At 62.2% G+C, this 56,534-nt stretch carries 53 protein-coding genes and 1 pseudogene (2 of these 54 cut by a window edge); 35 read left to right on the top strand and 19 right to left on the bottom strand.

From position 1 onward, the window contains the following. From P3T42_RS27200 to P3T42_RS27190, 3 genes are all read right to left on the bottom strand, one after another. Positions 1-1,979: the 5' portion of a TonB-dependent receptor gene (locus P3T42_RS27200; protein ID WP_429307763.1), read on the bottom strand. 769 nt of this gene lie to the left of the window's left edge; the window shows 1,979 of its 2,748 coding nt (coding positions 1-1,979); the start codon lies at positions 1,977-1,979; its stop codon lies beyond the left edge, outside the window. A gap of 370 nt (positions 1,980-2,349) precedes the next feature. Next, positions 2,350-3,393 carry a purine-nucleoside phosphorylase gene (locus P3T42_RS27195; RefSeq protein ID WP_429307762.1) on the bottom strand — a complete coding sequence of 348 codons (1,044 nt, stop codon included), beginning with the start codon at positions 3,391-3,393 and terminating at the stop codon, positions 2,350-2,352. 254 nt (positions 3,394-3,647) lie between these two features. Beyond that, positions 3,648-4,604 carry a LysR family transcriptional regulator gene (locus P3T42_RS27190; RefSeq protein ID WP_429307761.1) on the bottom strand — a complete coding sequence of 319 codons (957 nt, stop codon included), beginning with the start codon at positions 4,602-4,604 and terminating at the stop codon, positions 3,648-3,650. A gap of 144 nt (positions 4,605-4,748) precedes the next feature. On the opposite strand from P3T42_RS27190, the gene P3T42_RS27185 reads away from it, so the two are divergent. The 4 genes from P3T42_RS27185 to ilvD all read left to right on the top strand — a co-directional run bounded on the left by P3T42_RS27185 (position 4,749) and on the right by ilvD (position 10,612). After that, positions 4,749-5,915, top strand: a complete 1,167-nt coding sequence (locus P3T42_RS27185) for a mandelate racemase/muconate lactonizing enzyme family protein (RefSeq protein ID WP_074293795.1) — start codon at positions 4,749-4,751, stop codon at positions 5,913-5,915. A 163-nt stretch (positions 5,916-6,078) separates the two neighbouring features. Then, positions 6,079-7,434: a C4-dicarboxylate transporter DctA gene (dctA, locus tag P3T42_RS27180; RefSeq protein WP_074293794.1), complete on the top strand. Its 1,356-nt coding sequence runs from the start codon at positions 6,079-6,081 to the stop codon at positions 7,432-7,434. A gap of 379 nt (positions 7,435-7,813) precedes the next feature. Further along, positions 7,814-8,428, top strand: coding sequence for a hypothetical protein (locus tag P3T42_RS27175; RefSeq protein ID WP_429307760.1), 615 nt, complete (start codon positions 7,814-7,816; stop codon positions 8,426-8,428). A 321-nt stretch (positions 8,429-8,749) separates the two neighbouring features. Further along, positions 8,750-10,612, top strand: coding sequence for a dihydroxy-acid dehydratase (gene ilvD / locus P3T42_RS27170; RefSeq protein ID WP_429307759.1), 1,863 nt, complete (start codon positions 8,750-8,752; stop codon positions 10,610-10,612). Positions 10,613-10,654: 42 nt separating this feature from the next. On the opposite strand, the gene P3T42_RS27165 is transcribed toward ilvD, so the two are convergent. Next, on the bottom strand, positions 10,655-11,314 hold the full coding sequence (locus P3T42_RS27165) for a TetR/AcrR family transcriptional regulator (protein ID WP_429307758.1): 660 nt from the start codon (positions 11,312-11,314) through the stop codon (positions 10,655-10,657). Positions 11,315-11,387: 73 nt separating this feature from the next. Here P3T42_RS27165 and P3T42_RS27160 point away from each other — a divergent pair, with 73 nt between their 5' ends. After that, positions 11,388-12,521, top strand: a complete 1,134-nt coding sequence (locus P3T42_RS27160) for an FAD-dependent oxidoreductase (RefSeq protein WP_429307757.1) — start codon at positions 11,388-11,390, stop codon at positions 12,519-12,521. 44 nt (positions 12,522-12,565) lie between these two features. Here the strand turns inward: P3T42_RS27160 and P3T42_RS27155 are convergent, their stop codons facing one another. Beyond that, positions 12,566-12,979 (bottom strand): hypothetical protein, encoded by a 414-nt coding sequence (locus P3T42_RS27155; protein WP_429307756.1) that lies wholly within the window; start codon positions 12,977-12,979, stop codon positions 12,566-12,568. A gap of 31 nt (positions 12,980-13,010) precedes the next feature. Here P3T42_RS27155 and P3T42_RS27150 point away from each other — a divergent pair, with 31 nt between their 5' ends. Both P3T42_RS27150 and P3T42_RS27145 read left to right on the top strand, forming a co-directional pair. Beyond that, positions 13,011-13,316: a hypothetical protein gene (locus P3T42_RS27150; RefSeq protein WP_429307755.1), complete on the top strand. Its 306-nt coding sequence runs from the start codon at positions 13,011-13,013 to the stop codon at positions 13,314-13,316. Between the two features lie 186 nt (positions 13,317-13,502). Further along, positions 13,503-14,311, top strand: a pseudogene (locus P3T42_RS27145) (MHYT domain-containing protein); the annotation flags it as partial. Between the two features lie 20 nt (positions 14,312-14,331). Here P3T42_RS27145 and P3T42_RS27140 read toward each other — a convergent pair. From P3T42_RS27140 to P3T42_RS27125, 4 genes are all read right to left on the bottom strand, one after another. Continuing rightward, positions 14,332-15,882 (bottom strand): methyl-accepting chemotaxis protein, encoded by a 1,551-nt coding sequence (locus tag P3T42_RS27140; protein WP_429307754.1) that lies wholly within the window; start codon positions 15,880-15,882, stop codon positions 14,332-14,334. Between the two features lie 251 nt (positions 15,883-16,133). Further along, complete coding sequence (locus P3T42_RS27135) at positions 16,134-17,189, bottom strand: alpha/beta fold hydrolase (RefSeq protein WP_429307826.1); 1,056 nt, start codon at positions 17,187-17,189, stop codon at positions 16,134-16,136. 128 nt (positions 17,190-17,317) lie between these two features. Next, complete coding sequence (locus P3T42_RS27130) at positions 17,318-19,216, bottom strand: amidohydrolase (protein ID WP_429307753.1); 1,899 nt, start codon at positions 19,214-19,216, stop codon at positions 17,318-17,320. Beyond that, on the bottom strand, positions 19,213-19,503 hold the full coding sequence (locus tag P3T42_RS27125) for a XapX domain-containing protein (RefSeq protein WP_429307752.1): 291 nt from the start codon (positions 19,501-19,503) through the stop codon (positions 19,213-19,215). Before P3T42_RS27125 ends, P3T42_RS27130 begins: the two co-directional genes overlap by 4 nt. Before the next feature lie 317 nt (positions 19,504-19,820). Here P3T42_RS27125 and P3T42_RS27120 point away from each other — a divergent pair, with 317 nt between their 5' ends. Beyond that, positions 19,821-20,510, top strand: a complete 690-nt coding sequence (locus tag P3T42_RS27120; RefSeq protein ID WP_429307751.1) for a hydrolase — start codon at positions 19,821-19,823, stop codon at positions 20,508-20,510. Between the two features lie 103 nt (positions 20,511-20,613). On the opposite strand, the gene P3T42_RS27115 is transcribed toward P3T42_RS27120, so the two are convergent. Continuing rightward, positions 20,614-21,552, bottom strand: coding sequence for a LysR family transcriptional regulator (locus P3T42_RS27115; RefSeq protein ID WP_074293781.1), 939 nt, complete (start codon positions 21,550-21,552; stop codon positions 20,614-20,616). 143 nt (positions 21,553-21,695) lie between these two features. Between P3T42_RS27115 and P3T42_RS27110 the strand changes: the two genes are divergently transcribed. From P3T42_RS27110 to P3T42_RS27100, 3 genes are all read left to right on the top strand, one after another. Then, positions 21,696-22,127 (top strand): DoxX family protein, encoded by a 432-nt coding sequence (locus P3T42_RS27110; RefSeq protein ID WP_429307750.1) that lies wholly within the window; start codon positions 21,696-21,698, stop codon positions 22,125-22,127. Between the two features lie 27 nt (positions 22,128-22,154). Continuing rightward, positions 22,155-23,054 carry a glyoxalase gene (locus P3T42_RS27105; protein ID WP_429307749.1) on the top strand — a complete coding sequence of 300 codons (900 nt, stop codon included), beginning with the start codon at positions 22,155-22,157 and terminating at the stop codon, positions 23,052-23,054. Positions 23,055-23,154: 100 nt separating this feature from the next. Continuing rightward, a complete protein-coding gene (locus P3T42_RS27100) occupies positions 23,155-24,702 on the top strand; it encodes an alginate export family protein (protein ID WP_429307748.1) in 1,548 nt (515 codons plus the stop codon). A 9-nt stretch (positions 24,703-24,711) separates the two neighbouring features. On the opposite strand, the gene P3T42_RS27095 is transcribed toward P3T42_RS27100, so the two are convergent. Next, positions 24,712-26,373, bottom strand: coding sequence for an ankyrin repeat domain-containing protein (locus P3T42_RS27095; protein WP_429307747.1), 1,662 nt, complete (start codon positions 26,371-26,373; stop codon positions 24,712-24,714). A gap of 249 nt (positions 26,374-26,622) precedes the next feature. Here P3T42_RS27095 and P3T42_RS27090 point away from each other — a divergent pair, with 249 nt between their 5' ends. The 3 genes from P3T42_RS27090 to P3T42_RS27080 are packed head-to-tail and all read left to right on the top strand — an operon-like array spanning position 26,623 to position 28,176. Next, the gene (locus tag P3T42_RS27090) at positions 26,623-27,057 is read left to right on the top strand and encodes a GNAT family N-acetyltransferase (RefSeq protein WP_429307746.1); all 435 of its coding nucleotides are present in this window, start codon (positions 26,623-26,625) and stop codon (positions 27,055-27,057) included. A gap of 49 nt (positions 27,058-27,106) precedes the next feature. Next, entirely contained in the window at positions 27,107-27,532 is a 426-nt protein-coding gene (locus P3T42_RS27085; RefSeq protein ID WP_429307745.1) for a phosphotransferase, read from the top strand. 17 nt (positions 27,533-27,549) lie between these two features. After that, a complete protein-coding gene (locus tag P3T42_RS27080; RefSeq protein ID WP_429307744.1) occupies positions 27,550-28,176 on the top strand; it encodes a hypothetical protein in 627 nt (208 codons plus the stop codon). A gap of 44 nt (positions 28,177-28,220) precedes the next feature. On the opposite strand, the gene P3T42_RS27075 is transcribed toward P3T42_RS27080, so the two are convergent. After that, positions 28,221-29,135, bottom strand: a complete 915-nt coding sequence (locus P3T42_RS27075) for a LysR family transcriptional regulator (RefSeq protein WP_429307743.1) — start codon at positions 29,133-29,135, stop codon at positions 28,221-28,223. Positions 29,136-29,242: 107 nt separating this feature from the next. Between P3T42_RS27075 and P3T42_RS27070 the strand changes: the two genes are divergently transcribed. From P3T42_RS27070 to P3T42_RS27050, 5 genes are all read left to right on the top strand, one after another. Then, a complete protein-coding gene (locus tag P3T42_RS27070) occupies positions 29,243-30,010 on the top strand; it encodes a sulfite exporter TauE/SafE family protein (protein ID WP_429307742.1) in 768 nt (255 codons plus the stop codon). 39 nt (positions 30,011-30,049) lie between these two features. Continuing rightward, a complete protein-coding gene (locus P3T42_RS27065) occupies positions 30,050-30,196 on the top strand; it encodes a hypothetical protein (protein ID WP_429307741.1) in 147 nt (48 codons plus the stop codon). Positions 30,197-30,408: 212 nt separating this feature from the next. Continuing rightward, the gene (locus P3T42_RS27060; protein ID WP_429307740.1) at positions 30,409-31,350 is read left to right on the top strand and encodes an aldo/keto reductase; all 942 of its coding nucleotides are present in this window, start codon (positions 30,409-30,411) and stop codon (positions 31,348-31,350) included. Positions 31,351-31,380: 30 nt separating this feature from the next. Then, complete coding sequence (locus P3T42_RS27055) at positions 31,381-31,764, top strand: nuclear transport factor 2 family protein (protein WP_074293772.1); 384 nt, start codon at positions 31,381-31,383, stop codon at positions 31,762-31,764. A gap of 87 nt (positions 31,765-31,851) precedes the next feature. Then, entirely contained in the window at positions 31,852-33,846 is a 1,995-nt protein-coding gene (locus tag P3T42_RS27050; protein ID WP_429307739.1) for a S9 family peptidase, read from the top strand. A gap of 35 nt (positions 33,847-33,881) precedes the next feature. On the opposite strand, the gene ampC is transcribed toward P3T42_RS27050, so the two are convergent. After that, positions 33,882-35,051, bottom strand: coding sequence for a class C beta-lactamase (gene ampC, locus P3T42_RS27045; protein ID WP_429307738.1), 1,170 nt, complete (start codon positions 35,049-35,051; stop codon positions 33,882-33,884). A gap of 233 nt (positions 35,052-35,284) precedes the next feature. Between ampC and P3T42_RS27040 the strand changes: the two genes are divergently transcribed. Next, on the top strand, positions 35,285-35,683 hold the full coding sequence (locus tag P3T42_RS27040; protein WP_429307737.1) for a hypothetical protein: 399 nt from the start codon (positions 35,285-35,287) through the stop codon (positions 35,681-35,683). A gap of 63 nt (positions 35,684-35,746) precedes the next feature. On the opposite strand, the gene P3T42_RS27035 is transcribed toward P3T42_RS27040, so the two are convergent. Then, positions 35,747-36,616, bottom strand: a complete 870-nt coding sequence (locus tag P3T42_RS27035) for a LysR family transcriptional regulator (protein WP_429307736.1) — start codon at positions 36,614-36,616, stop codon at positions 35,747-35,749. A gap of 205 nt (positions 36,617-36,821) precedes the next feature. Between P3T42_RS27035 and P3T42_RS27030 the strand changes: the two genes are divergently transcribed. The 6 genes from P3T42_RS27030 to P3T42_RS27005 all read left to right on the top strand — a co-directional run bounded on the left by P3T42_RS27030 (position 36,822) and on the right by P3T42_RS27005 (position 43,855). Beyond that, positions 36,822-37,787, top strand: a complete 966-nt coding sequence (locus P3T42_RS27030; RefSeq protein WP_074293767.1) for a sugar ABC transporter substrate-binding protein — start codon at positions 36,822-36,824, stop codon at positions 37,785-37,787. A gap of 72 nt (positions 37,788-37,859) precedes the next feature. Beyond that, positions 37,860-39,494 carry a sugar ABC transporter ATP-binding protein gene (locus tag P3T42_RS27025; protein WP_429307735.1) on the top strand — a complete coding sequence of 545 codons (1,635 nt, stop codon included), beginning with the start codon at positions 37,860-37,862 and terminating at the stop codon, positions 39,492-39,494. A gap of 3 nt (positions 39,495-39,497) precedes the next feature. After that, on the top strand, positions 39,498-40,499 hold the full coding sequence (locus P3T42_RS27020) for an ABC transporter permease (RefSeq protein ID WP_429307734.1): 1,002 nt from the start codon (positions 39,498-39,500) through the stop codon (positions 40,497-40,499). A gap of 37 nt (positions 40,500-40,536) precedes the next feature. Further along, positions 40,537-41,469, top strand: a complete 933-nt coding sequence (gene rbsK / locus P3T42_RS27015; protein ID WP_074293764.1) for a ribokinase — start codon at positions 40,537-40,539, stop codon at positions 41,467-41,469. A gap of 156 nt (positions 41,470-41,625) precedes the next feature. Further along, positions 41,626-42,699, top strand: a complete 1,074-nt coding sequence (locus tag P3T42_RS27010) for a nucleoside hydrolase (protein ID WP_429307733.1) — start codon at positions 41,626-41,628, stop codon at positions 42,697-42,699. Positions 42,700-42,784: 85 nt separating this feature from the next. Further along, entirely contained in the window at positions 42,785-43,855 is a 1,071-nt protein-coding gene (locus P3T42_RS27005) for a rhodanese-like domain-containing protein (RefSeq protein WP_429307825.1), read from the top strand. 57 nt (positions 43,856-43,912) lie between these two features. Here P3T42_RS27005 and P3T42_RS27000 read toward each other — a convergent pair whose 3' ends face one another. Then, positions 43,913-44,737 carry an isocitrate lyase/PEP mutase family protein gene (locus tag P3T42_RS27000; protein WP_429307732.1) on the bottom strand — a complete coding sequence of 275 codons (825 nt, stop codon included), beginning with the start codon at positions 44,735-44,737 and terminating at the stop codon, positions 43,913-43,915. 339 nt (positions 44,738-45,076) lie between these two features. On the opposite strand from P3T42_RS27000, the gene P3T42_RS26995 reads away from it, so the two are divergent. The 3 genes from P3T42_RS26995 to P3T42_RS26985 all read left to right on the top strand — a co-directional run bounded on the left by P3T42_RS26995 (position 45,077) and on the right by P3T42_RS26985 (position 47,983). After that, a complete protein-coding gene (locus tag P3T42_RS26995) occupies positions 45,077-46,021 on the top strand; it encodes a SphA family protein (RefSeq protein WP_429307731.1) in 945 nt (314 codons plus the stop codon). A 63-nt stretch (positions 46,022-46,084) separates the two neighbouring features. Then, positions 46,085-47,464, top strand: coding sequence for an MFS transporter (locus tag P3T42_RS26990; RefSeq protein WP_429307730.1), 1,380 nt, complete (start codon positions 46,085-46,087; stop codon positions 47,462-47,464). A gap of 87 nt (positions 47,465-47,551) precedes the next feature. Continuing rightward, on the top strand, positions 47,552-47,983 hold the full coding sequence (locus P3T42_RS26985; protein ID WP_429307729.1) for a GlcG/HbpS family heme-binding protein: 432 nt from the start codon (positions 47,552-47,554) through the stop codon (positions 47,981-47,983). A 78-nt stretch (positions 47,984-48,061) separates the two neighbouring features. Here P3T42_RS26985 and P3T42_RS26980 read toward each other — a convergent pair whose 3' ends face one another. From P3T42_RS26980 to P3T42_RS26970, 3 genes are read right to left on the bottom strand one after another with little or no spacing between them, the layout of a single operon-like run. Continuing rightward, positions 48,062-48,853 (bottom strand): transporter substrate-binding domain-containing protein, encoded by a 792-nt coding sequence (locus P3T42_RS26980; RefSeq protein ID WP_429307728.1) that lies wholly within the window; start codon positions 48,851-48,853, stop codon positions 48,062-48,064. 32 nt (positions 48,854-48,885) lie between these two features. Next, the gene (locus P3T42_RS26975) at positions 48,886-49,293 is read right to left on the bottom strand and encodes a nuclear transport factor 2 family protein (RefSeq protein WP_074293757.1); all 408 of its coding nucleotides are present in this window, start codon (positions 49,291-49,293) and stop codon (positions 48,886-48,888) included. Then, positions 49,280-50,182, bottom strand: a complete 903-nt coding sequence (locus P3T42_RS26970) for a hypothetical protein (RefSeq protein WP_074293756.1) — start codon at positions 50,180-50,182, stop codon at positions 49,280-49,282. The genes P3T42_RS26975 and P3T42_RS26970 overlap by 14 nt, the downstream gene beginning before the upstream one ends. A 156-nt stretch (positions 50,183-50,338) precedes the next feature. On the opposite strand from P3T42_RS26970, the gene P3T42_RS26965 reads away from it, so the two are divergent. Then, positions 50,339-51,142, top strand: coding sequence for a FadR/GntR family transcriptional regulator (locus P3T42_RS26965; protein WP_429307727.1), 804 nt, complete (start codon positions 50,339-50,341; stop codon positions 51,140-51,142). A gap of 76 nt (positions 51,143-51,218) precedes the next feature. Here P3T42_RS26965 and P3T42_RS26960 read toward each other — a convergent pair whose 3' ends face one another. After that, positions 51,219-52,151 carry a LysR family transcriptional regulator gene (locus tag P3T42_RS26960; RefSeq protein ID WP_429307726.1) on the bottom strand — a complete coding sequence of 311 codons (933 nt, stop codon included), beginning with the start codon at positions 52,149-52,151 and terminating at the stop codon, positions 51,219-51,221. Between the two features lie 209 nt (positions 52,152-52,360). Here P3T42_RS26960 and hpaH point away from each other — a divergent pair, with 209 nt between their 5' ends. The 5 genes in view from hpaH to P3T42_RS26935 are tightly spaced (at most 20 nt apart) and all read left to right on the top strand, a layout consistent with a single transcriptional unit that may run on beyond the window. Further along, positions 52,361-53,164 carry a 2-oxo-hept-4-ene-1,7-dioate hydratase gene (gene hpaH, locus P3T42_RS26955; RefSeq protein ID WP_429307725.1) on the top strand — a complete coding sequence of 268 codons (804 nt, stop codon included), beginning with the start codon at positions 52,361-52,363 and terminating at the stop codon, positions 53,162-53,164. Positions 53,165-53,172: 8 nt separating this feature from the next. Continuing rightward, positions 53,173-53,943 (top strand): 4-hydroxy-2-oxoheptanedioate aldolase, encoded by a 771-nt coding sequence (gene hpaI / locus P3T42_RS26950; RefSeq protein ID WP_429307724.1) that lies wholly within the window; start codon positions 53,173-53,175, stop codon positions 53,941-53,943. Between the two features lie 20 nt (positions 53,944-53,963). Further along, a complete protein-coding gene (locus P3T42_RS26945; protein ID WP_429307723.1) occupies positions 53,964-55,439 on the top strand; it encodes an aldehyde dehydrogenase family protein in 1,476 nt (491 codons plus the stop codon). Positions 55,440-55,451: 12 nt separating this feature from the next. Then, on the top strand, positions 55,452-56,330 hold the full coding sequence (locus tag P3T42_RS26940; protein WP_074293750.1) for an extradiol ring-cleavage dioxygenase: 879 nt from the start codon (positions 55,452-55,454) through the stop codon (positions 56,328-56,330). Further along, positions 56,327-56,534, top strand: the 5' end (the start) of a protein-coding gene (locus P3T42_RS26935; RefSeq protein WP_429307722.1) for a fumarylacetoacetate hydrolase family protein. It continues 746 nt past the right edge of the window; the window shows 208 of its 954 coding nt (coding positions 1-208); the start codon lies at positions 56,327-56,329; its stop codon lies beyond the right edge, outside the window. The genes P3T42_RS26940 and P3T42_RS26935 overlap by 4 nt, the downstream gene beginning before the upstream one ends.

Genomic DNA, 56,534 nt, shown 5'->3' with positions numbered 1-56,534 from the left:
GCCATATTCTGTGAGGTGCTGTCCTCGACAAACGTGGGCGCACGGAAACCGCGATCGTAAGACGCATAGGCAGTCAACGCCTTGACCGGCTGCCAGCGCAAGGCGAAACGCGGCGAGAACGCGCCGCCGACATCGCTGTAGTGGTCGTAGCGGCCCGACTGGCTAAACGTCAGTGTCTTCACGATCGGAATGTCGAACTGGTAGTACACCGCTGCGACGTTGCGCTGGCCTTGCACCTCTTCCTCGTCCGGCGTGAGGACCAGACCTTCCGCATACGCTGCACCTTGACTCAGGGATTCGCTCTGGTGGAAGAACTCGGCGCCGAGACCCAGGCCCACGTCGCCGGTCGGCAAGTGAAACAGCGTCGGGGTGGAAATCGTCGCATCGAGCGTATCGAGCTTCGAGACGGCGATATTGTTTGCGTCCATGTACAGGCCGTTCAGCGCGTTCGGTGTCGCAGACGGATTCGCGAAGTCGTAGGTGCCGTTCTGGTAGATGTTGTTCAGAACGCTGACGTTCAACTGGTTCGAGTATGTATTGGACACGTCGCTTTGCGAGTGCGTGTACGTGGTCGCCCAGTCCCAGTCACCGTTCGGCAGCGTGAGCGTACCCTTGACGCCCGTGGCCGCGCGCCAGTAATTAGCGTCTGTCGTTTCCGCTACGGCGTCAGGGAACGAGTAGACGAGCGGCGTCGCCACCCCGAACGGGTTATATGGGTTGCTCGCCGGCACGGTGTTGTTGAACAGCGAGAACTGCTTCGTCGTAGGGTTGTACACCAGCGACGAATTGGTCCCGCCGACAGTGTTGTTCCACACCCCGCCGCCCTGGACGCTCGTGTTGTTGCTCTCCCACAGATCCACAAATGCCGTGGTCGTGTCGTTGATCTTGAACTGCGCATCCACCTTCGCGCTCAGACGCTGGCTCCACGGCTCGATGGAGAAGCCGTTGCCGGTGTTGAGTCCGCAAACCGTACCGGTGGTCTGGCCGTAGAAGACGGACGTGAAGTTCGTGCTAGCCGGTTTAACCGAACTGCCGTACGGGCACGAGCTCAGCGCCTGCGCATTGCCCGTCGTTGGATTGGTCCAGTATGAAGGCGCGAGCATCGACATGCCGCCAGGCTGGTTCGTGAAGTCCATAGCCGAGGTCGAATCGCGATCGGCCAGCGTGGAGCCGTTGTCCCTGAAGAAGCTCGCAGATGCCGTGACGTTGTAGCCGTCGGAAGTGAGATTGCCGAACCCACCGAGCGCGCTGAACTTCGCCGTACCGTTGCCGCCGCGGCCATCGGTGGAACCGCCATAGCTGCTGTCCAACTGCAGGCCCTGGAAATTGTGCTTGGTGATGATGTTGACCACGCCTGCGATCGCATCCGAACCATACTGCGAGACGGCGCCGGTCTTGACGATTTCGATGCGATCGATCGCACTGAGCGGCAGCGTGTTCAGGTCGAAGAACGTATCCACGCCGTTCGAAAAGAACGCGAACGGCGCGACCCGCTGTCCGTCGATCAACACAAGCGTGTATTTTTCGCTCAGGCCGCGCAACGCCATACCCGATGCGCCTGCCGCAAAGTTGTTGGATTCGGCTTCGCTCCAGCTATCGGCCGAGTTAGCGGTGGTGCTGCGCAGAAAGTCGGAGACGCTGTTGGCGCCGCTGTCCTGGATATCCTTTGCTGTGACGGTCTGGACCTGGTTGAAGCCAACCTTGTCGGCACTGCGAATCAGCGAACCCGTCACCTCGAAGCGCTTCAGCTGGGTGGTTTTTCCGGTTGTCGCGGACGTGGCGCCGTTCTGCGTCGTTGCGGCGGCAGCCGGTGCCGCGGCCGTTGCCGAGCTTGCTGCGGCGGCGGGCGCCGCCGGCGTCGAAGTATCTGCCGTCGCCGCCTGGCTCTGGGCGAATGCGGATGGGCCGAATGCGGCTGACAACGCTATCTCAGCCCAAAGTATCTTTCTGATGGCCGATGCCAAAGTCCTTTGTTTCATGATTTCCCTTCACTCTTGTCAGTAAGCCAAACCCGTTGCGCGACTAACGTGTTGCGCCCGGGCATTTTTTTTTCGACATTAGGCGGTGCGGAATTTTTCAATTCGCCCGCCCTGGTACTTCGGCACAGCAGAAACCCCCACCACTTGCATGCAGATCGATTACATTTAAATTAAGTAGGATTACTAAAATACGGATTGATGCCTGAACCTGAAAGAAACGAATGCCTACCTATTGCCCGTCGGTGGGTTGGGCTGCAAATAGGCAATCGGGAACGCGCCGCCATGGCGTACATGGCTGCAGACCATACGGATGAAGCACTTCGAGACGGGTGATACGCGAAACACTTGCAGCGTGTCGGCGGCGCCAGACCTAATTAGTGGGGACGCCGTTTTTCCACTGCGCCCAGTTCCTGACGATGGCGTTGACCAGCGGCGAACCCGCCAGGTAGAGGTTGTCTACCGCAGGCACGAAGCCGCCTTGCTGCTGGTAGTCCAGCAGGTTGTCCGCGTTCGATACGCCCGGTGGCGGGCGATCGAAGTCCGACCCCGCGCGCAGGGCCGCCACGCGGTTCGTGTCGGCCAGACCTGCGGCTGCGGCGCGTTTGATGACCTCGAACGTGGCGTTGTCTTCCTGTTGGGTGGTGCAGTAGGTGCCCTTGCCGTCGGTCAGCAGTTTGGTCCAGTCGCGCGCGCGTTGTCCCAGGGCCTCGCCAGAGAACCATGTGTCGCTTGCGAGCGTGTCGCACTGGATAACCGCGGGCGGTTGATTGGCCGGTGCGCTTGCGTATTTCGCGCGGTAGGTCTGAGCGGCCGGACTATCGGTGAGCGTGACGTTGCGTGACAGCGCGTAGGCTTTTTGTAGCAGTGCTTCATTCAACTGAAAGACTTCTGTGTGGTAATCCAGCGGCGGCTTTTCGGTTTCGCTGTGGGTGTTGATCCCGAGATAGCCGGACTTCCAGTTGCCGGGAATCTCGCGCGCATCGAGTTCCCACTGAATGCCGAAGTCCACGAGATAGCGAGCCCATGCTGCCGAACCGAGCGTGCCTTGCGCCGGATCGATGCCCGCAATGCCCGAGATCAGGAAATAGGTCTTGCGCAGATCGAACTTGCGCGAATACACCAGCGCAGCCATTGAGGCGGCGGCATTCGCATGGCCCATGCCGGTCGTGATGACGCACACGTCATCGCGGTTGCAATGAACAGCCGGATAATCCGGCGATAAACCCGCTACGGTAATGGTCTGGGTTTGCCCGAGATGATCGAGCCATGTTTTGCCTTCTGGTCCGAACATCGAAATGATGAGTACCTTGACGGGCCGCGGCGTAGAAGGAGAGGGCGTTGCATAGGCGCCCGTTTGAATGAGGCATGCAAGACCGGCGCAAACAAGAATCCGCAGCAGTTTGTTTTTATACATAAGGTGCTTTTATTGAAGGTGGCTTGGCTCGATAGCCCAGCTTTGTGCTTGAGTGCCCAACAATCGTGCGCGTATGCAGCAGGCCTTGGCAGCCTATGCGCGGACGGTCAGGCAAACGGTTCCCTTTTGAGGCGCGAGAGAGCTATAAGCACAGCACATGCCAAGTCGCGGTGGGCGCAGATGCGCCCACCGCGTGTGCGGCCTGGATCACACCGGCGAGGGTGTCTTTACAGTGCAGTGGCCGGCAAAGAGGATCAGCCGCCGGCCCCTGTTTTGCCCCGAGATGCCTTGACGACGCCGGTATCGACCGGCGTGAACGGCGCCTGGAAATGGGCGATCAGAAAGTCGATGAAGGCCCGGGCGCGCGCGGTCTGGTTTCGCTGGCTGGGGTAGTAGACAAACAGATCGGCTGACGGCAGGACGATATTCGGCAAGACCAGCTTGAGTCGCCCGCTTTGCACGTACTTGGCCAGATCCCATTCGGAGCGAATCAGTATCCCGTGTCCATCGAGCGCCCACCGCAGCACGATATCGCCATCGTTGCTTGAAAGCGCGCCTTTGACCTTCAGCGCCTCGGTGTGATCTCCCTGCATATAACGCCATACGCCATAGGCGTCGTCGTTCTGGCGATGAATGATGCAACGGTGCCGGACAAGGTCCTCCACGCGCTCGGGTGTCCCGAAGCGCTCGAGGTATTTCGGCGAGGCGCAAAGAAAACGACGATTGCTCATGATGCGCCGGGCGCTGAGCCGGCTGTCGGGAAGTGTGCCAAAACGGATCGCCATATCGAACGCTTCCTCCACCAGATCGATGGGCCGGTCGGTTACTTCAAACTGGATCTCCACATGGGGGAAACGCTTGGCGAATTCGGATACCAGCGGTGCGATGGTGGTACGCCCAAAACCGAGCGTCGCATTCACGCGTAGCAGACCTTGCGGATCGGTGCGGGCGCCGGAGATCTCGTCTTCCATCTGGCGGACTTGCCCCACGATCTGCGTGGCATAGCGCAGGTAGGTCTCGCCTTCCGGTGTCAGGCTGACACTTCGGGTTGTCCGGTTGACGAGCCGCGCCCCGAGTCGTTGCTCCATCAGCCCGAGGCGCTTGGTGGCGGCCGGCGGGGTGAGATCGAGCGCCCGCGCGGCTCCCGACAGGCTTTTCAGCTTGGCGAGGAGGATGAAGAATTCGAAGTCGGACGCCGGATCAGTGCTCACTTCCGTTATTCACCCAAAGTAAAAAATGAAATGAATCTGAGCGAATTCTAACGCCACCGTTCGCGGATAAGCTAGGTTCCGTTGCAGCCGGATGCGTGCCAGCAGATGCACGCAATCCTTGCCCAAAGTCCAGGAGACACCGCCATGCGAATCGTTGAAATCCGCGAAAAGACTGTTCCGATCAGTTCCCCCATCCGCAATGCCTACATCGACTTCAGCAAGATGACGCTGAGTCTCGTCGCCGTGGTGACGGATGTCATCCGGGATGGCAAGCCGGTGATCGGCTATGGATTCAACTCGAACGGCCGCTACGGCCAGGGCAAGCTGATGCGGGAGCGCTTCATTCCGCGCATCCTCGAAGCGGATCCGGCGACGCTCGTCAACGAGGCCGGCGATAACCTCGATCCGCACAAGATCTGGGCCACCATGTTCACGAACGAAAAGCCGGGCGGCCATGGCGAGCGTTCGGTCGCGATCGGCACGATCGATATGGCGATCTGGGATGCGGTTGCGAAGATCGAAGGCAAGCCGCTGTTTCAGCTACTGGCCGACCGCTACGGCAATGGTCAGCCCGACCGCAAGATTTTCGTCTACGCGGCCGGCGGTTACTACTACCCGGGCCAGGATCACGGGAAGCTGAAGGACGAGATGCGCAGCTACATCGACCGCGGCTACACGGTTGTGAAGAAGAAGATCGGTGGCGCTTCGCTCGATGAAGACTTGCGCCGCATCGATTCGATTCTGAGCGTGCTCGGCGATGGACAGAAACTCGCCGTCGACGCTAACGGTCGCTTCGATCTCGACACAGCCATCCAGTACGCGAAGGCGTTGTCGCAGTACGACCTGTTCTGGTACGAAGAGCCGGGCGACCCGCTCGACTTCGAATTGCAGGCGACCCTGCGCAATTACTACGACAAGCCGATGGCGACCGGCGAGGACCTGTTCTCGATGCAGGACGCCCGCAACCTGATCCGCTACGGCGGCATGCGTGCGGACCGCGACTGGCTGCAGTTCGATTGCGCGCTGAGTTATGGCCTCGTCGAGTATCTGCGCACGCTCGACATGCTGCATCAGCACGGCTGGTCGCCGAGCCGCTGCATTCCGCACGGCGGACACCAGATGTCGTTGAACATCGCGGCCGGCCTTGGCCTGGGCGGCAACGAATCCTATCCGGACCTGTTCCAGCCGTATGGTGGCTTCCCCGATGGCGTGAAGGTGGAGAACGGCTTCATCACGATGCCTGACCTGCCTGGTATCGGCTTTGAAGGGAAGGCCGATCTGTTCGCCGAGATGCAAAAGCTGTCTGCATAAGCGCTCAAGCGGCGAAACGCGCTGGCAAAAGCGCCGGCGCAGCGTTCATAAAAATAGACCAAAGAAACGTGAGCGAAATCGGTCCGCGCTCACCGTAACGGTAGATCCCGCTGCGGTAGCGCGTTCTGACTTTCACTAAAGATGCCACGCATAGGAGACAGTCATGCGGGTTTCAAAGATCAGAAAATCGCTTTCCAGGCTCTACGTCCAGGTGCTGATCGGCATTGTGGCGGGTGTCCTCGTCGGCCACTTCTATCCTGACGTCGGCTCGCAACTCAAGCCGCTCGGCGATCTGTTCATCAAGCTGATCCGGATGCTGCTGGCGCCGATCATTTTCGCCTCTGTCGTGGTGGGCATTGCGCGTATGAGCGACCTTCATGAGGCCGGTCGCGTCGGCGTCAAGGCGGTCGTGTACTTTGAGGTGGCGTCGACGATTGCGCTCGCGGTTGGCCTCGTCATCGTGAACGTCATCAAGCCGGGCAGCGGGATGAACATCGATCCCGCGCATATCGACGGCTCGGCGATCTCCACCTACACGCATGCGGCACAACAGCACGGGATACTCGACTTCCTCATGAGCATCGTGCCGAACAGCATTGTCGGCGCATTCGCGAATGGGGACATGCTGCCCATCATCTTCTTTTCGCTGCTGCTCGCGATCGCGCTTGCCAAGCTGGGCCCGCGCACTGCACCGTTCGTCGACATGCTCGATATGTTGCTGCAGGGTATGTTCGGCATTGTGCGAATCGTCATGTACGTTGCACCCATCGGCGCTTTTGGCGGCATGGCCTTTACCATCGCCAAGTATGGAATCGGCACGCTGGCATCTTTCGGGCAACTGATGTTGTGCCTTTACCTGACCTCGGTATTCTTCGTGGTCGTCGTCCTGGGCCTCGTGATGCGAGTCAGCGGGCTGTCGCTGTGGAAGTATCTCCGCTACATCAAGGACGAAATTTTCATCACCCTCGGGACAGCGTCCACTGAAGCGGTGCTGCCGCAGATGCTGATCAAGATGGAGAAGCTGGGGTGTTCGCGGCCCGTAGTCGGGATGGTGCTGCCTACCGGCTATACCTTCAACGCCGATGGGACGGCGATCTACCTGACCATGGCCTCGATGTTCGTCGCGCAGGCCATGAACATCCACCTGACGCTGTGGGATCAACTGTTGCTGCTCGGCGTGATGCTGCTGACTTCAAAGGGGTCTGCGGGCGTTGCCGGTGCTGGATTCGTTGCGCTGGCTGCCACGCTGGCCTCGATGCACACCATCCCCGTGGCCGGCCTGGTGCTGCTGCTCGGCGTGGATCGCTTCCTCAACGAGGCGCGTGCCGTCACGAACCTGATCGGCAATGGCGTGGCGACCATTGTGGTTGCCCGCTGGGAAGGAGCGCTTGATATGAACAAGGCTCGCGCGATGCTCGATCGCGACGACACGAGCCTTAATGCGTTGGAGTCCACCGAGGCATTGCCGGCCGGGCGGATGCCGGCGGAGGATGCGGGGATGCGGTCGCAATCGCATTGAGCTTTCCTCGCGTTTCGCCATCAAGCATCGGACCGGATTGGTCAGGCCAACCCGCATCTCGTTGCGGCGCTCTTGCGGATGCTGTGTGATTCGTCAGCCATTGTCGCCATTGACTCTCAGGGCGTAGCTCGTCTATAAATCCGCCTCGTTGTGCACGCCGATCAACGCGGCGGTCTTGCCGGGGGCGTTTTCGCCGACGTACAATCTGCGACATAAATACGATAATTAACGACCACACATTTCCGAATCAATGAATAGAATAATCAATCCCCAACCTGCTCAAAGAAATAATCGTTGCTGCGGCCGTACCGCCAACCTGCGTCGATGTGCCCGGCGAGGGAATTGGCGATTTTTTTGTGCAGATCATGACCGCCAATGGATGGGCTGGGTCTTTACCGCGATTTTTACCGTGGGTGCGGGTGCTGCATCGATCTGGAGCGTACTACCGACTCATCAGGAGCCCTCTGAGCTTTCTGTTCCCGTGAGCGAGAAGGATAATTTACGGCGCGCCATCACGATGGCAAAGATGGAGGGGGCCAAGTTCACTGTGCCAAGTGCCACGGAAGTGGTGGCCAAGTTTTATGTTCGGCCAACCGTGAGTTCCCCTTTGGACAAGAAAAACTCTTTCTTTGCGCTCGTTTCCGTCAGTCCGTTTAAGCCGGCCAGCTCTGACTTCACCTTCGACGGCGGCGAATGTCGTTTTCTAGGGTATGCAACAGATTTTGATCCGTCGTCGAATAAAGCCGTTTTGTCGATAAAGACCATTTCTTGTGTGGATAATTCGAATCAAGGCTATTCACTTGTATATAGCGACTATGATCAGAAACCGAGTGGCGTGCTCACCGATTTGAAAGCTCCGACCGAAGGGGCGGTGGTGATGTCCAAAGAAAGCGACGGAACCTATTCCGTTCCGCTGTTGCAGAACGTGCTGCTAAAATTCTCGCAGCCTGTCGATAAACTCGAGAAAACAGGAAAGTCGGCGAACCGGTTTTGATTCAGTAATCCGAGCGTTCCGTCGACATCCACAGCGTCGCGCTCGCTCCAAAAGCCGAAGGGCGGCCGTCACCCCCTTCGGCGCTAGCCCATCATCGATAGCGCTGCCTCGCCGCCAACTAATATCTTTTCCGACCTAATTCAGTCAGAAAAATATATTGGACGTCTTACCGGCCCTCTCGCACACTTCGTACATTCCCAGTACACCGCGCGTCATGCGCACCTTCGCCTGCGGGCGACCGGTATGCCGTCGCCGTCCCCAACGGTGCATGGCGGGCCTGGGCACCATTCCAATTCGACGACCCCAATACAGAGGACACAGATGCCTGACTATCGATCGCGAACTTCGACGCACGGCCGCAACATGGCCGGCGCCCGCGCCTTGTGGCGCGCCACCGGCATGAAGGACGGCGATTTCGGCAAGCCCATCATTGCGGTGGTGAACTCGTTCACCCAGTTCGTGCCGGGCCATGTGCATCTGCGCGATCTGGGCGCGCTGGTCGCGAAGGAAATCGAAGCAGCCGGCGGCGTCGCCAAGGAATTCAACACCATCGCGGTCGACGACGGCATCGCCATGGGCCACGGCGGCATGCTGTATTCGCTGCCGTCGCGCGAACTGATTGCCGACTCGGTGGAATACATGGTCAACGCGCACTGCGCCGACGCCATGGTCTGCATCTCCAATTGCGACAAGATCACCCCGGGCATGCTGATGGCCGCGATGCGCCTGAACATCCCCGTGGTCTTCGTGTCCGGCGGTCCGATGGAAGCGGGTAAGGTCAAGTCGCCAACCGACGGCCAGGTGATCGCCAAGATCGACCTGATCGACGCCATGATCAAGGCGGGCGACTCCAGAGTCAGCGACGCCGAAGTCGCGGAAATCGAGCGCAGCGCCTGCCCGACGTGCGGTTCCTGCTCGGGCATGTTCACCGCGAATTCGATGAATTGCCTGACCGAGGCAATCGGCCTGGCGTTGCCGGGCAACGGCACGATCGTCGCTACGCATGCATGGCGCAAGGGGCTGTTCGAACAGGCTGGCCGTCTGGTGGTGGATCTGTGCCGCCGTTACTATCAGGAAGACGACGCGTCGGTCCTGCCGCGCAACATCGCCAGCAAGCAGGCCTTCGAGAACGCCATGGCGCTCGACGTGGCCATGGGCGGTTCGACCAACACCGTGCTGCACTTGCTGGCCGCTGCGCAGGAAGGTGGCGTCGATTTCACGATGTCCGACATCGATCGCATCTCGCGCAAAGTGCCGTGCCTGTGCAAGGTTGCGCCCGCAACCGATAAATTCCATATCGAAGACGTGCATCGCGCCGGCGGCATCCCCGGCATTCTCGGCGAGCTGGCCCGTGCGGAACTGCTCGACCTGTCGTGCGGCAACGTGCATAGCGGCACGCTGGGTGAGGCGATTGCCAAATGGGACGTCGCCGGTGATGCGGGCGAAGAAGCGCAGAAGCTCTTCCGTGCGGCGCCGGGCGGGATTCCGACCACCGTCGCATTCAGCCAGGAAGCCACCTTCGCGTCGCTCGATACCGACCGCAAGTCCGGTTGTATCCGCAGCAAGCAGAACGCGTATTCGAAAGACGGTGGCCTTGCTGTGCTGTACGGCAACCTTGCGGAGAAGGGCTGCATCGTCAAGACCGCGGGTGTCGACGAATCGCAGTGGGTCTTCTCGGGCCGCGCACGCGTCTTCGAGAGCCAGGACGACGCCGTCGAAGCCATTCTGGGCGACAAGGTCGTGGCGGGCGACGTGGTGGTGATCCGTTACGAAGGCCCGAAGGGCGGCCCCGGCATGCAGGAAATGCTGTATCCCACGTCGTATCTGAAGTCCAAGGGACTCGGCAAGTCTTGCGCGCTGTTTACCGATGGCCGCTTCTCCGGCGGTTCGTCGGGCCTGGTGATCGGGCATGCGTCGCCGGAAGCGGCGGAAGGCGGCACGATCGGCCTGGTGGAAGAGGGTGACGTGATCGAGATCGACATTCCTAACCGCAAGATGCACCTGGTGGTGTCGGACGAGGCCCTGGCACGCCGTCGCGAAGCCATGGAGGCACGCGGAGCCGACGCGTGGATGCCGGTGAATCGTGAACGCGTGGTGTCGCAAGCGTTGCAGGCCTACGCGGCGCTGGCGACCTCGGCCGACCGTGGCGCGGTGCGCGATCTCTCGCAACTGAAGCGCAAGTAAGACCGAACGGCCCTGCCGCAGTCATGCGCAGGGCCGCAGCGATCAATATGCCGGGTTCTCTGGTGTCGAGCGCTGCGCAGTAAAGCCTGTCACCAGCCGCACAAGCGCATCTTCCACCTCTTGCAACGGCGGTGGATCGGCGCTCGCCGCCAGCATACGCAGCACGCCCGTCACAGCAAAGGTCAGCACAAACGCCTCGGCTTCGGTGGGTTTGCGAGTGTGCCCATCAGGCATCGCAACTTCATCTGCAGTTGAAATTTCAAGTAGCCGCGCGTAGAACGGTGCGAGGCGTCCCCCTTGCGCGTTGCTCGTCGACGAATGCTCCATCAACAGGCGATGAACGCGGTTTCGCCCGCCATACGAGGCCGTCACGGCACGGACGATTTCACGAATCGGGTCGCCAGGCGCCGTGGGCGTTGCGCGCTGCATCGAATCGACGATCTTGTCTGTCATGGCGCCGAGCTCGCGCGTCACCAGGGCGTCGAGCAATGCGTGCTTGCTGCCGAAGTACTGGTAAAGCGTGCCGATACTCACACCGGCTTTCGCCGCCACGGCATTGGTCGTCAGCGAGGCGATGTCACCGGTCTCGAGCAACTGCATGGCCGCCTCCAACATGAGTTCGACCTTGTGTTGAGATCGGGCTTGCCGCGGGTTGCGTCGGTTAAGTGTTTGATTATTCATAGACTTTGTCGCCGATTCCAAGGCCGCGGAACGCGAGTTTCAAAACATGAGCGTGGCTCATATTATTCCTGTTTCGACGATAGAGACGAGGCTCATGATGAATGGCAAGGTACTGATCTCCGGCGCAGGGGTTGCGGGTCTGGCCGTGGCTTACTGGCTGGATCGCGCGGGCGTGGCTACGACGCTGGTCGAGCGCGCTCCGGCGTTTCGTCGCGGCGGGCAAGCCGTGGATATCCGCGGCGTCGCGCTCGATGTCGTCAACGTAATGGGCTTGCTGGACGATGCCCGCGCGTTGCGCACGCGGCTTAAGGGCATGTCGATGCTCGATGCCGACGGCAACGAGCTGGAACGTACCGAAGAGCGCACCTTCAGCGCCGGCCGCCTGGACAGCGAAGACATCGAAATCTTTCGCGACGATCTGTGCGAGCTTCTGATGGGTGCGATAAGCGACCGCGTTGAATTCATCTACGACGACAGCGTCGCCGCCATCGATGATCAAGGCGATGGTGTGGCGGTCACTTTCGCCACGGGCGTGAAGAGAGCATTCGATCTGGTGATCGGCGCTGACGGCATCTACTCCAATGTCCGCAAGCAGTGGTTCGCGGATGAAGCCTCGGTTGTCTTTCCGTTGGGCGTGGTGCTTGCTCTTTTTTCGACGCCTAACCTGATCGATCTGACCGATTGGCAACTCGGCCATCGCCAGGACGGCGTGGGCTACGTGATCTACCCCAGCTACGACAAGCGCGAATTGCGGATTGGGGTGGGTTTCGCGGCGCCTGAATCCGCAGTGTCCCGAGGCGATGTCGAAACACAAAAGCGCATGGTGGCCGAGCAATGCGCGCATCTGAAGGGCACGTTTCCTCAATTCGTCGATGCGATGAGTACAACCGATCAGTTTTACTTCAACGAGCTCGCACAGATCCGCATGCCGTCGTGGTCGAACGGCCGGGTCGTGCTTGCCGGCGACGCTGCGCACTGCGCATCGCCTTTCTCGGGTCAAGGTACGAGCCTCGCGCTAGTCGGTGCCTGTGTGCTCGTTTATGAACTGTTGCGAAACTGGGATCGTCCTGCGCAGGCTTTTGCCGCCTATGAACACCGTATGCGGCCCTATGTGAATCTCAATCAGGCACTCGTCGACCTCACGCGCGAGGGCCCGACGCCGGACGATCAGATGACCGCGGCCAAGAACGGTATCGACCTGAGCGACGTGCTGAAAGCGGTGGCATAGCGCCGGAAGGACGCGTGACGCGTGAAAGAATCACTAAAAAACCGCTAAAGAATCACAGGAAGTCTGCCGTTATCCAAGATGAGGCGCCATGCGAGGATGGCGCGTTTTCGTCGAATCAATCTATAAAAAGGATGTGCGCTGATGCAGATCACAAGCACCACCAGCGTAACCGCATGGCAGACCACCGGCAGCGGAACCGCTTCAGGCACGACTGACGCCGCGTCGAACGGCACGGCGGCGTCCGGCTCGAAGTCCGCGTCATCGGCGTCCGGTTCCACGTCTACCGCCTCCGATTCGCAGTCGGGCACGACCAGCGCCGGGTCGACGTCTTCGTCTTCTTCGAGCACGTCAGGCAGCGGTTCGTCCACGACGAGTGCGACACCCAGCGGCGGCGGCGGCGGCGGCGGCGGCGGGGGAGGTGGCGGTGGTGGCGGAGGCGGCAGCAGCAGTTCGAGCACCAGCAGCGTTCAGGAGCAGCAGCTCGAACAATTGATCAAGTCGCTGAAGGCTCAGCTCGCGTCGGTGCAAGCGCAGTTGGCGCAGTCTGGGGGCGCATCGTCCGCGGGTTCAGCTCCGGCAAGCGGCGCGGGACAGCACGGCACTGCCGCGACAGCCGGCGATTCGACCCAATCGACGGCGGATCAGTCGCGAGCCAGCCAGCAGGCCGCTAGAACGACGTCCCTGCAAAACGAAGCCACGACCATCAGCTCCGCTATCGACGTCGCGACCGGCGAGCTCGCACAACTGATGCTCGCATCCGGCACGACGACCGGCATGATCAGCACGCAGGCCTGAAGCGGGCACGACATCGTCAAAGATTGATGCATTCGGCATCAACCTGCCCGACCTCCTCCTTACCAGGCGTCGATTCGCGAGAGCGCGGCTCAATCGCCTTGCTCGGAAACCAACTCTGCTTTACCTTCATCTCTACGAGGCTGTTACCCACCACTAATCGAGCTTTTGTAAAAAAGCCGCCGAGAGATGCCAAGCACCTACAACCCCGGGTTGGTCGCCATTTCCCTTATTGTCGCGACGCTTGCCTCTTTCACGGCAATTGATCTCGCGGACCGGCTTTCCATACTGGCTTACGCTCGCGCCCGCCACATATGGCTGGCGGCCGGCGCGTTGGCCATGGGCATCGGTATCTGGTCGATGCACTTCATCGGCATGCTCTCGTTCTCGCTAAGCATTCCGCTTGGCTACGATCCCGCCATCACCTGTTATTCGCTCGTGATCGCCGTACTCGTGTCCTGGTTTGCGTTGCATGTCGTCACGCGTGAACGTTTGAAGCTGCCCTGGTTGCTCGCGGGTGGCGTTCTGATGGGTTTGGGCATCGCCGGCATGCATTACATGGGAATGGCCGCGATGCTGATGCAGCCCGCGATTCGCTACGAACCACGCATCTTTGCTGCGTCCATTCTCATTGCTATCGCAGCCTCCACGGCGGCACTGTGGGTCGCGCATACCCTGCGCGGCGCGCATCAGGACCATGTGATGCGCAAGCGCATTGGCGCGGCCTGTGTCATGGGCATTGCCATCGCCGGCATGCATTACACCGGCATGGCCGCGGCGAATTTCCCCATTGGATCGGTTTGTGGCGCAGCGCACGGCGTGAAGCCTCAGTGGCTCGCTGACGCCGTGACTCTGTTCGCGCTGGTGATTCTGATTGGGACGCTGCTTCTTTCACGCCTCGATGCCCGAGTCGCGTTTCTCGACAATTCGGTCGCGAGGCTCAACGATCAGATCGAGCGCATGCGAGGCCCGACACGCTAGGCGGTCTGCCTAATCGGAGTCGCGGCAAACGCAGGCCTTAATTCGCGGGCAACTGGAACACGCCGACCACTTCGCTCATGCGCGCGGCCTGTTCTTCCAACGAGACCGCTGCGGCCGCGGCCTGCTCGACAAGCGCGGCATTGCGCTGCGTGACTTCATCCATCTGCGAGACGGCCTTGTTGACCTGCTCGATGCCGTCGCTCTGTTCTTCGGACGCCGCCGCAATCTCAGCCATGATGTCGGTCACGCGATGCACCGCGTCGTTGATCTCCGTCATCGTCTTTCCCGCTCGACCCACCAGCTCGGTGCCATTGCCCACGCGGTCGACCGATTCGCTGATCAGCGTTTTGATTTCCTTGGCCGCCGAGGCGCTGCGTTGCGCCAGCGTACGCACTTCGCCCGCCACCACCGCAAAGCCGCGGCCTTGTTCGCCCGCTCGCGCCGCTTCGACGGCGGCGTTCAACGCGAGGATATTGGTCTGGAAGGCGATACCCTCGATCACGCCAATGATGTCGGAAATCTGCTTCGAGCTCGCGTTGATTTCGTCCATCGTCGTCACGACCTTTGCGACGACTTCGCTGCCGTCGTGCGCCACGCCCACGGCGACGCGCGCGAGATCGCTCGCCTGACGCGCGTTGTCGGCGTTCTGGCGGACGGTCGAAGTCAGCTCCGCCATGCTCGAGGCGGTTTCTTCCAGCGACGCGGCCTGTTCTTCGGTGCGCTGCGACAAATCGGTGTTGCCTGCCGAGATCTGCGCGGTCGCCGTGGAAATAGATTGCGCGCCGTCGCGTACCGAGACCATGGCGTCCCTTAAGCGTGACTGCATCAGACGCAGGTCTTCCATCATCTGGCCCATTTCGTCGCGCGAGCGTATCTCGACAGGCCGGCTAAGGTCGCCGTCGGCAATGGCGCGGAAGTGATGCATGGCTTCATCGAGCGGGCCGGCAATCGATTTACGCAGGGCGTGCCATGCGAAAGCGGCCATCGCGAGCCCGATCAGAAGACCGACGGCGGCGATGGCGAGAATCGCGTGAAAGCGGTCCTGCGCCGCTTCGTACAGGCTGCGCGCCTGCTCCGCCTGCATCTTGTCGAGCTCCTCGGAACGGTCCGTGATCTCGTTGAATGGCGCCGTCATCTTGTTCGAGATCAGATCGGCGAGTTGCGCGGTGTCGCGCCGGTCGATCGCCGCAAACACCTGGGCGACGGGTCCATCCATCGCAAGCGTCCGCTTGGCTTCGACCGCTTCGGCCAGTTGTTGCTCTTGCGGTTCGGCAGGCAACGCGCGATAGGTCTGCCAGGCTTTATCGCCGATCGCGAATTGCTCGCGGGCACGCGCTTCGAGGTTCGCGATATCCGGGCGATCAGGTTGCGCTGCGATCCGGTCGAGTACCAGTCGGCCGCGAGCATAGAAAAAATCGAACTTGCCGATGGCAATGGCCGACGCGAGTTGGTTGGAGTACAGCTTCTTCTGATCGGCGTTACTCAGGGCGATGCCGGCCACGCCAAGCGCGGCGCCAATCGCCATGAGCAAGCCGAGAAAACCCATCGCAAGGGCGAGACGGGCGCGGATCGTGATGTTCGAAAACATGGATGCCTCAAGGCGCAGCAAGCGGAACAGGAAAGCGACGCGCCTGGAAAGCACGCGGGTTTATTGGGGTTTACGGCAATGGAGCGGGAATATGAAGGGGAAGAGGGGGACTTGAGCCGCCCGAGGCACTGGAAACAGCGCGGTAGTCGTCTTACGGGCCGTTACTTGCAGGACCGGCGATGGGTCCCGCAACGTGCCGCCCGATCGCTTGCGCCGGCACGCCACAGGATGGCGATGCCGGCGCTGTCGGGTCAGCGTGCCTTCGCCGTATCGCTCAGCAACTGCACCAGGTAGGGCTTCCACACTTCAGGGTGAGCGAGGGTTTGATGGCCGTACGATTGCACAGTCTCCGGAATTTCCACGAACGCGCCGTTCGGCACAGTCTTCATTGCCTGCTGCATGACACCGAGGTCGGCGGCGTTGATCAGGTCGTCGGCAAAATTGACGGCAAAGAGCCGCGCGCGAATCTTCGACAACTCCGGCGCGGGGTTGTAGTCCCACGACGATTCGAACCAGTACAGGACGTCGTTGGCGTCGTTCTTCCCGGCGTCGTCGACGAGCGTGTCGTACAGGTGCGTGGCCGCGTCGCGATTGGGCGCATCGCTTTGCATGCGGGCCGGGTTGTTGGTGATGATCGTGAAAATGGGCATCACGCGGGTCCATTGGGTGGGCGGCACGGCATAGTCGCCGCCCTGCCAGCCCGGGTCGTTGCGAATCGCGCCGACGATCATCTGCCGCCAGAGCCAGTTGCGCCCAGCCATCGCGATCGGTTGGCTGGCGATGGGCATCAACGCATCTGCCATCTCCGGATAGCGCTCACCCCACATCCAGGTCTGCATGCCGCCCATCGACGTGCCGAGCACGAGGCGCAGATGATGAATGTGCAGCCCTTCGACGAGCAGGCGATGGTTCGCTTCGACGACGTCGCCATAGCCGTAATGCGGGAATCGCGCATGCAGGCCGTCGCTCGGCTTGCTCGAACCGCCCCGGCCCAGGCCATCGGGGATGACGACAAAGTACCGGCTCGTGTCGAGCGGCTGGCCCGGGGCGAACAGTTCGCGCTGCATCGCCGGTGCGAGGAAAGCTTTGCCGGTGCCGGTGGTGCCGTGCATCAGCAACACGGCGTTGTCGATCTCGCCGTGCGCATCGCGCCGCGGCGTGCCCAAGGTGACGTAGTGGATGCGAATGTCCGGCAGCGTGGCGCCGTCGGAAAAGTGAAAGTCGTGCTCAGTGAAATCGGCTGCCTGCGCGGAAGCCGGTTCCATTGTCGCGGCGCCGGCCGGCGCGAGGCCGGTCAGCACGTACATTCCTGCGGTGGCCAGCAGGGATGCGAGTCGGGTCATTGCAGAGTCCTGTCGAGGGTAGGGAAGGGAAGACTATCGTAACCCTACCCGGCACGCACGACGAAGATACGACAACAACGACGGCACGCGGTTTATATCGCCCAGCAGGCGCAGCCGAGCGCGCCCCAGAAGCCCTTGAGGTCCGACGTCGGCGCATTGCCGGACCACGCTCGCGCATGCGCGTGACCGTGGACGCCGCACGCGCTCGCGCAGCCGCATTGCGCGGCCATCTGCAGGGGCACGCCCTCGGGATGGTCGCCGCTGCGTTGTGTCATGCCCCAGCCGGCGTAGCCGCCATAGCGGCGCGTCGGCGACCAGTCCGGCATGGCCGGCGGGATGGGCGCATCGTAGTGCGAGAACGGGCCGGCGCCGTAGACGATCTTGCCGCCCACCATGGTGAGAAGCGAGGTCGTGTCGGCAATGTCGGCTTCGGGGCAAGTCAGATAGTCGCGATCCGGCACGATCAGATCGGCAAGCTGCCCGACGGCAATCCGGCCTTTCTTGCCTTCCTCGTTAGAAAACCAGGTGACGTACTCCGTCCACATGCGCAGCGCGGTTTCGCGATCAAGGCAATTGCGTTGCGGATAGAGGCGCAGACCGGCAAGCGTTTTGCCCGTGACGAGCCAGGCCAGTGCGATCCACGGGTTGTACGAGGCCACACGGGTGGCATCCGTACCGGCCGATACCTTCACGCCTTTTTCGAGCATGCGCGCAACAGGTGGCGTTGCCTCGGCCGCCTCGGCACCGTATTGCTCGACGAAGTACTCGCCTTGATAGGCCATGCGATGTTGTACCGCAATACCTCCGCCCAACGCCGCAATGCGATCAATCGATCGATCGCTGATGGTCTCCGCATGGTCGAAGAACCAGTTCAGGCCCGCTAACGGCACATCGCGATTCACCTTCTCGAACACGTCGAGCGAGCGCGCGATGGTTTCGTCGTAGGTGGCGTGCATGCGCCACGGCCAGCGGTTCTGGGCGAGCACGCGAACCACGTCTTCCAGTTCGCCTTCCATATCGGGACTCAACTCGGGCCGTGGCACGCGGAAGTCTTCGAAGTCCGCCGCCGAGAACACCAGCATCTCGCCCGCGCCGTTGTGCCGGAAATAATCGGTGCCATCGGCGTACTGCGTCGACTGGGTCCAATTCACGAAGTCTTGCTTCTCGCCCTTTGGCTTTTGCGTGAACAGGTTGTACGCAATGCGGACCGTCAGTTGGTTCTCCGCGGCAAGTTTTTCGACGACAGCGTAGTCCTCGGGAAAATTCTGGGAGCCGCCTCCGGCATCGATGACGCCGGTCACGCCCAGGCGATTCAGCTCGCGCATGAAATGACGCGTCGAATTCTCCTGGTACTCGACAGGCAGTTTCGGCCCCTTCGCCAGCGTGGCGTACAGGATGCTGGCGTTGGGTTTGGCGAGCAGCAAACCCGTCGGATTACCCGCGGAGTCCCGAACGATCTCGCCGCCGGGCGGGGGCGGCGTGTCCTTCGTATAGCCGACCACCCGCAAGGCCGCCGCATTGAGCAGCGCGCGATCGTACAGGTGCAGGATGAAGACCGGCGTGTCCGGCGCGGCTGCATTCAGCTCCTCGATGGTCGGCAGTCTCTTTTCGGCGAACTGATGCTCGGTGAAACCGCCGACCACGCGAACCCATTGCGGCGCCGGTGTGATGGCAACCTGCTCGCGCAGCATCTGCATGGCGGTGGCCAGCGAGGGCACGCCGTCCCAGCGCAACTCCATGTTGTAGTTCAGGCCGCCGCGAATGAGGTGCAAATGATTGTCGATCAAGCCGGGTAGCGCACGTTGGCCCTGCAAGTCGATCAACTGGGTCGTGGAGCCCGCAAGCGGGAGGATCTCGGCATCGCTGCCCACGGCGATGAACACGCCTGCGCGGATGGCGACGGCGCTGGCTTCGGGTTGGCTACGGTCCAGCGTCGTAAAGCGGCCATGATGGAGGATCACATCGGGTGTCTTGCCGGCAGATTGGTTCATGAGCGTTTATCCGGTGAGTGAGTGGCAGCGACGTCCGATGGGGCGCCGCTATTGCGTCCAGGCAGCGAGCCGAACATGTGTTGGCTGCATTTCGACTCGTTCCACGCGGTATGAAATGCGCTGCCGGAGAGAACCTGTTTGGCGACCGGCAAGAGCTGTTCGCCCGCGAGGATGCCCAACAGCCCGACTAGTGCGATCAACGGCGGCGCGGGCGAACGGACATTCATCAGGCTGTAGATCACGCCGACGAGCAGGCCTGCGAGCAGGGAGAAAAGGTAGGGTTTCATCGACTCACCATGGTGGAGGGCAGCTAGGTGCAGCTAGACGATGCTTACGCCGCAAGGCAGCGCGAACCTGCGCGCAGCCTGGACGTGACGACACGCAAGGCAGCCATCGGGATCGATCGGATTGCGAAGCGAGTCCGGAGCATTCTGCGATGAAGAGAAAAAGATATCGACGGCAATTCCGGAAAGTCATCCATTCCATTTCTTCTATGTCAATCGACGGGTTTTCCGTGTCAAATGAACGCCTCAGTGCTTGCCTGACCGGTGCCGCACGAAGGCGGTGCGGCCTTTACTTTCTCGATTCATGGACGAAATGACTCATGAGCAATCCTAAGCTTGAAGTACTGACACCGCAGAATTCGCAGTTGATCTTTATCGATCAACAACCGCAGATGGCATTCGGCGTGCAGTCGATCGATCGTCAGGCGCTGAAGAACAACGTCGTGGGGCTCGCGAAGGCGGCGAAGGTGTTCAACATCCCGACGACCATCACGACGGTCGAGAGCGAGAGCTTCTCGGGCTACACATACCCCGAACTACTCGACGTGTTTCCCGGCGAAAAGGTGCTCGAACGGACCTCGATGAACTCCTGGGACGACCAGAAGGTCAGGGACGCGCTGGCTGGGCACGGTCGCAAGAAGGTGATTGTGGCGGGGCTGTGGACGGAGGTGTGCAACACCACGTTCGCTTTGTCGGCGATGCTCGAGGGCGGCTACGAGATCTACATGGTGGGCGATGCTTCGGGCGGTACTTCGAAGGACGCGCATGACTACGCGATGCAGCGCATGGTGCAGGCGGGCGCCGTGCCGATGAGCTGGCAACAGGTCGTGCTCGAATGGCAGCGCGACTGGGCCCGCCACGAGACGTACGACGCGGTGATGCAACTCGTCAAGGAGCATTCGGGTGCGTATGGCATGGGTGTCGATTACGCTTACACCATGGTCCACAAGGCGCCGCAACGCACGGCGACGCCGTCCGTTGTGCTCGCGCCGGTTCCCGCCGCGAAGTAAGCCCGCTTAGCCTGAAATACGAAACGCTATTCCGGGTGCGTGACGAGAGCGAAGGTGAAGGCCGCAAGCTTTCGCTTTCGCTGAAATCGTCTGAAGTTCAGGTCTAGATCGCATCGGCGGAGGCGGGAACGCCGGTGGCCCACGGGGTGCTCGAGAGTTGCTCGGTCAGGTAATCGAGCAGCACGGTTACCCTTGCCGGTCTCAGAACTCCGGGCGGCGTAAGAAGATTCACGTTGATGCTGGCAATCTGCCACTCGGGCAATACCTCTTCCAGCTCGCCGCGTTCGATCGCGTCCCATACGATGAAGTCCGGTTGCAGTGCAAGGCCCTGTCCGTTGAGCAACGCCGGGACGATCAATTCCGCGTTGTTGCTCCGCATGCGGCCTCGTACCGATGCGGCGTATTCCTCGCCCGACTTGTGACGGAATTTCCATGTCTCCGGCGTGGGCAGATTGGTGTAAAGCAGACAGGTGTGCTGGTTCAGATCGCGGGGATGACTGGGGCGTCCGTGCCGCTCGAGATAGCCCGGGGTGGCGACCAAAGGACGTCGTACGGCGCATAGTCTGCGATAGCGCAGCGATGAGTCTTCAAGCTCGGCGATGCGTATCGCCATGTCGAATCCGCCGGCCACCACGTCGATCATGTGATCGCCGAGGGAAATGTCGACGTCGATTTGCGGATAGCGGTCGAGAAATCCGGGCAGCAAAGGGGCGAGGTACTTCAGGCCGAACGACATGGGTGCGGCAATCCTGACCAACCCTTGTGGCGATAGGGCTTGTGCGGATGCTTCGGCCTCCATGGCTTCAGCTTCGTTCAAGAGCCTTCGAGCGCGGTCGTGGGCGATCTCGCCGAGAGGCGCCAACGAAAGCCTGCGCGATGTGCGATACAGGAGGGGTGTGCCTAAGCGTTGTTCAAGCCGGGCGATGGCCTTCGAGACGGTGGGCTGCGACATACCCAACGACTCCGCCGCTTTGGCGAATGAACCTGTTTCTACAACGCGGGCAAAAATGGCCCAGGCTTCAAAGTCGGGAAGTGTCTGCATGAAGATTCTGGAATGGATGAAATTCCATTCCTTCTATTTGTCGGTTCTGGAAGCTCCCATACTATCGCTGCACTAAACAGAATGCACGTAGTCGAGACAAAGGATGGCGTATGCAACGCTCTGCGGTGCGGCAGCATAGAGGCATGAGTGACAATCCGCCATGGGTGGCGGCGCTTCTCGACCAGCCATGGATGCTGCCGCTGCTGCGCCTTGCGCTGGTATCGGCCTACTTGATCGGTGGCGTGACAAAGCTCGTGAATTTTCATGGAGCGGTCATGGAGCAGGAACATTTTGGACTGCATCCGGGTGCGCTATGGGCCGTGCTGGCGATCCTCGTCGAATTGTTCGGATCGGCCTGTGTGATCGCGAATCGTTGGGTCTGGTTCGGTGCAGGCGGGCTTGGATGCCTGACCGCTGTCGCGATGTATGTCGCAAATGACTTCTGGAATCTCGCGGGACAAGCACGCTTCATTGCCTTGAACAATTTTTTTGAGCATCTTGGGCTGATCGCTGCATTCGCCATGGCAACGTGGACGGTAAGCAGTAAGCAACGCTCCGGAAGCGACCGTTTGTAGAATCCACTTCGAAAGGACTTCATCACTATGCGCAAGCTTTGTTCCGTCGTTCTGACCATGCTGGCCGCCGGTCTGTTTGCGGGAGCGTTGCCGGCTTCAGCTGGACAGCCGGCCAGTCCGGATCTCTCGGTCGGTCCTCAATACGACACCACGCACGTCTACGTGGCGCCGGAGGATTTCGACAAATTCACCGACAGCCTTGTGGCGACATTCGGCGGCCACAAATCGCCGCAGGGCGTGTTCCAGGTGACGCCTACGCCGAGCCAGACCATGTCGCAGCTCGTCTTTACGCCCGCCGGCACGCTGTCGGTGTTCGGCTTCAAGACGCCGATTCCTTATCCGTTCGGTGACGAGCGTACGGGCTACCTGGTGACCGACATGGACGCCGCGGTCAAGTCCGCCAAGGCGCATGGCGCGGACGTGACGGTCGCAACCTTTCCCGATCCGATCGGCCGCGACGTGATTGTCGAGTGGCCCGGCGGCGTGCACATGCAGTTGTACTGGCATACCAAACCGCCCAAATATGACGCGCTGGAGACGGTTCCGGAGAACCGCGTCTATGTGTCGCCCGAGCGAGCCGATGCGTTGGTGCGCAACTTCCTGGCGTTTTCGCATGGCAAGGTGGTCTCGGACGATCGCAAGGCTCCGGGTGTCGAAATCGGCCGGCCGGACGATACCTATCGCCGCATTCGTCTCACGTCGGGTTTCGGAAACATGACCGTGCTGGTAACAGATGGGCATTTGCCCTATCCGTTCGGCCGCGAAATGACGGGCTACGAGGTTAGCGACCTGGCCGGTACGCTGCAAAAGGCGCAGGCCGCAGGGGTAACGGTATTGGTGCCGGCATTCTCGTCCGACAAGCGCGAAGCGGCCCTGGTGCAGTTCCCCGGCGGTTACATCGCTGAGATCCACGCGTTGACGCAATAGGCAGAACCGGAGCCTGAACGCACGCTACTGCCGCTCATGGCACGGTCGGCGAGTGTGTTCAGGCCGGAATTAAAGCGTGCTGTCTCGTCTCAGGAAAATTATGCAGTCCGAAGGTAATGTGCCGGCGGAGAATACCGGCTACGTGGACACGTTTGGCTCTGTGGCGGTCCTGGGAGGGCGATCCGTGGCGTTGCGGCTGAAACGACGTCTCCGGCGTACTGACGCTATTGAACCCATCGTTCGGCTCATTCTGACGGTAGGCTTTGCGCTCGGATTGAGCGATAGTGCGATCGCCGATTCGGCCGGCCCCGCTGCGTCGGATGTCGTACCCGCATGTACGGTCAAAAGGCCGGCGGTCAACTTCAATCGATGGCAGGAAGATTGGTCGGTTCTGGCGAACCCATGCGTGCCGGCCGAACCGCTGGATGGCCTCAAGTACATCCCGCTCGGGAGCCCCGGCTCATGGTTGTCGCTGGGCGCCAATCTGCGGGAACGTGTCGAAGTCAACGATGCGCCGCTCTTTGGTATTGGAGCGGGGCATTCGAATACCTATCTGATCCAGCGTGCGGAGGTGAATGCCGATGCGCATATCGATCAGCATTGGCAGTTCTTCGTTCAATTGGAAGACGCACGAGCCTATGGCAAGGACAACGTTTCACCCGTCGATAAGAATCCGCTCGATCTCGAGCAGGCGTTTGCCGCATGGGTGAGTCCGCTTGGAGGCGGCACCGTGAAGGTCAGAGTGGGGCGTCAGGAGATGGCGTTTGACTTGCAGCGCTTTATCGCGGTGCGCGATGGTCCGAACGTACGCCAGGCGTTCGACGGAATCTGGGCAGACTACGAGTTCCGGAAGTGGCGTTTCATAGGTTACGCAACCCAGCCGGTGCAAAACCGCGACGTGTCGACGTTCGACGACGTCTCGAACCGCCGCCTCACGTTTAGCGGCGTGCGCTTCGAGCATCAGGAGACAGGGCCCGGCGATCTCTCCGGCTACTATTCGCGCTACAACCGGACTCACGCCAGTTTCCTTGATGCTTCCGGCACCGAGCACCGCGATATCTACGACCTCCGGTACACCGGCAAGACCGGCCGTGCCGACTGGGATGTCGAGTCGATGTATCAGTCAGGGCATGTCGGTGTGGATACGATTGGCGCCTGGGCCGTGGGTTCGCTGGCCGGCTACACGTTTGACACGGCGTGGTCACCACGGCTCGGCCTTCAGATCGACGCCGCGTCCGGCGACCGGCATCCGGGCGACGGCCGTGTCGAGACCTTCAATCCGTTGTTCCCGAACGGCTATTACTTCACCCTGGCGGGGTACACCGGATACTCGAATCTCGTGCATATCAAGCCGTCGATTACGCTCAAACCATCCAGCCGCCTGACCTTGCTCGGCGCGCTGGGATTCCAGTGGCGCGAGACGACAGGGGATGCCGTTTATCAGCAAGGCAATGCGGTGGTGCCGGGCACGGCGGGCCATGGAAGCTTATGGACCGGCATGTATGTACAGCTTCGAGCCGATTGGACCATTGCCTCCAACCTGGTCGGTTCGGTCGAAGCTGTGCATTTCCAGGTGGGCGATTCCATCCGTAACCTTGGTGGCCGGAACGCCGATTACGTTGGAACCGAACTCAAATATGGATGGTAGTTCTACGAACTATTTAGCGGTTACGCCGCCGCCGGCCAGTAAGACTTCCGTCACTTCCTCGGAAAACCGCGTGGGCCGGCCTTCGATGAGCAACCGTTGCGGGTTTGACGGATCCTGTTCCACCTTGGGCAGTCCGTGAGCCATGAGCGCGCGAGCGCAACCGGTCCAGTCGGGATTCTCCGGCCCGGTTGGCTCGTTGACGGAGGCCCAGGACAGCGTACCGAGGACGTTGTCTCCGAAGCCTTGCGTCTCACGCCAGCTCGCGCCATGAGCGAGCAGAAACGCCGCTAGTTCCGCGTCGCCACTGAAGACGGCGTGGTTGAGCGCTGAGGCGTCCCAGTCGCCTCCACGCGCATCGATGGGCCAGCCGAGTTCGACCATGACCTTGACCGCAGCACGGGATCCCCAAGCTGCGGTGTCGGGCAGTAGCCGAAGCCGGTCCTCCGGCAGTGAGCCTGGCAGGTCGGGATGTCGTGCCTGAATGCGTCGCGCCTCGCTCGCGTCGGCGCGGGCGCAAGCCGCCACGAACTCATCGTCCGCGGTGAGCTTCTCCTCCGCTCCGTAGGTGCGAAGGAGCGCTACGACCTCCGGTAGGCCGACCTGCGTCGCTAGCCGCCAGGCACTGACGCCGTCCGCTGTCTGTGCTTTGGGATCGGCACCGGCCGCCAGCAGTGCGGCAATATGGCGAGGCGATCTGCGCACAGCGATCGCACGCAGCAACGGCGCTCCCCAGGTTTTCGTGGGTCCTTCTCCGGCCGGCTCGTTAGCGTCGCCGCCATGAGCCAGCAGCAGTTCGAGGGCGGTGGGGTCCGGCATATCGAGCGCTCGCCGTAATGCATTCGTACCGGCAACGCGCGCGCCGTGGCGGAGCAGCAAGCGCGTGCAGTCCGGGTTTTCCAGCGAGTGATAGAGCGATTCACCGTCGTTGGGGTCGGCGCCGGCCTTCAGAAGCAGCTCGGTGAGCGCCGGATCGCGGATCACGCCAGCGGCGCCGTAGAGGGCGGATAGCGGCTCCATCTCGTCGGGGGTTGCGAGCGAAGTCGGCGGTAACCGGTTGCCGATATGCTGGTTGGGATTGGCTCCGGCTTGCAGGAGATGTTGCGCGCATTCGCGTAGCTGAGTGGTGAACTCCGGCAGTTGTCCCAGGCACGAGTGGGTTACGGCGACAAGCGGCGGCAGGTTCAGCGGTCCGCCTGCGCGGTGGAGCCAATCGGGATCGGCTGTCATGGTCCGGGACACTGTCTCGAGATGGCCCGCTGCGCAGGCGACGTAGGCGTCGGTTGCGATAAGGTCGGGGTGGTTGTGCAGCAGTTGAACGGCGACGCGTGGGCGTGCTGCGAGATAGGTACCGGTGACGTCGCCGCCGTAGGCGAGGCCAAGCCAGCGGCGTATCAGCACAGCCTGTTCGTGATGCGCGAGGCCGCTTGCCTCGACATGCACGCTGAGTTCTGCCCAGGAAGGAAAGCCATACTCGCGGGCGATGCAGGATTGCGCATCGTGCAGGCGAAGTTGAAGCGCTACTACTTCACTCTCGGTACGGTGCGCAGCAGCGGGAAGATGATGGATGAAGCGCGCGATGGCTGCTGCGTCGCCGTTGCGGTAAAGGCGCAACAACTCCTTCGCTTGCTTCTTCAGATGGTCAAGATTGGCCTTGGGAGGCAGCTTGTTCATGACGGATCCTCGTGCATTGGATGGCTGAAGGTCCGCAATACCGCCAGCACAAAGGATGGGGAAAGATCTGACGCACTGCAACAGGTGGGTTCAACCCTTTCCGCGGACCCGGAAGCGGCCTGCACCGCTAGCTTCGATGCTATGCGATGGTGGGTGAGGGCGTCAACCTGGCCGATTTCGGCCTGTCGACCTTGTGCCCTGATTCATTGACAATGGCTGTTCAAGACAAACCACCGAACAGCTATGCCCATGCTAAATGTCACGCTGCGCCCGGCCAACGAGTCCGACTGGGACTTCTTATGCGTCGTTCAGGAAACGTGCATGAGGGAATACGCCGAACGCACCTGGGGTAATTGGATACCCGAACCACGGGGCAATTTTCGACCGGAAATCCATCAGATCATTGAATGCGATGGAGTCGAGATGGGTTGCATCGCATTGATCGATGAGGCGGACGCTTTGATGCTGGAAAAGCTCTATATACTTCCGAGTCATCAAAGGCGCGGCATTGGTACGTTGTTGCTAGGCCGTGTTATCGAGCGTGCTCACGCTAGTGGGAAACCGATCCGCTTGCGTGTTCTTCGTGTCAACCCCGCCCGGCAACTCTATGAGAGAAACGGATTCAAAGTAGATCGCTCAACCGACGAAAGGTATTTCATGTCCTACGCGGCGCCGAGGCTGTAGCGACGGGATCGCATCGAACGAGCGCGTCGCGCAAACTCGGAGCAAGTGCTTGTCTTCTGATCACGGTCACCATGATCCCGGGCCGAACAACACCGTCTTTCGGAACGGCCTGCCGGTGGCCTTCATCGATTTCGATTTCGCCGCGCCTGGAGGGATTCTCGAGGACGTGGGCTATATGGCCTGGACCTGGTGTGTCTCCTCGAAACCCGAACGGGGTTCTGTCGAGCTGCAGGCTGCCCAGTTGCGGGTACTTGCGGATGCGTATGGTTTGGCTCGTCAGGATCGCCAGGGGCTCGTGGCTGCGATGATCCAGCGTCAGTCGCAAAACATCGCATTCTGGAGTGAGCGAATTGATGCCTTCGAGGGTCCCCCGACAAACGCCGCGGAAATTCAGGAGCGTGTCGATTGGTCCCGGCGTGAAATGGACTTCACCAAGGCGCATAGCGAGCTGTTCCTGGAAGCGATTGGAGTTTAATCGTTTGGGAGTCAACTGTGACCAAGCCGCAACCCGCTATCTATCATCTCACCTATCTCGTCGGCGAATTGCTCATGGTCGCATGGGCCGCGTCCGTACAGCGAGCCAACGCATTCAATTCTGAAACCAAAGCGAAGGATCGCCCTTCGACAAGCCAGTTCCGTCAGGATCTTTTGGCCTTCGCGGAACAGAACCTGCTGCCGCATTACGTCAACGGATGCACAGAGGAACAACATCTGCAGAACCTGCTCCGGCTATGCGAGCATGGCACGCGAATCGGCGGCACGCTGTTCGACAAGCACGGATACCGGCTGGGTATCGCCCAGAAGTTCTTCAATCTGTCTCTCAAGTCGTTGTGGTCCGTGGGTCTGATTGCCGAGCCGCCCCATTGCCCGGTGGACCGCCTGATCATCGAGCGGACGTCCGGTCAGGTCGAAATCAACTGGACCGAAATCACCTCGGTCGACGAGTACCTGCTTGCAATACGCGCTCTGAAGAAGGAGGCGGCGTCGCAACAACTCTCGCTCGCAGAGTGGGAGCTACGCTATTACGCCCGCCGGAACCCGCTCAAACTTGATCTCGTCCGCCTCATTGATGCCCGGCGCGAGGATGAACCGGAGAGCGTCGTCGCGTCGGCGTCGTAGAGGACGGCAGGACGGGGGCGTTGCGAACATCCATTCGCCGGCATTCAGGGTGAAGGTGCCGTTGACCGCAGCGGCTGCGCGGCGCTTTCCATCAACTGCTGCGCGAGCAGACTGGCATGCGGTGTCAGCGCAGCAAAATTGCGCGCGCAAAGATGAAGCCGCCTCGCCGTCCACGATTCCGAAAGCGGCGAGATCACGAGTCCCGGCCGACGCAACATGTCGATCGATGCCTCGGACAGAATCGCGATGCCGTTGCCCGCTTCGACCAGCATCGCCACATTCTCGATACTGCGCATCTGGATACGATAGTTGAGCTGACGACCGAGACGCGAGGCGCGATCCGCCAGATGCGTCTCCAATGCCGCGTCCGAAAGTCCGATAAAAGCCTCGTCCAGAATCTCCGCGAACGATACGGGCATCCCGGTGACCACGGGATGCGAACGGTTAGCCACGACCACGAGCTGATCCTGTGCAATCAAATGCGTCTGCAGGGCCGCGAGGTCTGCGATGTCGGCGACGATGCCGAGATCCGCTCGCCCCTCCGCCAACGCCTTGACGATCTCCGGGCTAGGCCGTTCTTCGAGGTCAATCGACAGATCAGGGTAGCTCGCGAGGAAACGGTTGAGCTGCTGCGGCAGAAAAGCGGCCAATGCGGCGGTGTTGGATAGCAGCCTGATGCGCCCCTTCAGACCCGTCGCGTACGTTCGCAATTCGCCGCGCATCTGTTCGACCTGGCCGAGGATCAGGCGGGCATGCCGGACCAGCGCCACGCCTGCCGCCGTCGCACGCACGCCGCGGCGGTTGCGCTCCAGCAGCGGCGCACCCAATGCCGTCTCCATGCCTGCGATACGCTCGCTGACCGAGGCCAGCGCCAGGTGCATGACCCGCGCGCCCCGTGTGAGGCTGCCGTGCTCAACCACCGCCAGGAAAAGCCGCAGGTCGGTCAGATCGAAACGCATGCGTTACCGCTCCTCGATGCCGTCATCGCTATCCTTCGGTTTCGCCGAAGTCCAGCATGGGGAATGCCAGATTGTAGGCATACAGCGGGGCCGCTAGGATGACTCCCATGCATCCTCATTTTCTCATCTTTGGCGCGGGAATACTGGCTGGCGCGATGAATGCGCTGGCAGGCGGCGGTTCGTTCGTCAGCCTGCCGGCGCTCATCGCCGCAGGTGTGCCACCGGTTCAGGCGAATGCTTCGAGCACGGTGGCGCTGTTTCCGGGCGGCGTGGCCAGTGCATGGGCGTATCGCGATGGGATCGGACCGGTGGGTTCCGTGACGATGCGCGCGTTGCTGGTTGCGACGTTGTGCGGCGGATTTCTCGGTGGGATCCTGTTGCTGTGGACTTCGTCGGCGGCCTTCTCTTTCGCACTCCCCTGGCTGCTCCTGTTCGCGAGTGTTGCGCTGGCTTTCGGCCGCCGACTCGGCGAAGCGCTGCGCAGTCGCCGGCACTTGCCAGGGTCTGCGGTGCTGGCGATTCAGTTTGCCCTCGGTTTGTATGGCGGTTATTTCGGCGGGGCGGTCGGCATCATGATGATCGCGATGTGGGGGCTGATTGACGGGCGCGATCTCAAGCGTTTGAACGCGCCCCGAACGCTGCTCGTCAGTGTGGCGAATGCCAGTGCGGTTCTCACCTTCATCGTGGCTCGCGCGGTGCATTGGCCCGAAACGCTGGTGATGCTGATTGCGGCGATCATCGGCGGTTATGGCGGCGCGCAAATCGGCCGACGCGCGCCGCCCCAAATGATCCGGGTGGGTACGTTGACGTTGACCTTCTGCGTCACGCTGGTGTTCTTCGCGCGAACTTACGCTCCGGCGATATTGCACCGATGACCGAGGCGCTATGCGCGCGCGTCAGCCTGTGAGGAAGCCATGATGTCAGCCCTGCTCGAGACGATCGGCGCGCTTGCACTGCTCGGCAGCTTCGCCGCGCACCTTTCTCCGTATCGGACAGCACGGGGCAAGCGTATCGCGCTGCGCCTCAAACTGCTGCTTGCGAAGTTTTACCGCCGCTTGTAAGCCGTTCATTTGCTACACTGGGTCGAGAAGCAGACCTGTTTGGTGCTCGGTTTGACCCTGATGGCGACGGCTGAGCAGCAAATCAGCGCGACTCGCTTTGACGGCTTCACTTTCCGCACATTCAACACCAACCCGGCCTGAGAGAAGGAATTCTTGCAGGCCCCGGCGCCGATCCTTCGTCGCCGGGCATGAACGATTGCGGAGGTGTCGCCATGATTGAGTCTTCCGATTTCCGGAGTAAAAAGATCATGCTGAATCACGGAGGCGGCCGTATGCCCGCGCTCGGATTCGGCACGCTGATTCCCGATGCAGCTACGACCCTCCGCGCTACCCGAGAAGCGCTGGAAGCTGGCTATCGACACTTCGATTGCGCCGAGCGATACCGGAACGAGCGCGAGGTCGGCGAAGCGCTGCAGACAGGGCTTCCTGCCGCAGGGGTCGCACGCGAAGACATTTTCATGACCACCAAGTTGTGGAACTCCAATCATCGGCCCGAGCGTGTCCAACCGGCTTTCGAGGCAAGTCTTGAAAGGCTCGGACTCGACTATCTCGATCTCTATCTGATACACACGCCGTTTGCATTTCAACCGGGCGATGAGCAGGACCCACGCGATGACAACGGTCAGGTCATTTACGACCAAGGTGTGACGCTGCTGGACACGTGGCGAGCGATGGAAGCGCTCGTCGACCAGGGAAGATGCCGGGCTATCGGACTGTCCGACATCGGCCTGGACGATTTGCAGCCTCTCTATGAGTCGGCCCGAATCAAGCCGGCGGCGGTGCAGGTCGAGGCCCATCCGTATCTTCCGGAAACCGAACTGCTGGAATTCTGCAAAGAGAAAGACATCGTGTTTTTGGCCTTTGCGCCATTGGGTCACGGAATCAGGCCGGGGCCGCTTGAGGATCCCGTTATCGCGCAGATTGCCGCGCGAACCGGCAAGACAACAGCACAGGTATTGCTGGCCTGGGCGATCCAGCGGGGTGGGGCTTTACTCACCACGCCGAAGACTGCGGATCGCGCGCGCGAGAATTTCGACATCGCCGCGCTGCCGGCTGACGCATTCGACGAGATCAACCGGATTGAGACGAGGCAGCGGTTCAACGAAGTGGTCAAGACGGGCAGCCCCGGGTTTATTCCGCGACGTGCGCAATAGACAGATGTCAACGCTATCCGGAGGCACTCCATGCAGGACGAAACAATCCGTGAGGCGCTGAATGCGCACTGGCAGGCATCGGCGGCCGGCGATCTCGACGCAGAACACGATATCTACGATGACGATGCTATCTGCGACTATCCCCAATCAGGCGAACGAATCCTCGGGCGGAAGAATTTGCAGGCACTGCGAGGTCATCATCCAGATAAGCCATCGGGTTTCGATGTCAGGCGCATTCAAGGTGACGGTAATCTCTGGGTCACGGAATACACCATCGCTTATAAGGGACAAGCGGCTTACACCGTCAGCGTGATGGAGTTTCGCAACGGCAAGGTCGTGCACGAGACGCAGTATTTTTCGGAGCCCTTTGAAGCACCGGCCTGGCGGAGTCAATGGGTTCGGAAGATCGCGTGATGGGGCGAAATTTGGCCATCTGGACGGGTTGAATGCGAGAGGGCGATAGGTCATGATTCATTCCCTACCCCTCATCTCCCGCTCCCCATGAATTCCACCCCTTCCATTTCCCCGTCGCAAGCAGGCTCGCCCACTTACGCTGCATTCGGTAGCTGGAAATCGCCGGTGACCGCCCAACTGGTCGTCGGCGAATCGCTGCGGCTCGGACAACCTCGCATCGGCAGCGCGGGGATCGTCTGGACCGAGGGACGTCCGCAGGAAAAGGGCCGGCATGCAATCGTCCGGTTTCGCGCCGACGGCGAAATCGAAGAACTGACCGCCGCACCGTTCGACGCGGCCTCGCGCGTGCACGAGTACGGCGGGGGCGCCCTGGCGGTGACGGCACTGGGCGTGTTCTTCGTCAACTTCAAGGACCAACAGGTCTATGCGGTCGACCCATCCGGCCAGCCGAAAGCGGTGACACAGACCGAGGGCCTTCGCTATGCGGATCTGATCGCCGATCCGGTCCGTGGGCGGTTGATCGGCGTGTGCGAGGACCACCGCGCAGGCAGTCATGAGCCGGTGAATACACTCGTGAGCATCGATCTGGCAAGCGGAGCGACCGAAACGATCGCAGAGGGTCACGACTTCTTTGCCTCGCCCTGCCTGAGTCCCGATGGAACGCATCTCGCATGGTTGACCTGGGACCATCCGAACATGCCATGGGACGGCACGGAACTGTGGGTGGCGGAGATTGCGGCCAACGGTGCGATCGGGACGCCGCGCCGGATTGCCGGCGGCCATACCGAGTCGCTGTTTCAACCCGTTTGGTCGCCGGCTGGCGATCTGTATGTCGTCTCAGACCGTAGCGGCTGGTGGAATCTGTATCGGGTGCGCGTCGGCGCATCCACGGCTGCGAGCACCAACAGCGACACCGCGCTCGAAGCCCTTCATCCGATGGACGCCGAATTCGGCAAGCCCCAGTGGGTCTTCGGGATGACAACCTATGGCTTCGCGGCAGACGGCCGCATCGTATGTCTTTACGAGCAGGATGGCGTCGCGCACCTGGCGGCATGCGATCCGTCGAGCGGTGCGTTCGCCGACATTCCGACGCCATACAGCACGATGCGCGACCTGCAGGTCGAGGGCGAACGGGCGGTGTTCGTCGGCAGTTCGCCGACCTCAGGCGAAGCGATCGTCGAACTCGATCTGCGCACGCACACCTGCCGCGTACTGCGCCAATCGGGCGGCGCCGCGGTGGATGCGCGCTACGTATCGATTGCCGAGCCGATCCGCTTCCCGACGGAAGGCGGTCTGCATGCGCATGCATTCTTCTATCCGCCGGCCAATCCCGACTTCAAGGGCCCCGAGGGCACATTGCCGCCGCTGATCGTGATTGCCCACGGCGGTCCGACCTCGTCGACGCATTCCGGATTCCGCTTACCGATCCAGTACTGGACCAGTCGCGGCTTTGCCGTTGTCGACGTGGACTACGGCGGCAGCAGCGGACACGGCCGGGCGTACCGTCAACGTCTGGATGGCCAATGGGGCGTCACCGACGTCAACGACGCGATCAATGCAGCGCGGTACCTGATCGAGCAAGGGCGCGTGAATCAGGACGCGCTCGCAGTGCGCGGCGGCAGTGCCGGCGGTTATCTGGTGCTGTGCGCGTTGGCGTTCCACGATTTCTTCAAGGCGGGCGCGAGCTACTACGGCGTGGGCGACCTCGAAGCGCTGATGAAGGACACGCACAAGTTCGAGTCGCGTTACATGATTCGGCTGGTGGGCCCGTATCCGGAAGAGCAAGCCCTTTATCAGGCGCGCTCGCCCATTCATTTCGTGGAGCAGATGTCGAGCGCCATGATCCTGTTCCAGGGCGCAGAGGACAAGGTCGTGCCGCCGAACCAGGCCGAATCGATCTATCAGGTGGTCCGCACGAAAGGCCTGCCGGTGGCCCACGTGCTGTATGAGGGGGAAGGGCACGGCTTCAGGCGAGCCGAAACCATCACCCATTCGCTGGAAGCCGAGTTGTACTTCTACGGCAAGATTTTCGGTTTCGAACCGGCGGACACGATCGAACCGGTGGTGATCGAAAACATCTGAGGTTCAGGATGGTTCAATAAATCGTCCCTCATCGATCAATGCTCGCTGTCGGCCAGCGACGTGAGAATCCTGTACGCAGCGGTGACCCGTTGATCGATGGGGAAGTTTTTGTTGGCGAGGATGACGATCCCTATCCGCTTCTGCGGAACGAAGGCGATGTAAGCGCCGAAGCCGTTGGTCGAGCCGGTCTTGTTGATCCAGACGTCTTCTCGCGGAGCCTGCGGTGGCGTGATTGGCGTGACCGGTGTTGCGTCGAAAATCATCGCCGGCGAGTTGCCGTCCTGCAGCGTCTTCAAGGTGACCGGATACGGGTATTGTTCCCATATCAGGTCCTGCGTCATGGGCCCTGCCTTGAAGTAGCCGGTGTGGGTCTCCGTAACCGCGCGCTGAAGCTTTGGGGTCAACGGGAGCAGATTCATGTTGGCTTCGAGGAAGCGGGTCATGTCGGCAGCGGTCGTCCGGACGCCATAGGCTTCGGACCACAGCACGCCTGGCGCCATCCTGATCGGCGCGCCGTCTTTCGTGTAGCCCTCGGCGTAGTCAGGCAATTTTGCGGCGGGAATGTCGATGTAGCTGCTCTTCATGCCGAGCGCGGGAAACAGTTGATGCTGCATCAGCGCGCTGAAGTCCTGCCCCATGCTCTTTGCCGTGATCAGCCCGAGTGCGCCGATGCCCGGATTGGCGTAAGTCCGATACGTGCCCGGCGCATAGGTGGGCCGCCATGCCCGGAAATACTGCAGCAACTGATCGTCGTTATGGATATTGTCCGGCACCTGCAACGGCAGTCCTCCGGGCGTGTGCGTGCCCAGAGTGAGCAGGCTCACATTGCCGAACGGACTGTGCTGCAGAGACGGGAGGAACTTGCCCGTCGGGTCGGACAAGGACAGATAGCCGCTTACCTGCGCATAGGACGCCAGCGTCGCCGTCAACGTTTTGCTGACGGAGCCGAGTTCAAACAAGGTATCGTCCGTGACGGGCTTTCTGGTCTCCTTCGACGCCACACCATAGTTGAACACGTAGTGCCGGTCGCCGATGACGACGCCAACCGCCATGCCCGGCACATTGTTCCCGGCCATCACCGGCTGGATGATGCGGGTCACTGCGGTTCTGATCGCGTCTTGCTGATCGTCCGCCGCGTGGCTGACCGGCGTGATCGCGCATGCAAAGGCAGTCGCCGCCATGAGGCTTAGGGTTTTTCGAGTCATCTGCCGGAGTCCTTCAAAGCACGAGTTCGCAGGCCGATACGGCTGCAAACGAGGTAAGGACGGAGTATCTCCGCTCTCCGGCTAGTCGACTATCGAGGATATCTAGGCTCGGGCAAAAGAAATTCTTTCGGATAGGCCTAACTGGGGACAGTTGGCGCCGAAGAGCCGGTCATTGACACGTCCAGGCGTGGCTGGCAAATTGAGTCAGTGATACCAAGGAAGTGTGAAACGCGATGGAAAATAACGGACTGCCCGATACGAAGCGCTGGCTGGAGGGACTGGTTCTGGCAGGCGAGGCCGCTCTCGCGGCGGCTGAAAATTGCCCTGGCGTGAGCGACCCGGAAAGCGAGGTCGCAATGCTGGTGACGTCGCAGAGCGAGGTGGTTCGCGGTGAAGTCGTCAGGTTTCGCGCGAAGCTGGAATCGCTTAGCCCAGTCAAGCCGGTCGAGAAGAAGTTCGCTGTGACCTTCGACAAGCGGTACTGGAAGCAGGGCACCTTCGTGTATCCCTTGCACGTGTTTCTCGACCCCGAACACAAGTTCTCGGCACAGCAGGTCCAGCAGATTCAGGCGCTCAAGATCGGCGAGACGATCGATCTTGCCGACGGCCGGACGGTTCAGCGCCAGGTATAGCAGGCGCGTCGGGAGTCGCATCGCGGTTGCGCATGCCGTCGCGTGACTGGGGCACTAAAAACCCTACCGGAAAATCTCGGCAATCAGATTCGCCACGGTCCGTATCCGCTCGCTATCGCGCAGGGCGGGATGCAGCACCATCCACACGTCCTGATCGAGCGCCTTGATGTGCCGCTCGACACAAACCAGATCGCTCGTCGTGTCGCCCGCGAGCTGGGCGAGCACGCCGAGGCCGGAACCGCCCAGCACCCCATCGAATACGCCCATGCCGTAGCTGCTGCGCAGCGAGGGCGCCGGCGCACCCGGCAGCGTCTTCAGCCATTGCGTAGCCGGGTGATCCGGCTGCCGGTCGTCATAGCCGACAAACGACAGCTTGTCCCATTCCTTGCGCGTGATCGCCGCCTTGTGGCGCAGATAGTAGTCGCGCGAGCCGAACAGCCCGAAGCGGATCCGGCCTATGCGCCGGACATACAGGTCGCCCGCGTCGGGACATTCCGACCACAGCGCGATGTCCGCTTCGCGTCTTGCGAGGCTATAAGGCCGTCGCGACGTCAGCACTTCGATGGCGAGTCCGGGCAGCCGCTCCTGGAACGAGCCGAGCAGTTTCAGCAGAATGTAGGACGGCCATTCGACGGCGTTGATCCGCACCGTGCCGTGCGGGCCGCCGCCGGTTACGTCCGCGGCGCGTTCGATCCGGTGGGCGAGGTCTTCCATCTGCTCGGCCCAGGCCAGCACCCGGGCGCCGAAAGCCGTCACGGTACAGCCCGACGGCACCCGGTCGATGAGCGGCTCGCCCAGCCGCCGCTCGAGCTCGGTCAGGCGGCGCGACAGGGTCGGCGCGCTCAAGTCGCAAGCCGCGGCGGCGGCGCGCATGGTGCCGCCACGCGTGATCGCCACCAGAATCCTCAGGTCGTCCCAGTCCACATGTTCCATTTTTGAAACGCTCGATTTTGAAATTTGGCATAGCATAACCGGGATCGCGAGGATAGGATTGAAGCCAGTCATACTTGTCCCAGCATCTGGCGAAGCCGCTTGACGGTTTCATCAAGGCAGCCGGAGGCAAGCGTGGCATCCCGACCCATCACACGACTCACCGGCTATCAGTACGTAGACCGAAAGAGCGATACGGAGACATCTAATGAACCGCCATTTCCAACCGGCGCGGCGTCGCGCTATCGTCGTCGGCGCTGCCCTCTTCGCAGCGTCGCTTCTGCCCATGCCCGCCGCATTCGCCCAGACTGCCCACAAGCCGAAGGTCGCGCTCGTGATGAAGTCGTTGGCGAACGAGTTTTTCCTCACCATGGAAACCGGCGCAAAGGACTATCAGAAGCAGAACCCCGACAAGTTCGACCTGATCACGAACGGTATCAAGGACGAAACGGACACGGCTAACCAGATTCGTATCGTCGAGCAGATGATCGTGTCGAAGGTCGACGCCCTGGTGATCGCACCGGCCGATTCCAAGGCACTGGTGCCGGTGCTCAAGAAGGCGGTGGATGCGGGCATTATCGTGGTCAACATCGACAACCAGCTGGACCGGGACGTGCTCAAGTCGAAGGACCTGAACATTCCGTTCGTCGGCCCGGATAACGCCAAGGGCGCGCAAAAGGTGGGTGACTACCTGGCCAAGCACCTGAAGGCGGGCGATAACGTCGCCATTATCGAAGGCGTCTCGACCACCACCAACGCGCAGCAACGCACGGCCGGCTTCAAGCAGTCCATGGCGGCCGGCGGCATGAAGGTTGTCTCGCTGCAATCGGGCGAGTGGGAAATCGACAAGGGCAACGCGGTCGCGGGCCAGATCCTCAATGCCAACCCGGACGTCAAGGCGCTGCTGTGCGGCAACGACAACATGGCGATCGGCGCGGTCTCGGCGGTACGTGCGGCGGGCAAGGCCGGCAAGATCCAGGTGGTGGGCTATGACGACATCAGCGCGATCAAGCCGATGCTCGCCGACGGCCGCGTCCTCGCCACAGCGGATCAGTACGCCGCGAAACAGGCGGTGTTCGGTATCGACACGGCGCTGAAGGCCATCGCCGAACACAAGAAGCAGTCGGAATTGTCGGGCGTCGTCGAAACGCCTGTCGATCTGGTCACCAAGTAAGACCGGCACCACGCGTGGCTCGCTCCTGCAGGGAGCCACGCTTCCTGATCTCCGTCCGGCTTTGTCAATGTGATGTCCACCCCCATCCTATCCCTTGTTGATGCCCCACCCGTGTTGTGGGTGGAGGGCATCGGCAAGACCTACGCCGAACCCGTGCTCGCCGATATCTCGCTGGACCTGCGCGCCGGCGAAGTGCTGGCGCTGACCGGCGAGAACGGCGCGGGCAAGAGCACGTTGTCGAAGATCGTCGGCGGTCTGGTCACGCCGACCACCGGCTCGATGACGCTGGCCGGCGCAGCTTACGCGCCCGCCAGCCGCAAGGACGCCGAAGCGCTCGGCGTACGCATGGTCATGCAGGAGCTCAACCTGCTGCCGACCCTCTCGGTGGCCGAGAACCTGTTTCTAAACCGTTTGCCGCAGCGCGGCGTGTTCGGCTGGATCGACCGCGCCAAACTCCGCGAGGACGCGCGGCATGCCATGGCGCAAGTCGGGCTCGACGCGATCCATCCCGACACGCTGGTGGGCACCCTCGGCATCGGCCATCAGCAGATGGTGGAGATCGCGCGCAATCTGATCGGCGATTGCCGCGTGCTGATCCTCGACGAGCCCACCGCGATGCTCACCGCCCGCGAGGTGGATCTGCTGTTCGAGCAGGTCGAGCGGCTGCAGGCGCGCGGCGTCGCGCTGGTGTACATCTCGCATCGCCTCGAAGAACTGAAGCGGATCGCGAAGCGCGCTGCCGTGCTGCGCGACGGCCGTCTCGTGCATGTCGACGAAATGGCGAACCTCTCGGCCGACCGTCTCGTAACGTTGATGGTGGGCCGCGATATCGGCGAGCGAATCGATCTCGGCGAGCGCCGTATTGGCAGCGTGGCGCTGAAGGTCGCGGGGATGACCCGCGCGCCGGCCGTGCGCGATGTCTCCTTCGAGGTCAAGGCCGGCGAGATCTTCGGCATCAGCGGCCTGATCGGAGCAGGTCGTACGGAGCTGATGCGGCTTATCTACGGCGCGGATCGTGCGGATGCCGGTACGGTGTCCATCGCCTATGGCGGCGGCGCGCTCGAGCCGGTGAAGATCGCGTCGCCCTCGGACGCGGTGCAGAACGGCGTCGCGCTGATCACCGAAGATCGTAAAGGCGAAGGCCTCCTGCTCACCCAGCCGATTGCCGCCAATATCTCGCTCGGCCATCTGCGCGCGGTGTCGAAACACGGCGTGGTGGATGCCGCGCGCGAGGCGGCGCTGGCGGGCCAACAGATCGACGCCATGCGGATTCGCTGCGCGGGCCCGGCGCAGACGGTGTCGGAGCTGTCGGGCGGCAACCAGCAGAAGGTGGTGATCGGCCGCTGGCTCGCGCGCGATTGCACCGTGCTGCTGTTCGACGAGCCCACGCGCGGCATCGACGTTGGCGCCAAGTTCGACATCTATGGCCTGATGGGCGCGCTGGCGCGGGAAGGCCGCGCGTTGGTGGTGGTGTCGAGCGATCTGCGCGAGTTGATGTCGATTTGCGACCGGATCGGCGTGATGTCGGCGGGACGCATGACGGGCGTGTTCGAGCGCGGCGCCTGGACACAGGACGCGCTGCTCGCGGCAGCATTCGCGGGCTACACCCAACGCGACGAACTGCTGCACGAGCCGATCGAACCCGACGCGCGCGTGCCCGACGAACGGCCCGGCAACAAGCCCGACGAAAAATCAGTGGAGTATTGAAGCATGACCGCACCCACCAGCCTGCCTACGCTGCAGAACGAACCGCCCAAAGACACGAAGCCGATCGGCACACGCCTTGGCTTCTCGAACTATCTCGGCCTGCTCGGCGCGCTCCTCGGCATGATTGTGCTGTTCTCGCTGCTGAGCTCGCACTTCCTGACCTACGACACCTTCAGCACGATCGCGAACCAGATCCCCGATCTCGTCGTGATGTCGATCGGCATGACCTTTGTCCTGATCATCGCGGGCATCGACCTGTCGGTTGGCTCCGTGCTGGCGCTCGGCGCGGCGCTCACCAGCGTCGCGGCCTTGCAGTGGCATTGGCCGGCCTTGCCCTCCGCCCTGCTCGGCATGGCGGGCGCCACGCTGACGGGCTGCGTGACGGGCGCGATTACGGTGGCGTGGCGGATTCCGTCGTTCATCGTGTCGCTCGGCGTGCTCGAAGCGGCTCGCGGCGTCGCGTATCAATTGACGAACTCGCGCACGGCCTACATCGGCGATGCGTTCGATTTCCTCTCCAACCCGATTGCGTTCGGCATTTCGCCCGCGTTCCTGATTGCGATTGCGGTGATGGTCGCCGCTCAACTCGTGCTGACCCGTACGGTCTTCGGCCGCTATCTGGTGGGCATCGGCACGAATGAGGAAGCGGTGCGTCTCGCGGGCGTCAACCCGCGGCCCTATAAGATTGCGGTATTCGCGATGATGGGTCTGCTCGCCGGTCTCGCTTCGCTGTTCCAGATCTCGCGGCTCGAAGCGGCGGATCCGAACGCCGGGTCGGGCATCGAATTGCAGGTGATTGCGGCGGTCGTGATCGGCGGCACGAGTCTGATGGGCGGGCGCGGTTCCGTCACCAGCACCTTTTTCGGCGTGCTGATCATCTCGGTGCTGGCCGCGGGTCTCGCCCAGATTGGGGCGACCGAGCCGACCAAGCGCATTATTACGGGTGCCGTGATTGTCGTGGCCGTCGTGCTGGATACCTATCGAAGCCGGCGCCGCGCCGCATAATTCGACCATTCGGTGAATGGCCGGCAGGAGAATATGAATGTCGAAAGAAGCCAAGCAGGGCCGGGTACTCGTGGTGGGTAGCATCAATACCGATCTGGTCGCCCGTTCCCCGCATTTGCCGCGGCCTGGCGAGACCATCGGCGGTCATGAGTTCTCGCAGGTCGCAGGCGGCAAGGGCGGCAACCAGGCGGTGGCGGCCGCGCGCATCGGTGCGCGCGTGGCCATGGTCGGTTGCGTGGGCAAGGATGCGAACGGGACCCAGCGGGTCAAGGATCTGGAAGCGGAGGGCATCGACTGCGCCGGTATCGAGGTCGACCCGGCGCAGCCGACCGGCGTGGCCATGGTGACGGTATCGGACGATGGGCAGAACACCATCGTCGTGGTCGCGGGCAGTAACGGCTCACTGACGCCCGAAGGCGTCGCACGCCACGAGGCGGCGATCAAGGCCTGCGATGTGGTGGTCTGCCAACTGGAAACGCCCTGGGATTCAGTCCACGCGGCGCTCGCGCTGGCCCGGCGACTGGGCAAGATCACGGTGCTGAACCCGGCGCCCGCAACCGGCCCGCTGCCTGCGGAATGGCTGCCCTTGATCGATTTCCTCGTTCCGAACGAGGTCGAGGCCGCGATCCTCGCCGGTCTGCCGGTCGAATCGCAAAGCGGCGCGAGAAGGGCGGCGACGGAGTTGCAACGCGGCGGCGCGCGCAACGTGATCGTCACGCTCGGTGCGCAAGGCGCCTATCTGTTGCTGGAAGGCGGCGAGGGCACGCATTTTCCGGCGCCGCAGGTGCGGGCGGTCGATACGACAGCGGCCGGCGATACCTTCATTGGGGTGTTTGCCGCGCAGCTCGCCGCGCGGCAGCCGCTGGAAGGCGCGATCAGCCTCGCGCAACGGGCGGCGTCGATTTCGGTGACGCGCGCCGGCGCGCAGCCGTCGATCCCGACTCGTGCGGAAGTCGACCGCGCAGCTTGAACCGGACGCCTGTTGTGACATGAGGTCGTCCGGCTTGCCACGCTGAGTGGCTCGACGTTGCATTGCCGGCACCCTCGCCAGAGGGTGTTTTCCTGGTTAATCGCGGTCTCTGCTTGAGGGTGAAACATGAAATCACAATATATAGGCATCCTTATTATGTCGGCGGCTCTTGCCGGATGTGGCGGCAGCGTCTCGGTGACCGATCCGCTCGCCACCGCGCCGAAGGTCATCATCGACTCGGACTTCAACACCATGGGCGACGACGGTCAGCTTTTCGCCATGACCACGCAGTTGATGGGCGAAGGTAAGGTCAACCTGCTCGGGCTGTGCGTCGTGACGGGCAACGACTGGCTGATCCAGGAAGAAGCGGATGCGCTCAAGGCCGTGGAGCGCATGGGGGTGCAGAACGTAGTGGGCGTCTACGGCGGGGCCGACTATCCGTTGCAGTACAACCTTGCGAGTATTCGCGCTCAGCAGGCGGCCAATCCGCAAGGCTATTTCGGTGCGTGGAGCCGGCCGGAACCGACGGAGCAGTCCCAGCTTGTTGCGCCCTCGGACGGTTTCGCGGTGTCGACGAAACTGCAGGCGCAAAGCGCGGCGGATTTCATGATCCAGACCATCAAGCGCTATCCGAATCAGGTCACCATTCTGGAGGTCGGACCGCCGACCAATCTCGCCACAGCCATCATGAAGGCGCCGGAGATCGTGCCGCTGATCAAGCAGATCGTCTATATGGGCGGGGCGATGGCCGTGCCGGGCAATGCCAATGCCGTGGCGGAACTGAACTGGTGGTTTGACCCGCTCGCCGTCCGCACGGTTTTGCAGACTACGATTCCGCAGAGCGACATTCCGCTCGACGTGACCAATACCGTGCCGCTCACGCAGACGGTGTACGACGAAATCGTCAACAACCCCAACAAGCAGACTGCGGTGACGAAGGCGTACGCCGTCGCCAATGCAGGTGCGTTTGCCGAGAACACCGATCTGTACGATACGTTGACGATCGCGTATTTCATGGACCCCACCTATGCGACGCAAACGAAAAGCGCTTACCTAGATATCGACACCACGGCCGGCGAGGACCAGGGGCATGTGACGGTGTACCCCGATCAACCTGCATCAGGCGCTTCGCCGCAGAAGATCACCTACGTGACGCAGTTCGACAACAACCGGTTCTTCAGTCTCTACGTCGACCTGCTCACGCGTCCTGTGCCGATTACGCTGCCGTAATGGCAAACGTAGCCGATATGTGACCTCCGGATGCAAATGTTCTACGCTATAGGCACGACCTGCATTCCGACGGAGCCAAATCGTGTTGATCTTCCGGCAGCTATTCGATCAGCAATCGTCTACCTACACCTATCTTCTTGCGGATAGCGTGACGGGAGAGGCGGTGCTGATCGATCCGGTATTCGAGCAGGTGCGCCGCGAGACCGCGCTGATCGAAGAACTGGGATTGCGCCTCCTGTACACCATCGACACCCACGTCCACGCCGATCATGTGACCGGTGCATGGATGCTGAAGCGCCACACAGGCAGCCAGATTGCGATATCGGCGGCGAGCGGCGCCGAAGGCGCGGACCGCTATCTGAGCCATGGCGACCGGTGTGAGTTCGGCGCGCGGCACCTGCAGGTGCGTGCGACGCCGGGCCATACGAATGGATGCATCAGCCTCGTGCTTGACGACGAGACCCTCGCGTTCACCGGAGATTGTCTGCTTATCAGGGGCACAGGCCGGACCGATTTCCAGCACGGCGATGCGCGCGCGATGTTCCGTGCGGTCCATCAGCAGATTTTCACGCTGCCCAACACTTGCCTGCTTTATCCGGCGCACGACTACCGCGGCTTGACGGTCACGAGTGTCGGCGAGGAACGGCACTTCAATCCGCGCCTTGGCGGCGAGCTGTGCGAAGACGATTTCAGCGTGCACATGACGAACCTGCGCTTGCCGCATCCGAAGCAGATCGATGTCGCGGTGCCGGCCAACCTGAAATGCGGCCTGGCCACCCGTGACCCCACGCGGATGGCCGAGCCCGAGTGGGCGCCGTTGACGTACACCTTTGCGGGCATCTGGGAAATCAATCCTCAATGGCTCGAGGAGAATCTTCGCGCCGTCCAGATTGTCGATGTGCGCGAGCCTGACGAGTTCGACGGGGCGCTCGGGCGCATTCCCGCAGCCCGACTCATTTCACTCGGCGATCTGGCTGACCGCGCCGCTGAACTCACAAAGGAACGCCCGATCGTGACGGTATGCCGGGCCGGTGGACGGTCGGCGCAAGCCACGGTCATCTTGCGGCAGGCAGGATTCGAGGCCGTTGCCAACCTCGCCGGCGGCATGCTGCGTTGGCGCGCGGAAGGCCGCGTGGTCGAAAACGCTAGCGGGTAGCGCTCCCGGCCACGACTGATTGCCGCGATATCGAAGCGGCCGGGACGCGACGCGATGCTATGCGACGTCGTTAAACATGCTGTTCAGCCACCCGCCTGACGGCTCCTTCGGCAAGCTGTCGAAGCGGCCGTCCGCCAGCCCTTGAACGCTAGTGACAAGGCCACCCCACGCCGCGCGGGCGAGCGCCCCGCCTACGCTCACGCGCCGCACGCCGAGCTTCGTCAGCTCGTCGAGCGTGAACGCGGACGGCCCGCCGATCAGCAGATTGACCGGCTTCGGCCTGACCGCGGCGACCACGGCTTCGATCTGCTCGCGCGTATTGATGCCCGGCGCGTACAGGCAGTCGGCACCCGCTTGCGCATAGGCTCGCAGACGCGCGATCGCGTCTTCAAGGTCGGGTACGCCGGCGACGAAATTCTCCGCGCGTCCGACGAGCAGCGTGTCGCCGCCTGCTTCGTCGATCGCGCGTCTTGCCGCAGCGATCCGTTCGACGGCCACATCGAGCGGCAACAGCGGCGACTTCGGATCGGCTGTCGAGTCTTCGATCGACAGCCCGGCGATGCCGGTGTCGATCGCGAGCCGGACGCTTTGCGCGACTTCGGCCGGATCCTTGCCGAAGCCGCTTTCGAAGTCGGCGTTGACCGGCAGATCCGTCGCGCCGACCACCTCGCGCAGGTGCGCGAGGATCGTGTCGCGCGGCACGCCGTTGTCGGGCCGGCCGGTGGACCACGCGAAGCCCGAACTGGTCGTGGCTAGCGCCTTGAAGCCGACACTCGCGAGATAACGCGCGCTGCCGACGTCCCACGGATTCGGCAACACAAAACATCCTGCTGCATGCAACGCGCGAAAGGCCCGGCGCTTTTCGGCAATGGTGCTGGACATGCTCAATCTCCTTTGTGGGTGCACGCGGCCACTCGCTGCTGCCGCAAGTTACGGACGGAAGTTCGGTGAGGTTGGCGACCTTTCGCGCGGTCGGTGAATCAACGCGATCAACGCGATGCCCGTCGAAAGTGGTTTGCCCTTCAACCCATGATACGACACACCTCCGCCTCGAACCTGCCGGATCGATGCAGGCACCGCGGCGACTCCGAATCCGGCTGCTGCGCCCAATCTACGGGAAAACACCGTGTCCCGGACTCCTTTCGGATCGCTTTTAGTCGCGCTACACTCGATACCAAGTCACCAGGTGACTTGATGAGTCAAACATAAATCGGAGGAGACATGGGTCATGCAGGGAAACTGCGCGGCTGGCTGCTGAGCGCAGCCAGCCTCGTCTGCGGCGTCGGGATGACGCCGGCGCACGCTTACGAGCCGGGATATCCGGGCTGGTCGATGCCACCGGGCGCGACGTTGGGCATGACGGCTGCACCGCAGCCGCAGCCGGGCTTCTACAGCTTCAACCAGATCTATGTCCAGCAGACGAGCACAACCGGTCCGGGCGCCGACAAGCAGACGACCTCGGTCGATGTGGTCACAGCCGTGTCAGCGCTTCTCTGGTCTCCCGGCTGGACCTTTCTCGGCGCCAATTATGAGGCGATGCTCCTGCAGCCGGCCACGATGGCCGATGCGGGCGCCCCGATTAACAGCAGTAAGTCGGGCTTGCACAATACGGTGATCTCGCCCGCCCAGTTGAGCTGGCAACTCGGTAATACCGGCCTCTACGTGAAGACCGGTCTTGCCGTGGTGGTGCCTGACGGCACCATCACGGGGGCGACGGGACTCAGCAATATCGGCAACCCGTGGTGGATCATTCAGCCTTCGCTGAGTGTTTCTTACCTGAGATTCGGCTGGCACGTGACGGCGAACTTTTCGACGGAATTCAACACCGCGAACACGTACACCGGCTATCGGACAGGCGACATCCTGCATGCGGACCTTGCCGCCACCAAGTCGTTTGGACAATGGTCCGTTGGGCCCGTGTTGACCTACGTGGGGCAGATCAGCAATGACACGTCCAGCGCTTTCTACCATAACACCATCGTGACGGATCGCTATAACCTGCTCGCAGTGGGCGGCCAGGTCAGCTATAACTTTGGACGCGTAGTACTGGGCCTGTCGGCGACGAAGGATGTGCTTGCAAGCGCGACCGGCGGCAACGTACCAACGGACGCGGCCACGATCACTAAGGGATACCACGTGTACGCCAACGTCGGTTTCAAGTTCTAGCCGGTGAGTCGTATGATTGCCGGTGCAAAAGAGTCAGCGTTCTCGCCTGACGAAAGGAGATGGATGATGCAAAACGCCGTGAAGCTGGACCTCGAATCGATCATCGATGCGAGCCCTGTGAGCCGCTTTCAGATCGCGATCATGGCGTTGTGCGGACTCGTAGCCATGCTTGACGGGTGCGATACGCAGACGATTGCGTTCGTGGCGCCGGCCATCGTCGGAAGTTGGCATGTGGCGCCCGCGGCCTTCGGGCCAGTATTCGGTGCGGGTTTGCTGGGTGGCTTGCTTGGCGCGATTGTTTTCGGCATCACGGGCGACCGGTTTGGCCGGAAGCCCGTTCTTCTGGGCACGGTTCTGCTCTTCTCGATCGGGTCCTTGCTCACGCCGTTGTGCGATTCGCTGTCTTCGCTGACGGCGGCGCGTTTTGTCACGGGTCTTGGACTGGGCGGCGCGCTGCCGTGCTTCGTCTCTCTCACCTCCGAATATGCGCCAAAGCGATTGCGTGCAACGCTCGTCACCACCATGTTCTGTGGTTTCCCGCTGGGCGCGGTCATTGGCGGGTTCGTCTCCGCACAATTGATTCCCGCGGTCGGATGGCGAAGTGTATTTGTCGTCGGTGGTGTGCTGCCGTTATTCACCATTCCTCTGCTGATCGCGTTCGCGCCCGAATCCGCCCGTTTTCTCGAGTTGCGCGGCGATCGCAAAGCCATCACCCGTCTGCTGCGGCGCATGCGTTCGGAATTCGAATGGAGCGGCGAAGCGCCCAGCATTGGGCATGGTGCCCGCACGCCCGTTGTCAATCTGTTCAGGGAGGGGCGCGCGTTAGGTACGGTCCTGTTGTGGATCACGTTGTTCCTGAGCCTGTTGCTGACGTATTTTCTCGTCAACTGGGTGCCGGTTGTCGCGGGGCACAACGGGCTCAGTATTGGGAGTGCGGTCCGGGCGGCTTCGATGCTGAACTTTGGCTCGATATTTGGCTGCATCGTGCTTGGGCGGCTTGCGGACCGTGTCGGCACGGCGCGTGTGGTCGGATGCGGCTTCCTGCTTGGCGCGATCGCGATCGCATTGATAGGCCGGGCGGGTGCGTCGGGCACGCTGCTGGGAGCGGTTGCCTTCATTGCGGGATTCTTCAGCATCGGGGCGCAGATTTGCACGGTTGCGATGTGTGCGGCGTTCTACGACACGTTCTCCCGTGCCACGGGAATCGGCTGGTCGATGGGCGTGGGCCGGATCGGCGCCATCGTCGGCCCGGTCCTCGGCGGCGTGTTGCTGGCCGCGGGCATGGCGCCTTCGGCGCTCTTTCTGCTGGTCGGTGCGACTTCGCTTGGCGCAGCGATTACTTCGTTTGCCATCGGACGTTTCGTGCTGCGTGTCCGGCAGCCGCAATCCGATGGCGCGCCGGAGTACGGAGCGAGCGCTGCGGCGTCGCGTCATGCGGGTTGAGCAGGACCGTGCCCTTGCATATCCGGCATGAGCAGGAAGCGTCGCCCCCGCTCATGCTGCTTTTTTCTTCGAGAGCCAATACACACCATGCAAACTTTTACACTGGATCAGGCATCGGTCATCGTCGACGCCGCGCTCGCTCATGCGCGGGAGCTTGGTTGTCATCCGCTGACCGTCGCCGTGCTCGATGCCGGTGGCCACCTGTTGGCACTGAAGCGTGAAGACGGCAGCGGCATCCTGCGTCCCCAGATTGCCCAGGCGAAGGCGTGGGGCGCATTAGGCATGGGGCACGGAGGACGCACGCTGGCCGAGCGGGCGGCTAGCGCGCCCGCATTCTATGCCGCGCTGACGGACATCTCCGGTGGACGTATCGCGCCGGTGCCGGGCGGCGTACTGGTCCGCGATGCACAGGGCGATGTGGTTGGCGCGGTCGGCATCAGCGGGGACCATCCCGACAAGGATGAGGCCTGCGCGATGCGTGGGATCGGTAGGGCAGGCCTGCAGGCCGATGTGACGTGATCCCGGCGCCGACCGGTTTCGATGCGTAGCGGTACCGACGCGGCGGGCGGAGCGTTTGCTCCGTCGCCGTGGGTGGCCTTAACGGCTGCTGGAGGACAGGAGCGGGGCAGTGCGAACGCCGCGTACCTGGTGACGTTCGATCAGCTCGTCAATCAAGCCCGAGGCCTTCGCTTCCTCGACGAAGCGTTCGAGGAACGCCGCGCCTGCTTCGTGCTGGAGATGGGTGCCGACCGCCTGCTGGACCGCGGTAAAGCATCCGTCGAGCAATCTCACGCCGGCAAGCGTTGATTCGTCGCGGAGGAGCCGCGGCCTGAGCCCGGCGAGGGCATCCGCTTTTCCCTGCGCAAATGCCTCGTACGCGTGATCGTGCGTGGGCGCGCGCAGCAACTGCGCGTGCCTCATGTGCCGCGTCAGCCACAGCTCGTATGCGCTGCCGGTTGCGGCCGCGATGCTGACGCCGGCGCGGTCGAGCGTCTGTGCGGACATTAGCGGCGATTCGGCGTGCACGAGGCAGGTTGCGTCGATCTCGAGATAGGCTGAGGTGAACGCGATCGTCTGCGCACGGTCGCGCTCCGCGCCGATAAGGCAGATGTCCCAGGCATCGCGGTTGGCCGCGTCGGCGAGTTCGCGCGGCGATACGAAGGGCACGCAGGTAAACGGAACACCCAGCCGCAACGCGATCATACGGGCGAATTCCGGCCCGAGCCCGGTCCGATGACCTTTTGCGTCGGCGGGGCCCACGAGCAGAAAATTGGCAAGGTTGATGCCCGTACGCAGCACGCCGTGAGGCGCGAGCTGTTGAAGAACGAGCGAATCCATCAAGCGACCCTCGTGTTGGATGAAAGAACGAGCCCGCCCGACGCGCGCCAAGGCGGGCCCGCAATGGTTCGCCGCGCAGCCCGCTACATCGGGAGCGTCATCTGGCGCTGGATGACGCGACGCGAGAAGCGCCAGGCACCGTCGGCATCCTTGCAGACGTCATCGCGCAGGTCGCTGATCCGCAATTCGGCGGGCACATCGTCGCCACGCTGCTCGAAGGTGAGCTGCACCGCGGTCAGGCTCGCGCTGGCTTCCTCTCTGCGCACGACGCGCAGATTCGACCAGACGTGCCGCGTCTTCCGGCCAGGTGTGCTTGCACGCACCTCGCAGTCCCTCGCGATGGCCGCGCGGCCAACGAACTCACGCTCACCCAGATGGAGCACACCGTCCGCGACGAAGAGCTGCGCCAGCCCCGCGCCATCTCCACGATCGGCACACCAGGCGAAATCGCTGAGCAAGCGCTCGATGGATGCGAGGTCAAACGCGGTCATCGGCCTCTCCGTCAACGAATTCGAACTCGGCCTCGCTGTCTTGCTCGATGACGATCGGCGGCAAGCCCATCAGGAAGATCTGCAGTTCGTCCTTGGCAGTCAACGTCATGGTTTCACCGGGCTCCGTCTGGATCGACGCGTAGAGCCCGATCGCTTCCGCGCCGGCCGTGCCGCTGCCGCCCGTCACGAACAGGAGCCGTCGTGCCGTTTCATGCGTGGACGTCCACGTGGCACCCGGCGCGAGCTTGACCAGTTCCGTCCACGCGGCACGTTCGGAGAACGAACCAAGAAACTTGTTCGACACGCCCTTGGCGCCTTGCACGGGTATCCAGTTGAATCGGCTCGGATCGGCGATCACGACGCCGGGGTAACGGGGCATCGGATACTTCAGGCGTTCGCCGAAGACGTGCTTCCAGATCACGTTGAGACCCCATTCGAGCTTGCCGTTCGGATGGCGGTAGTTGGGACCGACGAATTCGCCGATCCTCGCGAGTTCGTCTCGCGCGGCCAGTCGCTGCTGCATGCTCATGAAGCCGCAGCCCGATGAACCGCCGAACTGCAGGACGAGTTGCAGACGCTCTCCCGGCGGCGTCTTGCCGAGTGGGTCGTCCTGCGGACCGTACGGTTGTCCTTCGGGAAAATATCCGACTTGTCCCTCCTTCAGTTTGAGGCCGTCGCCGATGTTCATGTCGCCGACAAGCGGCAAACGGATCTGCTCGAAATTGTGCCGATGGCGGGGCATGTGGAAGTCGCCGTCCTGCCGTCCGAGCACCAGCATGAAGTTTTCTGGGGACATCGGATCGTCACCTTCGAGACAGTACTGGAATACGACGATTCCAGTAGGATGGTCCTTATGCCAGTCGGTGTCGCTGAAGTGTTTGATTTTCATGCATCCTCCTTTGATCGGATCCGCGGATGCGGCGCGTTGCGCCCAGTCGCGGCAATAAACCCGGCCGGCGCACAACCGGCAGTCATAGTTAATTTGTCACTAAGTCACCAGGTGACTTGAAATCAGTATAATGCAATTGGCAGAAAAGGAGAATTCATGTCTGATGCAACCGGCCCCGATTGGCAACCTTCGAAACGTCTTGAGCGTGGCAATGCTGCGGAACAGATCCTTGAGGATTTGCGCGATCGCATCTTGAGCGGACAGTTGCCACGCGGGACCAAGCTACCCACGGAAAAGCAGTTGGCCGAAGGCTATGGGGTCAGCGGCGCGACTGTTCGCGAAGCTGTGCGCGGACTCGTCACGGCGCAGCTCATCGAGGTTCGGCACGGAAGCGGCGCCTATGTGACGGCACAGACCGATCAACTGATCGCGGCGTCGCTTTCCTCGATGATCCAGATCGAGCGCATCGGTGTGCCGCAGGTACTCGGCGTGTTGGGGGCGCTGATCTCGTATGCGGCGGAACTGGCCGCAAAGCACGCGACGGCGGAAGACATCGAGGCCATGCGGCAAGCCTTGCGGCAGATTCAGGACGGCGACAGCGCGGAGGGCATTTCCGGCGCTGTCAGCGCATTCGTCGGCGAAATCGGGCAGGCATCCGGGAATCCCCTGCTTGCCGCGCTCTGCCGGTTTTTTACGGGTCTCCAGATCGGCCTTGCCCGCGAATTGTCCGGCGGAACCGTGGAGAGTTGGCGGGCCACCACGGGGTCGATCGGCAAGGAGCGGCAGCGCGTTCTGAAGGCGATCGAGGCGAAGGATCCGAAGGCGGCGAGGACCGCCGCGCTGGCTTACCACGAGCGTGCGCTGAAGGTCATCACCGCACAACCGAATGCCGGTACCACGATGGTGACCGATCCGCTGCTCGCGGCCTTTCTTTCGTCGTTCCTGCAACGCAAGACGTAACGGCCGTGCGGAAACGGGCGGGCCGATCGGCCGTCTGCGATGGTCGCCGCTCGGCTGCGGCGGTACTCACTTCTGGCTACCTGGCTCGCGTTTGCCCCGTTGGGTGTTGCCAATTCCGCAGCCAGTCCAGCAGGTAAGCCAGAAATCCGTCGGCTGCCGGCGAGCTTGCACGTCTGACGGGCCGGTAGACGCACACCTGCCGGATCGTTTCCGGATCGACGACGCGCCGCATGGTGAGCCCGAACGCCTCGGCGAGCACGCCTACGTATTGAGGTGCGAGCGTCGCCGCGAGGCCATGCGCCGCGATTCCGAGCGCCGTGGTGATGTTGTCGACCACATCGATGGGCACGATGCGCGCATCGGGAGGCGCGCTGCTGCGCATCTGCGCCACGCTCATTTCATGATCCCTGCCCGCTGCGACAAGCGGGATGCTGCGCAAATCCGCCCACGATACGCGTTTGCGCTTGGCGAGCGCGATGCCCGGACTGCACCACAGGACCCACGGACTGTCGAACGCGGGCAGCGATTCGACGGTGGCGGCGGTTGGCCGGTTGGGACCTATTGCCAGATCGACGTCGCCGCTCGCGACACGTTCGACGAGCGCGTCGACGGGCGTGTCGCGAATACGGACCACGACTTTGGGCATCACCTTGGCGTAATCCCGGATCGCGGCGGGCAGTGCTGTGGCAGCCAGAATGAGCGGTGCGCCGACGCGCACGATCCCTGCCGCGCGGTTGCGTAAATCGTCCGCCGTGGTTTCCGCTGCGCGCAAATATCTCAGCACCGACTCGGCGGACGCCATGAAATCCCGGCCCGCGCTCGACAAATTCACCCGGCGCGTGGTCCGGTCGAACAGACGAAACCCCAGCACCGATTCGAGTTCCGCTACGAGCTGGCTGACGGCCGACGACGTCAACCCCATCCGTTCACCCGCGGCGGCGAAGCTGAGTTCGTCGCTGGTCGCCAGAAATGCTTCGAGCTGTCGCAGGGTGATCCGGGATTGCGGCATGACAGGGCTCCATGATGTGTCGTCAGGGAAGGGGCTTGCACGGGCTCGGACTCATGCGCGAAGGTCCGGTCCGGCGTTGTGCCCGATTATCAAGTTTTTCTTCGCAATTGGACAGGATCTATCGCTTGTCTGCGAGATGTGTCGCCGTGAGAATCCAGCGATGACATCACAGAGCGCGCCACCTGCCGCGCCTATCCGGAGACATCGCAATGCTGGATCCCCACCTTCATCGCACCCTGGCCGAGGAGCTGCACCACGCTGAGCACAGCCGACGGCAACTGGATCATTTTTCGAAGCGTTATCCGGAGATGACGCTCGCCGACAGTTATGCAATCCAGCGCGCGTGGCTCGCGATCAAGCTTGGCCAGGGGCGTCGCGTCATCGGTCACAAGATCGGGCTCACATCGCGTGCGATGCAGATTGCCGCGCAGATCACCGAACCCGACTACGGTACGTTGCTGGACGACATGTTGATTGCCGAAGGTACGACGATCGAAGCGGCGCGCTTCATCGTCCCGCGCATCGAGGTTGAATTTGCGTTCATTCTGGCCAAGCCGCTCTCGGGGCCGAATGTGACGATTTTCGATGTGCTGGCAGCGACCGACTATGTCGTGCCCGCACTTGAACTGATCGATGCGCGCATCGCGCTGACCGATCGTGAGACCGGGACGCCGCGCAAGGTGCTCGACACCGTCGCGGACAACGCCGCGAATGCCGCGATCGTGCTGGGCGGGCGCCCGGTGAAGCCCGATGCGATCGATCTTCGTTGGGCCGGCGCCATGCTGTTCAAAAATGGCGTGATCGAAGAATCCGGTCTCGGCGCCGCGGTACTCAATCATCCCGCCAACGGCGTTGCCTGGCTGGCGAACAAGCTCGCGCCTTACGGCGAAGGGCTCGCTGCCGGCGAAATCGTGTTGGGAGGCTCGTTCACGCGTCCGGTGGCGTGTACCGCCGGCGATGTGCTGACCGCCGACTATGGCGCGCTCGGCAGCGTCTCCGTGCGTTTCGGGTGAGGAATACGATGCGTACTCCTGCCAATGCGTTCAAGAAAGCACTTGAGTCGGACCGCGCCCAGATCGGACTCTGGCTCGGCTTGGGCGATCCCTATGCGGCCGAGCTGTGCGCCTCGTGCGGTTTCGACTGGCTGCTGATCGACGGCGAGCACGCGCCGAACGATCTGCGTTCGATGCTCGCGACATTGCAGTCCGTTGCCGCTTATGGATCGCATCCGGTCGTGCGCATCCCGCACGGCGATCCATCGCTCATCAAGCAGGTGCTGGAGATCGGCGCGCAGACGCTGCTTGTGCCGATGGTCGAAGACGCGGTGCAAGCGCAGCAGCTTGCCCGGGCGATGCGCTATCCGCCGGCCGGCACACGCGGGGTTGGCAGCGGTCTCGCGCGCTCGTCTCGCTGGAACGGTTTTGCGGACTATCTCGAGCGCGCCGACGACGAGGTATGTCTGCTCGTGCAGGTCGAGACGATCGACGCGATCTCACAGCTCGAGGCGATCGCGCAGGTCGACGGCGTCGACGGCATTTTCATCGGTCCCGCGGATCTGGCCGCTTCGATGGGGTATCTCGGCAAGCCCGCGCATGCCGAGGTGCAAGCCGTCATCGACGATGCGATCCGGACCCTCGCGCGTGCCGGCAAACCGGCGGGCATCCTGTGCACCGATGAGACGCTGGCGCGCCATTACATCGCGGGCGGGATACGCTTCGCCGCGGTCGGCGTCGATACCTCACTGCTCGCGCAGACAGCGCGCGCGCTTGCGGCCCGGTTCAGGCCGGCCTGAGTTCTTGCAGAGGAAAGTACATGACTCAATCGCTTCTGGAGATCGCCGGCGTTACGGTTTCGGCGGCGCACTACATCGACGGCGAACGCGTTGCATCGGGCGACACGTTCGAAAACTTCTCGCCAATCGATGGGCGTTCGCTCGGCTTCATTCATGAAGCAGGCGACGAGGAAGTCGACGCCGCCGTCGCTGCCGCGGCCCACGCCTTCCCCGCGTGGGCCGCATTGGGTGCGGGTGGACGCAAGCCCTATCTGGACCGCTTCGCGGCCGAAATCGGCAAGCGCACCGACGCATTCTGCGTACTCGAAAGCAACGATGCCGGCGTGCTGCTCTCGCGCATGCGTCATGGCGTCGTGCCTCGCGCCATGCAAAACCTCCAGTGGTTTGCCGAACACGCGCTGACGCTCCAGGATCGCGCGCTCGACACCGTGCAGGCGCACCATCGCGTCCGTCACGATCCGGCTGGCGTTGTCGCGGTTATTACGCCGTGGAATTCGCCGCTCATGCTGTCGACATGGAAGGTCGGTCCGGCGCTTGCCGCCGGCAACACGGTCGTTCTCAAGGCGCCGGAGTGGGCGCCGCTCACGTCTTCGCTGCTTGCCGACTGCGCACAGGCGGCGGGCTTGCCGCGAGGCGTATTCAATCTGCTTCAGGGCAGCGGCGCGAACACGGGCGCCAAACTGGTCGGCGATCCTCGTCTTGCCCGCGTGTCGTTTACCGGCTCGGTCGCGACAGCGAAGCGCATCGCTCAGGCCGCGGGCGCCAATCTCGTGCCATGCAGCCTCGAGCTCGGCGGAAAGTCGCCGTTCATCGTGCTCGCCGATGCCGACATCGACAGCGCGGCGGCCACCGGCGCATTGATGTATCGCAACGCCGGTCAGGTGTGCCTTGCAGGCACGCGCTTTCTTGTGCATCAGGCGATCGCGCAGCGTTTCATCGAGGCCATGCGCGGCTATGTCGAAGCGCTGAACATTGGCGATCCACGTGAAGAGGGTACCGAGGTCGGCCCCATCATTCACGCGCGACAGTTGGAGCGCGTGGAGGGTTTTGTCGAACGCGCACTCGCGCGTGGGGCCACGGCCCTATGGGGAGGGCAAGCGCATCCGTACGGCAAGCTCTATTTCGCGCCGACGATGCTCACGAATCTGTGGCAGTCCGATGAGATCGTGCAGCAGGAGGTGTTCGGTCCGGTACTCACGCTGCAGACGTTCTCGACGGACGACGAGGCTGTGGAGCTTGCCAATGGCACCGACTACGGCCTGGGCGGCGTGTGCTATGGAGCGACAGAGCATGCCGCCAGCGTAGCCGAGCGCGTGCGTACGGGCTTCATCTGGATCAACAGCTTCGGTATCCGCGACCTCGCGGCGCCGTTCGGCGGGATCAAACGCTCAGGCATCGGACGCGAGGGCGGCGACTGGAGCTTCGAGTTCTTTTGCGACGTGAAGGACATCATCTTGCCGAAGCAGCCGTTTCGCGCGAGTTTCAGTCATCGATGAGGAGGAGATTTCATGGGACAGATCGTCGGCGCGGCCATCGTATCGCACCATCCCGGTTTGATGCAGTGTGAGGAGTTTCGCGTGCTTCAGGGAGCCGGGTCCGATTCGGATCTGATCGCGGGATACCGCAGGGTGCGCGAGAGGATTGCAGCCGCCAATCCGGATATCGTGGTGCTGTTCGATTCCCACTGGTTCACGACGGGATATCACCTGATCGACGCTGGCAGTGCCTACCGTGGCACCTACATTTCCGACGAGATGCCGTGGTACCTGTTCGGCGTCCCTTACGAATATCGTGGCCACCCCGGGTTCGCGAGAAGCGTCGAGGCCGTGGCCCGGGAACGGGGCGTGCAATCGCGTGCCATCGGTAACCCGGATCTGCCGCGCCACTACCCGACGATCAACGTGATCAAGCAGATGCAGCTGGAAGCGTGGCCCGTGGTGACGGTGAGCTCATGTCAGAACTGCGAACCGCGTCATTTCCTGCAATCGGGCGAAGTGATCGGCGAAGCGATCGCGCGCAGCGATCTGCGCGTGCTCCTGCTGGCGTCCGGCGCGCTGAGTCACAGGTTCAACGGCATCGACTGGAAGCCGAATCATCCGCGGATCTTTCATGAATCGAACGTCTCGAGTGTTGCGAACATCGCCAGCGACAAGCAGGCCATCGAACTGATGAAAGAGGGCCGTCACGACCTGATCGTCGAGAACTGGGACCGGGATTATCGCCGCGTACCGTGGGAAGCGTTCGGCGCGCACTACCTGCAGATGATCGGCGCGATGGGCGCCGGAGCGTGCAAGGCGCAGGGCGAGGTCCTGTCCGCCTACGAGAACGCGCGCGGCACAGGCAACGTCCACGTGTGGTTCGATACGGAGAGGAGGGGCGACGAATGAGCTTCGAATTCCCGTTGAAGGAGCTGCCCGCCGTGATGTGTGGGCCGCGTGTTGAACGCCGTCGCATCCTGATCGGCGGTAGCGCGTTCTGGGGCACGTTGATCGAAGCGGGCGCGGACGCCGGCCTGCTGCGGCTCGACGATGGGCGCGTGGTCGATCCTGCCGGCGTTGCACATTTGCCGCCTGTGTCGCCCAGCAAGATCA

Origin of the sequence: Paraburkholderia sp. GAS38 (genome assembly GCF_050434965.1) — a bacterium.
GTDB lineage: Bacteria > Pseudomonadota > Gammaproteobacteria > Burkholderiales > Burkholderiaceae > Paraburkholderia > Paraburkholderia phenazinium_A.
This window is presented reverse-complemented; position numbering and strand designations above follow the sequence as displayed.

What these genes read in the sequence shown, in the direction of transcription:
- P3T42_RS27195 (WP_429307762.1), bottom strand. Translation starts at nt 3,393, where the DNA reads ATGTATAAAAACAAACTGCTGCGGATTCTTGTTTGCGCCGGTCTTGCA.
- P3T42_RS27185 (WP_074293795.1), top strand. Translation starts at nt 4,749, where the DNA reads ATGCGAATCGTTGAAATCCGCGAAAAGACTGTTCCGATCAGTTCCCCC.
- dctA (WP_074293794.1), top strand. Translation starts at nt 6,079, where the DNA reads ATGCGGGTTTCAAAGATCAGAAAATCGCTTTCCAGGCTCTACGTCCAG.
- P3T42_RS27175 (WP_429307760.1), top strand. Translation starts at nt 7,814, where the DNA reads ATGGGCTGGGTCTTTACCGCGATTTTTACCGTGGGTGCGGGTGCTGCA.
- ilvD (WP_429307759.1), top strand. Translation starts at nt 8,750, where the DNA reads ATGCCTGACTATCGATCGCGAACTTCGACGCACGGCCGCAACATGGCC.
- P3T42_RS27160 (WP_429307757.1), top strand. Translation starts at nt 11,388, where the DNA reads ATGATGAATGGCAAGGTACTGATCTCCGGCGCAGGGGTTGCGGGTCTG.
- P3T42_RS27140 (WP_429307754.1), bottom strand. Translation starts at nt 15,882, where the DNA reads ATGTTTTCGAACATCACGATCCGCGCCCGTCTCGCCCTTGCGATGGGT.
- P3T42_RS27135 (WP_429307826.1), bottom strand. Translation starts at nt 17,189, where the DNA reads ATGTACGTGCTGACCGGCCTCGCGCCGGCCGGCGCCGCGACAATGGAA.
- P3T42_RS27130 (WP_429307753.1), bottom strand. Translation starts at nt 19,216, where the DNA reads ATGAACCAATCTGCCGGCAAGACACCCGATGTGATCCTCCATCATGGC.
- P3T42_RS27125 (WP_429307752.1), bottom strand. Translation starts at nt 19,503, where the DNA reads ATGAAACCCTACCTTTTCTCCCTGCTCGCAGGCCTGCTCGTCGGCGTG.
- P3T42_RS27120 (WP_429307751.1), top strand. Translation starts at nt 19,821, where the DNA reads ATGAGCAATCCTAAGCTTGAAGTACTGACACCGCAGAATTCGCAGTTG.
- P3T42_RS27115 (WP_074293781.1), bottom strand. Translation starts at nt 21,552, where the DNA reads ATGCAGACACTTCCCGACTTTGAAGCCTGGGCCATTTTTGCCCGCGTT.
- P3T42_RS27110 (WP_429307750.1), top strand. Translation starts at nt 21,696, where the DNA reads ATGAGTGACAATCCGCCATGGGTGGCGGCGCTTCTCGACCAGCCATGG.
- P3T42_RS27105 (WP_429307749.1), top strand. Translation starts at nt 22,155, where the DNA reads ATGCGCAAGCTTTGTTCCGTCGTTCTGACCATGCTGGCCGCCGGTCTG.
- P3T42_RS27100 (WP_429307748.1), top strand. Translation starts at nt 23,155, where the DNA reads ATGCAGTCCGAAGGTAATGTGCCGGCGGAGAATACCGGCTACGTGGAC.
- P3T42_RS27095 (WP_429307747.1), bottom strand. Translation starts at nt 26,373, where the DNA reads ATGAACAAGCTGCCTCCCAAGGCCAATCTTGACCATCTGAAGAAGCAA.
- P3T42_RS27090 (WP_429307746.1), top strand. Translation starts at nt 26,623, where the DNA reads ATGCTAAATGTCACGCTGCGCCCGGCCAACGAGTCCGACTGGGACTTC.
- P3T42_RS27075 (WP_429307743.1), bottom strand. Translation starts at nt 29,135, where the DNA reads ATGCGTTTCGATCTGACCGACCTGCGGCTTTTCCTGGCGGTGGTTGAG.
- P3T42_RS27070 (WP_429307742.1), top strand. Translation starts at nt 29,243, where the DNA reads ATGCATCCTCATTTTCTCATCTTTGGCGCGGGAATACTGGCTGGCGCG.
- P3T42_RS27065 (WP_429307741.1), top strand. Translation starts at nt 30,050, where the DNA reads ATGATGTCAGCCCTGCTCGAGACGATCGGCGCGCTTGCACTGCTCGGC.
- P3T42_RS27060 (WP_429307740.1), top strand. Translation starts at nt 30,409, where the DNA reads ATGATTGAGTCTTCCGATTTCCGGAGTAAAAAGATCATGCTGAATCAC.
- P3T42_RS27055 (WP_074293772.1), top strand. Translation starts at nt 31,381, where the DNA reads ATGCAGGACGAAACAATCCGTGAGGCGCTGAATGCGCACTGGCAGGCA.
- P3T42_RS27050 (WP_429307739.1), top strand. Translation starts at nt 31,852, where the DNA reads ATGAATTCCACCCCTTCCATTTCCCCGTCGCAAGCAGGCTCGCCCACT.
- ampC (WP_429307738.1), bottom strand. Translation starts at nt 35,051, where the DNA reads ATGACTCGAAAAACCCTAAGCCTCATGGCGGCGACTGCCTTTGCATGC.
- P3T42_RS27040 (WP_429307737.1), top strand. Translation starts at nt 35,285, where the DNA reads ATGGAAAATAACGGACTGCCCGATACGAAGCGCTGGCTGGAGGGACTG.
- P3T42_RS27035 (WP_429307736.1), bottom strand. Translation starts at nt 36,616, where the DNA reads ATGGAACATGTGGACTGGGACGACCTGAGGATTCTGGTGGCGATCACG.
- P3T42_RS27030 (WP_074293767.1), top strand. Translation starts at nt 36,822, where the DNA reads ATGAACCGCCATTTCCAACCGGCGCGGCGTCGCGCTATCGTCGTCGGC.
- P3T42_RS27025 (WP_429307735.1), top strand. Translation starts at nt 37,860, where the DNA reads ATGTCCACCCCCATCCTATCCCTTGTTGATGCCCCACCCGTGTTGTGG.
- P3T42_RS27020 (WP_429307734.1), top strand. Translation starts at nt 39,498, where the DNA reads ATGACCGCACCCACCAGCCTGCCTACGCTGCAGAACGAACCGCCCAAA.
- rbsK (WP_074293764.1), top strand. Translation starts at nt 40,537, where the DNA reads ATGTCGAAAGAAGCCAAGCAGGGCCGGGTACTCGTGGTGGGTAGCATC.
- P3T42_RS27010 (WP_429307733.1), top strand. Translation starts at nt 41,626, where the DNA reads ATGTCGGCGGCTCTTGCCGGATGTGGCGGCAGCGTCTCGGTGACCGAT.
- P3T42_RS27000 (WP_429307732.1), bottom strand. Translation starts at nt 44,737, where the DNA reads ATGTCCAGCACCATTGCCGAAAAGCGCCGGGCCTTTCGCGCGTTGCAT.
- P3T42_RS26995 (WP_429307731.1), top strand. Translation starts at nt 45,077, where the DNA reads ATGGGTCATGCAGGGAAACTGCGCGGCTGGCTGCTGAGCGCAGCCAGC.
- P3T42_RS26990 (WP_429307730.1), top strand. Translation starts at nt 46,085, where the DNA reads ATGATGCAAAACGCCGTGAAGCTGGACCTCGAATCGATCATCGATGCG.
- P3T42_RS26985 (WP_429307729.1), top strand. Translation starts at nt 47,552, where the DNA reads ATGCAAACTTTTACACTGGATCAGGCATCGGTCATCGTCGACGCCGCG.
- P3T42_RS26975 (WP_074293757.1), bottom strand. Translation starts at nt 49,293, where the DNA reads ATGACCGCGTTTGACCTCGCATCCATCGAGCGCTTGCTCAGCGATTTC.
- P3T42_RS26970 (WP_074293756.1), bottom strand. Translation starts at nt 50,182, where the DNA reads ATGAAAATCAAACACTTCAGCGACACCGACTGGCATAAGGACCATCCT.
- P3T42_RS26965 (WP_429307727.1), top strand. Translation starts at nt 50,339, where the DNA reads ATGTCTGATGCAACCGGCCCCGATTGGCAACCTTCGAAACGTCTTGAG.
- P3T42_RS26960 (WP_429307726.1), bottom strand. Translation starts at nt 52,151, where the DNA reads ATGCCGCAATCCCGGATCACCCTGCGACAGCTCGAAGCATTTCTGGCG.
- hpaH (WP_429307725.1), top strand. Translation starts at nt 52,361, where the DNA reads ATGCTGGATCCCCACCTTCATCGCACCCTGGCCGAGGAGCTGCACCAC.
- hpaI (WP_429307724.1), top strand. Translation starts at nt 53,173, where the DNA reads ATGCGTACTCCTGCCAATGCGTTCAAGAAAGCACTTGAGTCGGACCGC.
- P3T42_RS26945 (WP_429307723.1), top strand. Translation starts at nt 53,964, where the DNA reads ATGACTCAATCGCTTCTGGAGATCGCCGGCGTTACGGTTTCGGCGGCG.
- P3T42_RS26940 (WP_074293750.1), top strand. Translation starts at nt 55,452, where the DNA reads ATGGGACAGATCGTCGGCGCGGCCATCGTATCGCACCATCCCGGTTTG.